The organism is Streptomyces sp. NPDC085524 (genome assembly GCF_044541755.1).
GTDB lineage: Bacteria > Actinomycetota > Actinomycetes > Streptomycetales > Streptomycetaceae > Streptomyces.
Genome location: NZ_JBITTH010000035.1, coordinates 1 through 54,001, shown reverse-complemented (window position 1 = coordinate 54,001; position 54,001 = coordinate 1). Strand labels below are relative to the sequence as shown.

General features: G+C 72.9%; 60 protein-coding genes and 2 pseudogenes (1 of these 62 cut by a window edge). 24 read left to right on the top strand and 38 right to left on the bottom strand.

Features of this window, described 5'->3' with window-relative positions; genetic code table 11:
• Window positions 1-419, bottom strand: partial view of an MBL fold metallo-hydrolase gene (locus ACIGFK_RS37185; RefSeq protein WP_386469597.1) — the 5' portion only. 370 nt of this gene lie to the left of the window's left edge; the window shows 419 of its 789 coding nt (coding positions 1-419); its start codon is at window positions 417-419; the stop codon falls past the left edge of the window.
• Between the two features lie 84 nt (window positions 420-503).
• Here ACIGFK_RS37185 and ACIGFK_RS37180 point away from each other — a divergent pair, with 84 nt between their 5' ends.
• Entirely contained in the window at window positions 504-1,127 is a 624-nt protein-coding gene (locus tag ACIGFK_RS37180; RefSeq protein ID WP_386469594.1) for a CGNR zinc finger domain-containing protein, read from the top strand.
• A 95-nt stretch (window positions 1,128-1,222) separates the two neighbouring features.
• Here the strand turns inward: ACIGFK_RS37180 and ACIGFK_RS37175 are convergent, their stop codons facing one another.
• Window positions 1,223-2,395 (bottom strand): UDP-N-acetylglucosamine--N-acetylmuramyl-(pentapeptide) pyrophosphoryl-undecaprenol N-acetylglucosamine transferase, encoded by a 1,173-nt coding sequence (locus ACIGFK_RS37175; RefSeq protein WP_400055398.1) that lies wholly within the window; start codon window positions 2,393-2,395, stop codon window positions 1,223-1,225.
• Window positions 2,396-2,578: 183 nt separating this feature from the next.
• Here ACIGFK_RS37175 and ACIGFK_RS37170 point away from each other — a divergent pair, with 183 nt between their 5' ends.
• The 3 genes from ACIGFK_RS37170 (at window position 2,579) to ACIGFK_RS37160 (ending at window position 5,112) form a co-directional block, all read left to right on the top strand.
• Window positions 2,579-3,949 (top strand): M1 family metallopeptidase, encoded by a 1,371-nt coding sequence (locus ACIGFK_RS37170; protein WP_400055396.1) that lies wholly within the window; start codon window positions 2,579-2,581, stop codon window positions 3,947-3,949.
• Between the two features lie 237 nt (window positions 3,950-4,186).
• Window positions 4,187-4,561, top strand: coding sequence for a hypothetical protein (locus tag ACIGFK_RS37165; RefSeq protein ID WP_376662340.1), 375 nt, complete (start codon window positions 4,187-4,189; stop codon window positions 4,559-4,561).
• 191 nt (window positions 4,562-4,752) lie between these two features.
• Window positions 4,753-5,112: an ArsR/SmtB family transcription factor gene (locus ACIGFK_RS37160; protein WP_376662339.1), complete on the top strand. Its 360-nt coding sequence runs from the start codon at window positions 4,753-4,755 to the stop codon at window positions 5,110-5,112.
• A 33-nt stretch (window positions 5,113-5,145) separates the two neighbouring features.
• Here ACIGFK_RS37160 and ACIGFK_RS37155 read toward each other — a convergent pair.
• The 9 genes and pseudogenes from ACIGFK_RS37155 to ACIGFK_RS37115 form a co-directional block, all read right to left on the bottom strand.
• Window positions 5,146-5,400 (bottom strand): annotated as a pseudogene (locus tag ACIGFK_RS37155) (hypothetical protein); the annotation flags it as partial.
• A 205-nt stretch (window positions 5,401-5,605) separates the two neighbouring features.
• A complete protein-coding gene (locus ACIGFK_RS37150) occupies window positions 5,606-6,112 on the bottom strand; it encodes a DinB family protein (RefSeq protein WP_376657136.1) in 507 nt (168 codons plus the stop codon).
• 101 nt (window positions 6,113-6,213) lie between these two features.
• Complete coding sequence (locus ACIGFK_RS37145) at window positions 6,214-6,444, bottom strand: hypothetical protein (protein WP_376657137.1); 231 nt, start codon at window positions 6,442-6,444, stop codon at window positions 6,214-6,216.
• Window positions 6,411-6,890, bottom strand: coding sequence for a hypothetical protein (locus ACIGFK_RS37140; RefSeq protein ID WP_400055393.1), 480 nt, complete (start codon window positions 6,888-6,890; stop codon window positions 6,411-6,413). Before ACIGFK_RS37140 ends, ACIGFK_RS37145 begins: the two co-directional genes overlap by 34 nt.
• Before the next feature lie 150 nt (window positions 6,891-7,040).
• On the bottom strand, window positions 7,041-8,291 hold the full coding sequence (locus ACIGFK_RS37135; RefSeq protein ID WP_400055391.1) for a Vps62-related protein: 1,251 nt from the start codon (window positions 8,289-8,291) through the stop codon (window positions 7,041-7,043).
• Window positions 8,292-8,527: 236 nt separating this feature from the next.
• Complete coding sequence (locus tag ACIGFK_RS37130; protein WP_400055390.1) at window positions 8,528-9,676, bottom strand: hypothetical protein; 1,149 nt, start codon at window positions 9,674-9,676, stop codon at window positions 8,528-8,530.
• Window positions 9,677-9,766: 90 nt separating this feature from the next.
• Window positions 9,767-10,846 (bottom strand): sensor histidine kinase, encoded by a 1,080-nt coding sequence (locus ACIGFK_RS37125; RefSeq protein ID WP_386469577.1) that lies wholly within the window; start codon window positions 10,844-10,846, stop codon window positions 9,767-9,769.
• The gene (locus tag ACIGFK_RS37120; RefSeq protein ID WP_400055387.1) at window positions 10,839-11,579 is read right to left on the bottom strand and encodes a response regulator transcription factor; all 741 of its coding nucleotides are present in this window, start codon (window positions 11,577-11,579) and stop codon (window positions 10,839-10,841) included. Before ACIGFK_RS37120 ends, ACIGFK_RS37125 begins: the two co-directional genes overlap by 8 nt.
• 9 nt (window positions 11,580-11,588) lie before the next feature.
• Window positions 11,589-12,329 (bottom strand): VanZ family protein, encoded by a 741-nt coding sequence (locus ACIGFK_RS37115; RefSeq protein WP_400055385.1) that lies wholly within the window; start codon window positions 12,327-12,329, stop codon window positions 11,589-11,591.
• Window positions 12,330-12,428: 99 nt separating this feature from the next.
• Here ACIGFK_RS37115 and ACIGFK_RS37110 point away from each other — a divergent pair, with 99 nt between their 5' ends.
• From ACIGFK_RS37110 to ACIGFK_RS37100, 3 genes are all read left to right on the top strand, one after another.
• Window positions 12,429-13,139: a 2-phosphosulfolactate phosphatase gene (locus tag ACIGFK_RS37110; RefSeq protein WP_400055384.1), complete on the top strand. Its 711-nt coding sequence runs from the start codon at window positions 12,429-12,431 to the stop codon at window positions 13,137-13,139.
• Between the two features lie 377 nt (window positions 13,140-13,516).
• Window positions 13,517-15,349, top strand: a complete 1,833-nt coding sequence (locus ACIGFK_RS37105; protein WP_386469567.1) for an IPT/TIG domain-containing protein — start codon at window positions 13,517-13,519, stop codon at window positions 15,347-15,349.
• A 178-nt stretch (window positions 15,350-15,527) separates the two neighbouring features.
• Complete coding sequence (locus tag ACIGFK_RS37100; RefSeq protein ID WP_376657146.1) at window positions 15,528-16,259, top strand: SDR family NAD(P)-dependent oxidoreductase; 732 nt, start codon at window positions 15,528-15,530, stop codon at window positions 16,257-16,259.
• 92 nt (window positions 16,260-16,351) lie between these two features.
• On the opposite strand, the gene ACIGFK_RS37095 is transcribed toward ACIGFK_RS37100, so the two are convergent.
• From ACIGFK_RS37095 to ACIGFK_RS37080, 4 genes are read right to left on the bottom strand one after another with little or no spacing between them, the layout of a single operon-like run.
• Window positions 16,352-17,209, bottom strand: coding sequence for a DUF4396 domain-containing protein (locus tag ACIGFK_RS37095; RefSeq protein WP_400055382.1), 858 nt, complete (start codon window positions 17,207-17,209; stop codon window positions 16,352-16,354).
• Between the two features lie 33 nt (window positions 17,210-17,242).
• On the bottom strand, window positions 17,243-18,154 hold the full coding sequence (locus ACIGFK_RS37090; protein WP_386469558.1) for a PhzF family phenazine biosynthesis protein: 912 nt from the start codon (window positions 18,152-18,154) through the stop codon (window positions 17,243-17,245).
• An 18-nt stretch (window positions 18,155-18,172) separates the two neighbouring features.
• Window positions 18,173-18,484 carry a serine hydrolase gene (locus tag ACIGFK_RS37085; RefSeq protein WP_400055444.1) on the bottom strand — a complete coding sequence of 104 codons (312 nt, stop codon included), beginning with the start codon at window positions 18,482-18,484 and terminating at the stop codon, window positions 18,173-18,175.
• Complete coding sequence (locus ACIGFK_RS37080) at window positions 18,394-18,825, bottom strand: serine hydrolase (protein WP_400055380.1); 432 nt, start codon at window positions 18,823-18,825, stop codon at window positions 18,394-18,396. The genes ACIGFK_RS37085 and ACIGFK_RS37080 overlap by 91 nt, the downstream gene beginning before the upstream one ends.
• 390 nt (window positions 18,826-19,215) lie before the next feature.
• On the opposite strand from ACIGFK_RS37080, the gene ACIGFK_RS37075 reads away from it, so the two are divergent.
• The 4 genes from ACIGFK_RS37075 to ACIGFK_RS37060 all read left to right on the top strand — a co-directional run bounded on the left by ACIGFK_RS37075 (window position 19,216) and on the right by ACIGFK_RS37060 (window position 21,868).
• On the top strand, window positions 19,216-19,716 hold the full coding sequence (locus tag ACIGFK_RS37075; RefSeq protein WP_400055378.1) for a hypothetical protein: 501 nt from the start codon (window positions 19,216-19,218) through the stop codon (window positions 19,714-19,716).
• Window positions 19,717-19,739: 23 nt separating this feature from the next.
• Complete coding sequence (locus ACIGFK_RS37070; RefSeq protein ID WP_400055377.1) at window positions 19,740-20,687, top strand: MerR family transcriptional regulator; 948 nt, start codon at window positions 19,740-19,742, stop codon at window positions 20,685-20,687.
• Window positions 20,688-20,827: 140 nt separating this feature from the next.
• Window positions 20,828-21,298, top strand: a complete 471-nt coding sequence (locus ACIGFK_RS37065) for a hypothetical protein (RefSeq protein ID WP_400055375.1) — start codon at window positions 20,828-20,830, stop codon at window positions 21,296-21,298.
• 330 nt (window positions 21,299-21,628) lie between these two features.
• Entirely contained in the window at window positions 21,629-21,868 is a 240-nt protein-coding gene (locus ACIGFK_RS37060; RefSeq protein WP_400055373.1) for an alpha/beta fold hydrolase, read from the top strand.
• A 14-nt stretch (window positions 21,869-21,882) separates the two neighbouring features.
• Here the strand turns inward: ACIGFK_RS37060 and puuE are convergent, their stop codons facing one another.
• Together puuE and ACIGFK_RS37050 are read right to left on the bottom strand one after the other, a co-directional pair.
• Window positions 21,883-22,791, bottom strand: a complete 909-nt coding sequence (puuE, locus tag ACIGFK_RS37055; RefSeq protein ID WP_376657153.1) for an allantoinase PuuE — start codon at window positions 22,789-22,791, stop codon at window positions 21,883-21,885.
• A 97-nt stretch (window positions 22,792-22,888) separates the two neighbouring features.
• Window positions 22,889-23,863 carry a hypothetical protein gene (locus ACIGFK_RS37050; protein WP_400055371.1) on the bottom strand — a complete coding sequence of 325 codons (975 nt, stop codon included), beginning with the start codon at window positions 23,861-23,863 and terminating at the stop codon, window positions 22,889-22,891.
• Between the two features lie 225 nt (window positions 23,864-24,088).
• Between ACIGFK_RS37050 and ACIGFK_RS37045 the strand changes: the two genes are divergently transcribed.
• From ACIGFK_RS37045 to ACIGFK_RS37035, 3 genes are all read left to right on the top strand, one after another.
• Window positions 24,089-24,379, top strand: coding sequence for a cation transporter (locus ACIGFK_RS37045; protein WP_376657155.1), 291 nt, complete (start codon window positions 24,089-24,091; stop codon window positions 24,377-24,379).
• Between the two features lie 94 nt (window positions 24,380-24,473).
• The gene (locus tag ACIGFK_RS37040; protein WP_400055370.1) at window positions 24,474-26,732 is read left to right on the top strand and encodes a heavy metal translocating P-type ATPase; all 2,259 of its coding nucleotides are present in this window, start codon (window positions 24,474-24,476) and stop codon (window positions 26,730-26,732) included.
• 249 nt (window positions 26,733-26,981) lie between these two features.
• Complete coding sequence (locus tag ACIGFK_RS37035) at window positions 26,982-28,433, top strand: MFS transporter (protein WP_376657157.1); 1,452 nt, start codon at window positions 26,982-26,984, stop codon at window positions 28,431-28,433.
• Between the two features lie 33 nt (window positions 28,434-28,466).
• Here the strand turns inward: ACIGFK_RS37035 and ACIGFK_RS37030 are convergent, their stop codons facing one another.
• On the bottom strand, window positions 28,467-29,129 hold the full coding sequence (locus ACIGFK_RS37030; protein ID WP_376657158.1) for a deoxynucleoside kinase: 663 nt from the start codon (window positions 29,127-29,129) through the stop codon (window positions 28,467-28,469).
• A gap of 341 nt (window positions 29,130-29,470) precedes the next feature.
• On the opposite strand from ACIGFK_RS37030, the gene ACIGFK_RS37025 reads away from it, so the two are divergent.
• From ACIGFK_RS37025 to ACIGFK_RS37015, 3 genes are all read left to right on the top strand, one after another.
• Entirely contained in the window at window positions 29,471-30,193 is a 723-nt protein-coding gene (locus ACIGFK_RS37025; RefSeq protein WP_376657159.1) for a helix-turn-helix transcriptional regulator, read from the top strand.
• Window positions 30,194-30,280: 87 nt separating this feature from the next.
• Window positions 30,281-30,712 (top strand): hypothetical protein, encoded by a 432-nt coding sequence (locus ACIGFK_RS37020; protein ID WP_376657160.1) that lies wholly within the window; start codon window positions 30,281-30,283, stop codon window positions 30,710-30,712.
• 122 nt (window positions 30,713-30,834) lie between these two features.
• Entirely contained in the window at window positions 30,835-31,719 is an 885-nt protein-coding gene (locus ACIGFK_RS37015) for a hypothetical protein (protein WP_386469536.1), read from the top strand.
• Between the two features lie 87 nt (window positions 31,720-31,806).
• Here the strand turns inward: ACIGFK_RS37015 and ACIGFK_RS37010 are convergent, their stop codons facing one another.
• On the bottom strand, window positions 31,807-33,048 hold the full coding sequence (locus tag ACIGFK_RS37010; protein ID WP_386469534.1) for an SUKH-4 family immunity protein: 1,242 nt from the start codon (window positions 33,046-33,048) through the stop codon (window positions 31,807-31,809).
• A gap of 174 nt (window positions 33,049-33,222) precedes the next feature.
• Complete coding sequence (locus tag ACIGFK_RS37005) at window positions 33,223-33,558, bottom strand: ArsR/SmtB family transcription factor (protein WP_376657163.1); 336 nt, start codon at window positions 33,556-33,558, stop codon at window positions 33,223-33,225.
• Window positions 33,559-33,950: 392 nt separating this feature from the next.
• Here ACIGFK_RS37005 and ACIGFK_RS37000 point away from each other — a divergent pair, with 392 nt between their 5' ends.
• Window positions 33,951-34,496, top strand: coding sequence for a DUF3995 domain-containing protein (locus tag ACIGFK_RS37000; RefSeq protein WP_386473271.1), 546 nt, complete (start codon window positions 33,951-33,953; stop codon window positions 34,494-34,496).
• On the opposite strand, the gene ACIGFK_RS36995 is transcribed toward ACIGFK_RS37000, so the two are convergent.
• From ACIGFK_RS36995 to ACIGFK_RS36940, 12 genes are all read right to left on the bottom strand, one after another.
• Window positions 34,435-35,559, bottom strand: a complete 1,125-nt coding sequence (locus tag ACIGFK_RS36995; protein ID WP_386473274.1) for an NUDIX domain-containing protein — start codon at window positions 35,557-35,559, stop codon at window positions 34,435-34,437. The genes ACIGFK_RS37000 and ACIGFK_RS36995 overlap by 62 nt on opposite strands.
• Entirely contained in the window at window positions 35,556-36,062 is a 507-nt protein-coding gene (locus ACIGFK_RS36990; protein WP_376657166.1) for an NUDIX domain-containing protein, read from the bottom strand. The genes ACIGFK_RS36995 and ACIGFK_RS36990 overlap by 4 nt, the downstream gene beginning before the upstream one ends.
• On the bottom strand, window positions 36,059-36,187 hold the full coding sequence (locus ACIGFK_RS36985; RefSeq protein WP_376657167.1) for a hypothetical protein: 129 nt from the start codon (window positions 36,185-36,187) through the stop codon (window positions 36,059-36,061). Before ACIGFK_RS36985 ends, ACIGFK_RS36990 begins: the two co-directional genes overlap by 4 nt.
• Window positions 36,188-36,223: 36 nt before the next feature.
• Entirely contained in the window at window positions 36,224-37,615 is a 1,392-nt protein-coding gene (locus tag ACIGFK_RS36980; RefSeq protein WP_376657168.1) for an NUDIX domain-containing protein, read from the bottom strand.
• A complete protein-coding gene (locus ACIGFK_RS36975) occupies window positions 37,612-37,743 on the bottom strand; it encodes a hypothetical protein (protein ID WP_376657169.1) in 132 nt (43 codons plus the stop codon). Before ACIGFK_RS36975 ends, ACIGFK_RS36980 begins: the two co-directional genes overlap by 4 nt.
• A 126-nt stretch (window positions 37,744-37,869) precedes the next feature.
• Window positions 37,870-38,904 carry a phosphotransferase enzyme family protein gene (locus tag ACIGFK_RS36970; protein ID WP_386473279.1) on the bottom strand — a complete coding sequence of 345 codons (1,035 nt, stop codon included), beginning with the start codon at window positions 38,902-38,904 and terminating at the stop codon, window positions 37,870-37,872.
• 94 nt (window positions 38,905-38,998) lie between these two features.
• The gene (locus ACIGFK_RS36965) at window positions 38,999-39,490 is read right to left on the bottom strand and encodes an NUDIX domain-containing protein (protein ID WP_400055365.1); all 492 of its coding nucleotides are present in this window, start codon (window positions 39,488-39,490) and stop codon (window positions 38,999-39,001) included.
• A 175-nt stretch (window positions 39,491-39,665) separates the two neighbouring features.
• Entirely contained in the window at window positions 39,666-41,696 is a 2,031-nt protein-coding gene (locus ACIGFK_RS36960; RefSeq protein ID WP_376657172.1) for an ATP-binding cassette domain-containing protein, read from the bottom strand.
• A 432-nt stretch (window positions 41,697-42,128) separates the two neighbouring features.
• On the bottom strand, window positions 42,129-42,551 hold the full coding sequence (locus ACIGFK_RS36955; protein WP_376657173.1) for a secondary thiamine-phosphate synthase enzyme YjbQ: 423 nt from the start codon (window positions 42,549-42,551) through the stop codon (window positions 42,129-42,131).
• 81 nt (window positions 42,552-42,632) lie between these two features.
• Window positions 42,633-42,986: a UBP-type zinc finger domain-containing protein gene (locus ACIGFK_RS36950; protein WP_376657174.1), complete on the bottom strand. Its 354-nt coding sequence runs from the start codon at window positions 42,984-42,986 to the stop codon at window positions 42,633-42,635.
• Window positions 42,983-44,455: an ATP-binding protein gene (locus tag ACIGFK_RS36945; RefSeq protein WP_386473307.1), complete on the bottom strand. Its 1,473-nt coding sequence runs from the start codon at window positions 44,453-44,455 to the stop codon at window positions 42,983-42,985. The genes ACIGFK_RS36950 and ACIGFK_RS36945 overlap by 4 nt, the downstream gene beginning before the upstream one ends.
• 56 nt (window positions 44,456-44,511) lie before the next feature.
• A complete protein-coding gene (locus ACIGFK_RS36940) occupies window positions 44,512-46,188 on the bottom strand; it encodes an FAD-dependent oxidoreductase (RefSeq protein WP_386473286.1) in 1,677 nt (558 codons plus the stop codon).
• A gap of 368 nt (window positions 46,189-46,556) precedes the next feature.
• On the opposite strand from ACIGFK_RS36940, the gene ACIGFK_RS36935 reads away from it, so the two are divergent.
• The 3 genes from ACIGFK_RS36935 to ACIGFK_RS36925 all read left to right on the top strand — a co-directional run bounded on the left by ACIGFK_RS36935 (window position 46,557) and on the right by ACIGFK_RS36925 (window position 48,687).
• Window positions 46,557-46,781: a hypothetical protein gene (locus ACIGFK_RS36935; RefSeq protein WP_386473288.1), complete on the top strand. Its 225-nt coding sequence runs from the start codon at window positions 46,557-46,559 to the stop codon at window positions 46,779-46,781.
• 63 nt (window positions 46,782-46,844) lie between these two features.
• Window positions 46,845-47,360, top strand: coding sequence for a GNAT family N-acetyltransferase (locus ACIGFK_RS36930; RefSeq protein ID WP_376657177.1), 516 nt, complete (start codon window positions 46,845-46,847; stop codon window positions 47,358-47,360).
• Window positions 47,361-47,625: 265 nt separating this feature from the next.
• Window positions 47,626-48,687: a M4 family metallopeptidase gene (locus ACIGFK_RS36925; RefSeq protein ID WP_400055362.1), complete on the top strand. Its 1,062-nt coding sequence runs from the start codon at window positions 47,626-47,628 to the stop codon at window positions 48,685-48,687.
• Between the two features lie 16 nt (window positions 48,688-48,703).
• Here ACIGFK_RS36925 and ACIGFK_RS36920 read toward each other — a convergent pair whose 3' ends face one another.
• From ACIGFK_RS36920 to ACIGFK_RS36910, 3 genes are all read right to left on the bottom strand, one after another.
• Window positions 48,704-49,393, bottom strand: coding sequence for an AAA family ATPase (locus ACIGFK_RS36920; RefSeq protein ID WP_376657179.1), 690 nt, complete (start codon window positions 49,391-49,393; stop codon window positions 48,704-48,706).
• A gap of 131 nt (window positions 49,394-49,524) precedes the next feature.
• Window positions 49,525-50,070: an adenylate kinase gene (locus tag ACIGFK_RS36915; protein WP_376657180.1), complete on the bottom strand. Its 546-nt coding sequence runs from the start codon at window positions 50,068-50,070 to the stop codon at window positions 49,525-49,527.
• 77 nt (window positions 50,071-50,147) lie between these two features.
• A complete protein-coding gene (locus ACIGFK_RS36910) occupies window positions 50,148-50,348 on the bottom strand; it encodes a hypothetical protein (RefSeq protein ID WP_376657181.1) in 201 nt (66 codons plus the stop codon).
• Window positions 50,349-50,618: 270 nt separating this feature from the next.
• On the opposite strand from ACIGFK_RS36910, the gene ACIGFK_RS36905 reads away from it, so the two are divergent.
• Window positions 50,619-51,527 (top strand): aminoglycoside phosphotransferase family protein, encoded by a 909-nt coding sequence (locus tag ACIGFK_RS36905; RefSeq protein WP_376657182.1) that lies wholly within the window; start codon window positions 50,619-50,621, stop codon window positions 51,525-51,527.
• On the opposite strand, the gene ACIGFK_RS36900 is transcribed toward ACIGFK_RS36905, so the two are convergent.
• Together ACIGFK_RS36900 and ACIGFK_RS36895 are read right to left on the bottom strand one after the other, a co-directional pair.
• A complete protein-coding gene (locus tag ACIGFK_RS36900; RefSeq protein WP_376657183.1) occupies window positions 51,505-51,765 on the bottom strand; it encodes a hypothetical protein in 261 nt (86 codons plus the stop codon). The genes ACIGFK_RS36905 and ACIGFK_RS36900 overlap by 23 nt on opposite strands.
• A 29-nt stretch (window positions 51,766-51,794) precedes the next feature.
• Window positions 51,795-52,079 (bottom strand): annotated as a pseudogene (locus tag ACIGFK_RS36895) (oxidoreductase); the annotation flags it as partial.
• Here ACIGFK_RS36895 and ACIGFK_RS36890 point away from each other — a divergent pair.
• Window positions 52,003-52,572, top strand: coding sequence for a hypothetical protein (locus ACIGFK_RS36890; RefSeq protein WP_400055359.1), 570 nt, complete (start codon window positions 52,003-52,005; stop codon window positions 52,570-52,572). The pseudogene ACIGFK_RS36895 and the gene ACIGFK_RS36890 overlap by 77 nt on opposite strands.
• A 21-nt stretch (window positions 52,573-52,593) precedes the next feature.
• Window positions 52,594-53,238 (top strand): GAP family protein, encoded by a 645-nt coding sequence (locus tag ACIGFK_RS36885; RefSeq protein WP_400055441.1) that lies wholly within the window; start codon window positions 52,594-52,596, stop codon window positions 53,236-53,238.
• A 72-nt stretch (window positions 53,239-53,310) separates the two neighbouring features.
• Here ACIGFK_RS36885 and ACIGFK_RS36880 read toward each other — a convergent pair whose 3' ends face one another.
• On the bottom strand, window positions 53,311-53,616 hold the full coding sequence (locus tag ACIGFK_RS36880) for a hypothetical protein (protein ID WP_386473304.1): 306 nt from the start codon (window positions 53,614-53,616) through the stop codon (window positions 53,311-53,313).
• Window positions 53,617-54,001 lie beyond the last annotated feature (385 nt).

Sequence of the window (54,001 nt, the reverse complement as noted above, 5' to 3'; positions counted from 1 at the left end):
CGCGTCCCGGGTCCGTGGAGGGCGGGTACGCCCGTGACGGTGACCGTGCCGCCGCCGGGGCGGTCGAGGTCGACCGACTCCCAGTCGGCGAGCCCCCTGGCCCCCGCCCCCAGGCGCTTTCCGCCCCCGGGCGTGGTCAGCGTCAGCGGGACGCCGGTGAGCAGTGCCCGGCCCGACTCGTCGAGGTTGTCGGGGTGTTCGTCGTGGGAGAGCAGGACCACGTCTATCCGGCCGAGGCCGGCCGGCGCGGCGGCAGCGGGAGCCGTCTTCGTCAGCCGGCCGCCCGGGACCGGGTACTCGCGCGGTGCGTCGAAGGTGGGGTCGGTCAGGAACCGCAGACCGCCGTACTCGAAGAGGGCGGTCGGGCCGCCGAACACGCGGACCGGGAAGTGCTCGACGGGCGTGCTGGTGTCAACCATCAGAACCTCACGGATGAGTTGTGGGTTATCCGTGATGATCATAGGGGTCTCTCACGGATGGATGCAACGCGTACCATGAGAACCATGAGTGAGAGCCCGGCCGTCGAATCCATGCCACCGCCCGCGCCGGGGGCGCAGGACTACCTCGCCCTCGACTTCGTCAACAGCGCAGTCGCGCTGCCGGGAGGGCAGTTCATCGATTTCCTCGGCACTCCCGAGAGCGTCAACCGGTGGCTCACCGCACGCGGCCTCGCGCCGGCCGACGCCGGGGTCCGGGAGATGTGCGCGACGCAGCTGCGCTCGATGCGCGAGCACCTCAGGGGACTGTTCGCCGCACGCGCCTCCGGGCTTCAGCCCCTGCCCTCGGCTCTGTCAGCCGTCAACGATGCGATGAGCAAGGCACCCACGGCCGCCCTGCTGTACTGGGACGAGAAGAACGGCCCCTACCGGGTGGCGCCCTGCCCGACCAACGAGATCCTCGACCGGGCTCTCGCGACCCTCGCGGCCAATGCCGCCGATCTCCTCACCGGCCCCGATGCCGAGCGTCTCACCGGCTGCGGTTCCAGCCCCTGCAACCGCTACCTCCTGCGCAACGGACGCCGCCACTGGTGCTCCACCCGCTGCGGCGACCGTGCCCGCGCCGCCCGGGCCTACGCCCGGCGGACCCAGCCGGGAACGGAGCCGGAGACAGAGGCGACGACAGACTGAAGAACCCGCACGCCGGCGGATGTCGCCGGCGTGCGGGTGCGGTGTGCCGGTGCGGTGTGCCGGTGGCGCCGGTGGCGCCGGTGGCGCCGGCGGTGTCAGACGGCCGCCGCCAGGAGTACGTCGACGAGCCGGTCCGCGGCGTCCGGCCTTCCGTACGACCGGGCCCGATCCGCCATCGCCGTCCGCCGGGCGGGGTCCGTCAGGAGCGGGCCGACCGCGTCCTGCAGGGTCTGCGGGGTGACCTCGCCGAGCAGGGCGACCGCCGCCCCCGCGTCCGCGAGGTACTGGGCGTTGTGCGCCTGCTCGTTCCCGGCCGACGTGGCGAGCGGTACGAACACGGCGGGCTTGCCCAGCGCGGTCAGTTCGGCCAGGGTGCCCGCTCCGCTGCGGGACACCACGACATCCGCCAGGGCCAGGACGTCGGGCAGCTCCGGCCCGACGAACCCGGTCAGGTGGTACCGGGAGGCGAGGACCGGGTCGAGGGTGGAGGCGGCGGCGCGCAGCTCGGCCACGTTCGCGGGGCCGCACTGGTGGATCACGTTCGCGTGGCTCAGCAGCCACGGCAGTACGTCCCGGACGACGCCGTTGATCTGCTGAGCGCCCTGCGCCCCGCCGGTCACGTAGACCGTGGGCAGGCGCCGGTCGAACCCGGTGAGGTTCAGCGCCTGCAGTGCCTTCTCGCCGTGACCGGTGAGGACCTCCGGCCGGACCGGATTGCCGGTGACGACCGCACGGTCGCGCACCTCGGCGGGCAGCAGCGGCAGCGAGGACTCCGAGGACACCGCGATCCGCGTGGCCGAACCGGCCAGCTTCCGGTTGGCCAGGCCCAGCCGGACGGTCTGCTCGTGCAGGACGAGCGGGCGCCGGCACAGCCGCGTGGCCAGACCGGCCGGGACCGCGACGTACCCGCCCGTCGCGAGGACCACGTCCGGCTGGAACTCGGACACGATGGCCCGGGCCTGGGCCACGCCGAGCGGCACCTTCGCCATGTCCTTCACGTTCGCCGCCGACAGCATCTTGAGCGGGTTCGCCGAACGGCGGATCTTCCCCGTGGCGACCGTCTTGAACGCGATGCCCTCCGCCGGGGCGACGCGCGCCTCCAGTCCGTCGGCGGTCCCGATCCACAGGACGTCGAGCGTGCGGCCCGCGGCTGCGAGGCGGCCCTGAAGCGTACGGATCGCGGTGAGGGCCGGATAGGTGTGACCGCCGGTCCCTCCACCCGTGACGAGCAGCCGGAACGAATGCGGGAGCGCGGAGGAAGTGTTCATTCCGTGCACCCTACTTCCTGCGCCCGGCCACCCCGGAGGCGGCCGATCCCCGGGGAGAGCGAGTTGGGAGCGGGCGCGGGTATGGGCAAGGGCATGCCGGTCCCGTAGCGTCGGCGGCGCGCATGCCCATCACCACGACTGCGGGGGCGGACCATGAAACGGACCGGACGCAGAATCGCGGCCTTGGCGCTCGGGGCGCTCCTGGCGCTGACGGGGCTCGGCACCCAGGCCGCCGCGGCCGCCGTGGACGGCGGGGACGGCGCCGAGGGCCTGGCGCCCTCCCGGCCCGCGTACCGGGTCGCTCTGAGCGCGGACGCCACCGGAACCCGCTGGACCGGCCGGGAGACGGTGGCGTTCGGCAACCGGTCCGCCGAACCGCTGCGCGAAGTACACGTCCGCCTGTGGGGCAACGGCACCGACGGCTGCGGCACGCCCCGGACGCCCTCCCCGGTCCGGATCAGCCGGGTGACCGGCGGTGACCAGGGTGCCCTGTCGGTCGGGTGCAGTGCGCTGCGGATCGTGCTGTCCGCCCCGGTGCCGCCCGGCGGCCGGGCCACGGTCGGCTTCGACGTCTCGATCACCGTCCCCGACCGGCTGCACCGCTTCGGCCGGGACGGCGACCACCGCTACCTCGGGAACGCCCTTCCGGTGCTGGCCGTACGGGACGCCGGGGGCTGGCACCTGGACCCGCCCTTCGACCGCGGCGAGAGCTACTACACGCTCGCCTCCGACTTCCAGGTCACCCTCGACCACCCGGCCGCGCTGAAGGTCCCGGCAACCGGCGTCACCACCACCCGGCCCGGAGCCCCCGGCCGCACCCTCACCACGAGCACCGCCCGCCAGGTACGGGACTTCGCGTGGGCGGCGGGCCCGTTCCGCAGCGGTGCGGAGACGTCGCCGGGCGGCGTCAGGGTCCGGTCCTCCTGGACGGCCGGCACTCCGGACGCCTGGGTGACGGCCGCCCGCGCCGAGGCGCTCCGCGCCGTCGACGACCTCGGGCGGCGGTTCGGCCGCTACCCCTACGGCGAGATCGACGTGGTCATCAGCGACGGGTTCGCCCCCATCGGGAGCATGGAGTTCCCCGGGCTGGTCCTGGTCTCCCTGGACGAGACCGGCAGCGGAGTGATCCACGAGCTGGCCCACCAGTGGTGGTACGGCATCGTCGGCAACGACGAATACGCGTCGCCGTGGCTGGACGAGGCCTTCGCCACCTACTCCAACGACCTGCTCGTCGGAGACCACGGCGAAGCGTGTGCGGAGTACGTCGTCTGGGAGGACGACACCCAGGCCGTCACCAACCCGATGGACTACTGGGCCGCCTACGGTCCTGGCTGGAGCCGTTTCGTCTACTTCAACGGCTCCTGCGTGCTGCACGACTTGGAGAAGGTGCTGGGCGGCCCGGCGATGGCAAGCATGCTGAAGCGCTACGCACGCGACCACTGGTACGGGGTGTCCACGACCACCGCCTTCCAGCGCGCGGCGCAGGCGGCGACGACCACCGACCTCACGGCCTTCTGGCGCGAACACCGCATCCGCACGGGCACGGCCGCATGACGGGGAATGCGCGGGAAAAGCCCTGACCGGAAGGCGGCCGACGGACGGCGAACCGACCGCTCGCGCCGTCGGCGGCGCCGGCGGGGGAGCGCATTCTAGGGTGCGAGGGATCTTTTTCCGCCGAATACCCGTTCTTCCTGATCCTCCTGACGCCCAGTGGGTAGCGTCTGCCGTCATCACCTGGCGACAGCTTCTGAAGTCCGCCGGGGCCGTCGAGAGTCGAGGGAGCGAGTACTGATGGTGAGCGTGGAGACGTCTCTGAAGGAGGCGATGACTTCGATCGAGGGAAGCGTGGGGGCCGCGCTGGTCGACTACACGAGCGGCATGGCCCTCGGAACGCTGGGCGGGGGCAAGGACCTCGACCTGGAAGTGGCCGCCGCCGGCAACACCGACGTGATCAGGGCGAAGGCCCGCACCATGGAGATGCTGGGCATCAAGGAGGAGATCGAAGACGTACTGATCACCCTCGGCAGCCAGTACCACCTCATCCGGCTGATCAAGGGCCGAGGAGGCAATGGGCTGTTCCTGTACATCGTCCTGGACAAGGGCAGGGCGAACCTGGCCATGGCGAGGCACCAGCTCAAGCGCATCGAGGCGGAGCTGGAGCTCTAACCGTTCGTCCTGCTTCCCGGCTTCCTGCGCCCACGAGTTGAAGAAATCTTCAACTCGGCACATCTGAAAGTGATCAGCCACGGGTGGGCCGGGGCCGGGAGGCGGGAGGATGGCTGGAGCTGGACATCGCGGATCCAGCAGGGCTGGCCGCTGGACCATGAATGGTCGAACCCGGGTGGGAGTGTTGTTGCATGCAGGTGCCGCTGTACCAGGCCAAAGCGGAGTTCTTCCGCATGCTCGGACATCCCGTTCGGATCCGCGTACTGGAACTGCTTCAGAACGGCCCGGTCCCAGTGCGCGAACTGCTGAACGAGATCGAGATCGAACCGTCCAACCTCTCCCAACAGCTCGCGGTACTGCGCCGATCCGGCATCGTGGTCTCCATCCGCGACGGATCCACCGTCAGCTACGCCCTGGCGGGTGGTGACGTGGCGGAACTCCTGCGGGCAGCACGGCGCATCCTCACCGAGCTGCTGGCCGGGCAGAGCGAGCTGCTCGCCGAACTCCGGCACGCCGACACCTCGGTGCACTCGGGCCCGCCCACGATGTGACGGAACGCCCGCGCGGCCGGAACGCCTCCGGGATCAGAGGGCGATCACGGGCCGGGTGGCGAAGGACTCGCACAGGCCTTCGCCATCCGGCCCGTACGCGAACTCGGCGGCGAACGGGTTCCGGTCGGCCGTGGCCAGGGGGAGCCACCCCAGGAGTCGGCCGTAGCCACCGCAGGCCGACTCGCCGCCGTCACCGCGGTGCACCGCGGTGACGGCGCTCTTCAGCCCGGTCCGGTACGTGTCGTAGGCGATGTGCAGGCCCAGGGCGTTCAGCCGGTGCTGCGGGCCGCCGCCCGGCACCAGGGCGAACTCCTGGGCCTGCCGCTCGATCCGGGCCCGGCGCATCCGGGAACCGAGGCGCTCGACGGCCTCGACGCCGGCCAGGAGGCCACCCGCCAGATCGGCTGCCTGTGCACTGAAGGAGACATGCGCTGCAGTTTCCACGAGGCGCTGACAGCGCCCCGGGCGGCATCGTCCGGCTTCCTGCTCGCTCCTACTCGCCGACCGCTCCGTCGATCGCTTCGCGCAGCAGGTCGGCGTGGCCGTTGTGGCGCGCGTACTCCTCGATCATGTGGGTGAGCACGTAGCGGAGCGAGATCGTCTCGCCGCGGAAGTCGACGGTGTCGTCGAGTGAGGGCACGGAGGCGGTGACCGCGCGGGCTCGGGCGCACTCCTCGCGCCACGCCCCGAACGCCTCGTCGACGTCGGCGTCCTCGACGTGGAACTCGGCGAACGTGCCGCCGGCCTCGCCCGGCCAGAGCGGCGTGACGTCCTCGCCGTTCACGACGAGGCCGAACCAGCCCCGCTCGACCGAGGCCGCGTGCCGCACCAGGCCCAGGAGCGTGAGCCCCGAGGTCGGGACCGCTTTCCGCTTCAGCTGCTCGCCGGTCAGCCCGGCGCACTTCATCGCCAGGGTCGCCCGCTGGTAGTCGAGGAACGAGGTGAGCGACGCGCGGTCGTCGGCCGCCTTCGAGGGGTGTATGCGCTGGTCGTTGTTCACCGGACGATCATGGCAAGGGCCCGGAGGCCGGCCGAGCGGGGGGTTGTGATCCGCCGCCGGAGCCCGGCCTGACCGCCCGCGAGCCGGACCCGACCCTGCTGCTACGCGTCCTGCGACGGCAGGGCTCCGGCTCCGCTCCACGGGGCGGGCCGGTACGGCGCTGCGGGGGCGCCCAGTCGTGATCCCAGGCGGCAGCGCAGCTCCTCGGCGGCCTCGCGGATCTCACCGGAACGGGTCTGGTCCCCGAGGATGCCGAGCAGCACCATCACGGCCCGTGCCTCGTCCTCGCTGATCAGCTTCAGCCGGCTGTCGGTGGCCCGGTCGAGGAGCACGTCGAGAAGGTCTTCGTCTCTGTCCATGTGGGGAACAACGCCTGGATGCGCGGTGCGTCACCGGCGGGCGTGCCGTGCTCAGAGGACGCCCACCAGTACGATGACCAGGGCCGGCCGGGCGATGAAGACAGTGCCGAGGTGGACGGCGAGGACCCCTGCGCCGGTGTCAGGATGCCCGTTCCGGGGAAGGGCGCCAGCACGGACGTGGTGATCGTCGAGGACTGGGTGATGACGGTCACGCCCGTGACCGACGCCATGGCGAAGTACGCGTTGCGGCCGACGGCCTTGATCAGAACGTCGCGGGCCCTTCCGGCCATGGGGAGTTTGAGCAGCTTCCCCGGACAGCGGTCGGCGACCAGGATCAGCCCTGCGCCGATCACGATGGTGAACAGCGGACCGGGCGTGCTGCTGACGTGCGAGGTCGCGTGGAACACCGCGTGTTCCACCGGTCTGGTGGCTTCTCCGGACCAGCCCTGCGGCGGAGCGGTCGGGCTCGACTCAGCCGGCCACGAAACCCTCCCGATCGCAGGCCCCTGGAGCAGTGAAAGGGCCCCCGCGTCGCAGCGGGGGCCCTTTCAGTGGTCTTGCCGTGCCGGCTAGTCGGGGAACTCGTCGAAGTGGGTGCTGTCTCCGTGGAAGGTCAGGGGGGTGCCGACGTGGGTGCCGTCCTGGCGGGTGACCTGGATGGTGTGGTCGCCGACCCACATGGCGGCCGCCTTGTTCGGGGGCGTCGTCAGATTGTGGGTCACCGACTTGTGCTCCAGGTTCTTGGTGGCGGTGCTGCGGGAGTAGCCCAGTGCCAGGCTGTAGGTGGTGGTGACCGAGGCGCTCGCGATGCCGGAGCTGACGCCTACCTGTGCGCTGACGGAGATGCCGACTTCAGCGCTGAAGGTGTCGCTCCTGTCCTTCTCCACGCCGACCGTCACCGTTTCCGAGACGGACTGCGGGGTGCTGGTGGTGTTGTTGACGAACCGGTGCATGTACCACGAGGACAGGCGCTCGATCCGGTAGAACGGGGAGTTGGCGAGCTTCCACGACGCCGGCTTGTCGTCGTCCTTCACGGCCATGAACGGCACCCACACCGCGTTGACCGTCGTCTCCGGCGTACGGTCGGCCGGCCGGATCCTGCCCGTCAGCTTCGGGAACCCGTCCGGATGCGGCTTCTCCTCCACCGGCATCTCAATGCACAGGACCCGACGCTCCGGCGCTCCCCGGGAGGGCTCGTCCCAGCTCGATGCCGCGGTGAAGGTGTTCGGTGCGACCAGCGCCCGGTGGCCGCCGTCGCGTCCGTCCTGGTAAGCGGGCGGCACCTGATTCGCCCACACGCTGAAGTAGTCCTTCGCCCCGGTGCCCTTGTCCTCGTAGACCCACTTCAGGTCCGCCATGTGCGTGAGGTCCTCCCGCACGCACATCACGTCCGTCAGCGCGGGCTTGTCGTAGGTGTTCTCCGACATGACGCAGCCCATCGCCACGTAGCCGCCGGGCGCGACCGGACGCCAGCACGCGCCGTAGTGCTTGCCGCCGCTGCCCACGTCCTTCCACACCACGGTGTAGTCCTCGGGGTGTGCCAGCGGAGGCTTCTTGCCCTCACTCGCCTTGGCCGGAGCGTCCTTCACGCACAGCGAGACGACGTGTTCCTTGACCTTGGTGTTGGGGGTCTTGGGGTTCAGGTTCTCCGACCCCCACGCCGGCAGCGCGACCGACCCGAGCGCGTGGAAGCCCTCCGGGGGCTTGGGGTGCCAGAAGCTCACCCAGTACTTGCCGCCCGTGCTCTCGTCATCCCATCGCCAGCTGTACTGGTCGGTGAAGGCAAGTTCCAGCTCGCCGAAGACCATCGAATTGGTCAAGACTGCTCCTTTGGGCCGGTTTCATCCGGATCTAATGAGTCCTTGATCCAATTCGGTCATGCACCTCCCCCGCACAGGTACCGCCTTCACTCCCTTGGCGGGGCGCATCCTCGGGCTCCAGGGAGCACGTCCGGCGCACCAACCGGTCAGGGCACCGAGCTAAGTGGGCTGCGACCGTACAAGACCACAAGGTCCTCGCCGACCAGGGGGCCTGGTCCGACGCCGCCCGGCCGTGGTCACTGGCCCGCGGTGAGGGCCCCCGGCACGGCGTGCAGAAGCTCGAGTCGGCGCCGTACGGCTTCCGTGGCACCCGGCCGCTGCCCGGGGACCCGGAGGCGCAGGGAGACCAGGTGCGGGCCGAGCTCGCGGGCCCGGTGGGGGTCGCGGAGCTGCTGCCACTGGTGGTGGGCGCGGTCCACGGCCGCCTGGACACCGCTGCTGTCCGGGGCCTCGTGGCGGGCCAGGCGGGCATCGGCGGCCGTCATCCACAGCTCGCAGCTGCCCCCCGCGTCGCCGGCGACATGGGCCAGATCGGCCCGTACCTCCAGCCAGTGGACGGCCTCGCGGGACCCCGCGCCGTGCGTCCGTACGTTCCACCGCTCCCACTGAACGGCGAGCGCCGTCGCCTCGCCGTGGCGCCCGGCGTGCGCCATGGCGAGGATCGCGGGCAGCGGGTCCTCGGTCGCCGCCGCCGGAGCCGGTGCAGCGGGAGCCGGTGCCGCGGGTCCCAGGACGGGCGCCGGGGCGGCTTCCACGGCGAGGAGGAGTGCCCCGTCGTGGCCGGCCTGGGCGGCGGCCCTGGCATGGAGCTCGGCCGGCGGCGGGTTCAGCCCGCTGCGCCAGAGGGTGGCCACGGCCTGGAGGTAGGACGGCTCGGCGGGCCGGTTGCGGGGCGGCGGCGGTGCCACCCGGCCGTGGAGGGACATCCCGTGACCGAGCGTGAGACCGTACGCACGGATCTGTTCCCAGGCGTCGGGGGCTGCGACCAGGTCGACGATCACCCGCGTCGAGTCGGGGCGCCGCGGCTTGAGCTCGCCGGCCAGCCAGTCCCAGGGCATCCCCGAATAGCGCACGGTCGGGGGAGTGGACCGGGCCAGGGCCAGATGGAGCCGGTGCTGCCGCGCGTCGAGCTGGAGCTGCCCGGTGATGAGGAGGCTCAGCGGGCCCGCGGTGGCGGCGGCCGCGCGTACCCGGGTGAGCACCGTCTGCTGGTCCATCGGATCGGCGAGCTCGACGATCGTGCCGGCCGGGGTTCGGGTGAGGGTGCTGGGTGGGACGGCCGCGAGGGTGGGCAGGACGCTGGTGGCGTTGATGAGCCGGCTCCTGCCCGTCGGCGCGGCCGCGAGGAGCAGTGCGGTCCCCGCCGTGTTCTCGCCTTTGATCACATGAGCACCGTACGCTCTCCCCGCGCCGGCCGGGACCTGTGAAGTGCCATGAAGGCCGGGGCCGCTTGCCATCCGCACACGGCCAAGTGCCTAGCGTGCGCCGGGAAGCCGGACCGTGACGACGAGACCTCCCGCAGGGCGGGGCACGAGGTCGAGGGTTCCCCCGTGGGCGCGGACGATGCTCTGCACGAGGGCGAGACCGAGGCCGACGCCCGCGTGCTCGTCGGTGCGTACGCGTTCGGTCCCGCGCTGGAAGGGTTCCGTGAGGGTCGGTACCAGCTCCGCAGGCACCGCAGCCCCCGTGTTCTCGACCCGCAGCACGCTCGCGTCGTGCTCCGCTTCGGTGTGCACCATCACGGTGCCGCCGGCGGGGAAGTTGTGGACGACGGCGTTCTGGACGAGGTTCGTCACCAGCCGCAGCAGGAGCTCCGCGGAGCCGCGCGTGGGTGCTGCTCCGCCGGTCACGTCGAGCGCGATACCGCGCTGTTCGGCGAGGGGGAGCAGGGTTTCGGCGGCCTCTTCGGCGACGAGGGAGAGGTCGACGGTTTCGCGGGTGAAGTTCCCCCGGTCGCTGCGGCTGAGCAGCAGGAGGGCCTCGGTGAGGTCGATCGCCCGCGTGTTGACGGCCTGCAGGCGTTCGAAGACCTCGTCACGGTCGTACGCGGGGTCCCTGCGGGCGACGTCGAGCAGCGTCTGCGAGATGGCCAGCGGGGTGCGCAGTTCGTGGGAGGCGTTCGCGGCGAACCGCCGCTGCTCGGCGACGTGCGACTCGAGCCGGCCGAGCATGGTGTCGAAGGCGTCGGCGAGTTCGCGGAATTCGTCCTCGCGGCCTTCCATGCCGATCCGGTGGGACAGCGATCCGTCCCCGGCCATCCGTGCCGCGGCGGTGATCTTTGCGAGCGGCGCGAGCATCCGGCCCGCGAGGACCCACCCCCCGACGAGGCCGAACAGGAGCAGGAAGGCCATGGCCACGGCTGCGGCGGGGGCGAACATGCGCACCAGGAGGTACCGGTTGGGCGAGGTCCCCAGAAGACCCTGCGAGTTGTCGGGCACGTAGCGCAGCAGGAAGCCCCACACCACGGCCAGCAGCAGGGCGCCGGCGACGGCGAGGAACCCGGCGTAGCTGAGGGCGAGCTTCAGCCGGGCGCTGAGCCCGCGACGCCTACGCATGCGTACCGTCGGGGCGGGCGGCTCCGGGGCCGGAACCGGGGTCGAGGGCAGTACCGGGGTCCGGGCCCGGCCCGCCGGTGTCGATGCGGTAGCCGACGCCCGGCACCGTGGCGATGACCCATGGTTCGCCGAGCCGTTTGCGCAGCGCGGAGACCGTGATGCGGACGGCGTTGGTGAAGGGGTCCGCGTTTCCGTCCCAGGCCCGCTCCAGCAGCTCCTCGGCGCTGACGACCCCGCCTTCGGCGCCGACCAGGACCTCGAGCACCGCGAACTGTTTGCGGGTGAGCGCGACGTAGCGTCCGTCGCGGAAGACCTCCCGGCGGAAGGGATCCAGCCGAAGGCCCCCGATCTCGCGCACCGGCGGCCGGGCGTACGCGCGCCTGCGGTCGAGCGCCCGCAACCGCATGACGAGTTCTCGCAGCTCGAACGGCTTGGTGAGGTAGTCGTCGGCACCGAGCGCGAACCCGGACGCCTTGTCGTCGATCCGGTCCGCGGCGGTGAGCATGAGGATCGGGATGCCGCTGCCGGAGGCGACGATGCGCCGGGCGACCTCGTCGCCGGAGGGGCCGGGGACGTCGCGGTCGAGGACGGCGAGGTCGTAGGAGTTGACCCTCAGCAGCTCCAGGGCGCAGTCGCCGTCGGCGGCGATGTCGGCGGCGATCGCCTCCAGCCGCAGACCGTCACGGACGGCCTCGGCCAGGAAGGGCTCGTCCTCCACGATCAGTACGCGCATGTCCGTAGCCTAAGCAGTACGGCATATCGCCGGCGTATCCGGTGTATCCGGCGTATCCGGCGCATGCGGAGAGCCGTCCGCATCCTGCGCCGCACTTCGCCACCAGCGGCGCGACGCCAGCGCGGCGAGCACGGCGCCCGAAGCGTTGACCAGTACGTCGTCCACGGAGGACACCCGGTCCAGCTGCAGGACGTACTGGGCGACCTCGACCAGGACCGAGCAGCCGGCCCCGAGCGCCAGGATGCGCGGCAGCGATGCCAGGGCCGCGAAGCGCACCGGGGCGAAGAACCCCAGCGCCGCGAAGACCAGCAGGTTGCCGACGATCCCGAGCGGCCCCATCGTGGCCAGGTCCCGCAGCGGTACCAGGCTCACCCGGCCGGGTACGACGCCGGCCCCGGCGCCCGGCATCATGGTCAGCCACACGAACGGCACCGTCCCGTGGACCATGCCCACCTCGGCCAGCGACGTCCGCCACGCCGGTCCGGCCCCGACCCCGGCCGCACGCCGGCGGCGCGCCAGGGCCCACACCACCAGCGCGGCCGGCGGCAGCGCGACCAGCGTCATGAGCACCACGCCGTTGAACGTGTCGAAGCAGCCGTGCCACCGTCCGGCCAGGCACATCGGAGCGGACATCATGAGCGGGCGGCGGACGGCGAACACGGCGCCCGCCAGGCCGAGGACCGCCAGACCGAGGAGCACGGTGCTGCGCGTGCGGCGGGGCGGTGCCGACGGGAATGCGCTGTGGTTCATGTACCCATGGAAGACGGCGGGCCGTTGTGGCGGCGTATGTGATTTTCCATATGCCCGCGATACACGGCATCGGGCAGGGGGATGCACGATCATGATCGGATGAACGCTCGCTTCCTCGGCATATCAGAGCTGTCCGAAGTCCCCTCCGTGGCGGTCGTGGTCGACGTCATGCGTGCCTACACGGTGGCCGCCTGGGTCTTCGCCCAGGGAGCGGAGAGGATCGTTCTCGCCGGCTCCCTGGACGAGGCCCTGGCGCTCAAGGCCCGCCATCCGGACTGGGTCGCGCTCAAGGACGGTCCGCCCGCGCCCGGATTCGACATGGTCAACTCGCCGGGCCTGCTGCGGTCCGCCGACCTCCGCGGGCGCACCGTCGTGCAGAAGACCACGGCCGGGACGGTCGGCGCCCTCGCGGTCAAGGAGGCCTCGCTGGTGCTGTGCGCCGGCTTCGTGGTGGCGGAGGCAACGGCGCGGCTCCTGCGGACGCGCACGTGCGACGGCGTCACGTTCGTGGTCACCGGCGAGGGCGGGCGGGCCGAGGAAGACCTCGCGTGCGCCCAGTACATCGCCCGGAGGGCCGCCGGGGACGGGACGGAACCGGCGGAACCGGCGGAGTTCCTCCGCCGCGCTGCCGGGTCGCGGGCCGCCGCCGAGCTGGCGGAGGGAGTGCGCGAAGGAGCCCATCCCGATGACGTCGCCCTCTGCCTCGAGCTGGACCGGTTCCCCTTCGCCATGGTCGCGGCCCCGGAGGACTCGCTCATGGTCCTCCGCCCGAGCGCGGTGCCCCCGACGACCGGCGGGGTTCCGGCCTGACCGGCTGAGGGCGTGACGATCACCGTCGAGAACCAGCCGCAGTCCGACGCCGCCCCGGCACGAGTGCCCCGCACGGAACGCCCGTCCCGGGCGTGAAGCCCTAGCACATCCGCGCGAACTCGGCGTACCCGTCGGGGTTTTCGGCAGGGCCGGAGTGATGATCCGGCATTTCACGCCCGCCGTGCGTCAGCCGCTGCGATGCTTCCGCCGGTATCACGGGGCCGTCGCTCCCGCGCGCGGCCCCCGATACCGGCGAACGGTCGGCGGCGCCGTGGGGAACGGCGCTCCGGTTCGTCGTGCCGGAGCGTCCGGCCGCGGCTTCCCAGGAGTCTTCGCCTCCGGCCGCCGCCGGACGGAGCTGAGAGGGGGAGACTTCGATGTCATCGACTGCCGTGTCACGCGGGCCAAGACCCTGGTGGCGGGGCCGCCTGCTGGCGGTGGCCGCGTCGTCCGCGCTGGCCGCGAGCGGCCTGACGGTCCTGGCGGGTCCGGCGGCGGCGGAAGGGGTGTGCGCCGCCCCGGTCGTGGCGGATGCCGTCACCACGATCACCTGTACGGCGGGCGGTCCCGGCAGCCTCACCGTGCCCGACGGCGTGACCAGCGCCGTGGTCACCCTCGACGGCGCCGGAGGCGGGAACGCGTTCGACGGAACACCGGGCGGCAAGGGCGCACACCTCGTGGCGACCGTCCCCGTGACTCCGGGGGAGACGTTCAACGTCACCGTCGGCAAACGCGGCGCCGGCGCCGCCGCGAACCCGCAGTTCGGCGCGCCCGGGTCCGGCGGCGCCCTCGTCGCGGTGACCACGGCCGCCGGCGCCCCCTTGCTGACGGCCGGTTCGGGCGGCGGCGCGGGCGGTCCGGGCATCGGCTCGCCCGCCTACCCGGGAGCGGCCGGCGGCGACAGCGGCAGCGCGGGCGCCAACGGCAACGGCCTGGTCCCGGACGCGCAGGGCGGTACGGGCGGAGGCCCGGGCACCGACCTCGCGGGCGGGACGGCGGGGACCGGAGGGTTCGGCACGGACAACGAGGGCGCGAACGGCTCCCCGGGCGCCTACCCGAACGGCTCCGGCGGCTCCGCCGCGCAAGGGGTCTTCAGCCCGACCGGCGCCGGCGGGCGCGGCGGCGCCGGGTACGGCGGCGGAGGCCGGGGCGGAGCCGGCGGCCGGTACGGAACCACCGGCGGCGGAGGCGGTGGCGGAGGCGGCGGATCCAGCCTGGTCTCCGGCACGGTCCCCGGCTCACCGGTCACCCTGGCCAACGGGGCCAACGCCGGAGACGGCCGGATCGTGTTCGCCTTCCACCTCGACGCGCCCACCGTCACCGCCGTCAGCCCGGCCACCGGACTCGCGGCGGGCGGCACCGCGGTGACGGTCACCGGCACGAACCTGACGGGTGCCGCCATCACCTTCGGCGCGGGCAACCCCGCCACCGGAGTCTCCTGCACCCCGACCTCCTGCACCGCCACCGCACCGGCCGGCACCGGAACGGTGGACGTCCAGGCCACCACCCCCGGCGGCACCAGCGCGCCGTCGGCCGCGGACCGCTTCACCTACATTCCGCTGCCCGTGGTGACCTCGCTCAGCCCGTCCGCGGGCACGACGGACGGCGGTACCGTCGTCACGGTGAGCGGCACCGGCCTGAGCGGCGCCACCGCGCTCACCTTCGGACCCGGCAACCCGGCCGGCGCGCTGTCCTGCACCGCCACCACGTGCACGGCAACCGCACCCGCGCACGCCGCGGGCCCCGTCGACGTACAGGTCACCACCCCCGGCGGCACCAGCGCCGCGGTCGGCGCGGGCCGGTACACCTACCAGCTCCCGCCCGCCGACATCGACGTGGACCTGACCGCACAGCCGGGCCTGAGCCTCCTCGTCCCGTACCTCACCTACACCCTGACCGCCCAGAACACCGGCCCCGGCACGGTCACTTCGGCCACGCTCACCGCGACGCTGCCGCCGGGCTCGTCCGCCACCGCCCTGGCCCCGGGGTGCACCGCCCTGGGCGCCACCGTGACCTGCGGGTACGGCACCATCGCCGGCGGGACCGGATCCGCCAAGACGTTCCGGGTACCGCTGAGCCTGCTGTCGCTGGGCCGCGTCTCGGTCACCGCCACCCGGACGGTGTCCGCCCCGGCCGACCCCAACACGCTCAACGACGGCGCGACCGCCACCTGCACGGTCGTCTCCGTCCTCCTGGCCACCTGTCCCTGACCCCCGGACAGCGCCCGGCCCCCCCGCACATCCCCGCTGCCCCGCGAGCCCACCGGCTCGCGGGGCAGCGCCCGTTGCGGGCCGCGCGGAGGATGCCTTGACTTCGCGGGGCCGCTGCCCGACCCTCGGGCGCACCCCGGCCCGCTTCGTCAGGGACCCACAGCGCGGAGGACGACGTATGGGACAGCTCGACGGCAAGGTCGCTGTGGTCACGGGCGGTTCGTCCGGCATCGGCCTGGCGATAGCCGCCCGCTTCGTCCAGGAGGGCGCCCGGGTCTTCCTCACCGGCCGACGTGAGGCGGAACTCGCCGCGGCCGCCCAGGCCTTGGGCCCCTGGGTGATCGCGGTCCCGGGTGACGTGACCCGCGAGGCAGACCTCACCCGCCTCTACACGGCGGTGGAGGCCGGGGGCAGCCCCGTGGACATCCTGGTGGCCAACGCCGGGGGCGGCAGACCGGCCGTACTCGCCGATCTCACGGAGGACGAGTTCGACCTGACGTCGGACCTGAACTTCAAGGCGACCTTCTTCACCGTCCAGCGCGCACTGCCCCTGTTCAAGGACGGCGGCTCGATCGTCCTGCTCGGCTCGGCCGCAGGTTCCGGCGGCTCCCGGCGCTTCGGCGTCTACGCCGCGACGAAGGCCGCCGTCCGTTCGATGGCCCGCAGCATGGCCCTGGAACTGGCCGGGCGCGGAATCCGCGTCAACACCCTCAGCCCCGGCCCGATCGCGACCCCGTCCCTGGCGCAGGCCCCCGCCGGGGTCGTCGAGGAGGCGACGGGCCGGGTTCCCCTCGGCCGCCCCGGCCACCCCGAGGAGGTCGCCTCCGCCGCCCTGTTCCTCGCCTCGGACGAGAGCAGCTACATCACCGGGATCGAACTCTTCGTGGACGGCGGGGCCCGCCAGGTCTGACGGGGGAGGCGCAGCGCCGCACGGGCCGGGGCGCGGGGCTCCGCTCCATCCGACCGGGTGTGCGTTCCACCCGGAGGGAGGATGCGGCACGATCACATGGTCAGGTGCCCGAAGACGCCGGCGATCAGGATTCCGGCGCCGAAGACGAGGAAGCTGACCACCGTCATGACCGCGAGCCGGCGGCGGCCGACCCCGGCCTGCATCGTGTGGTGGCCGTGCCCTCCGGCGGGGGCGGGGCCCGGCCCGCCGGAGAGGGCCGCACCCGCCAGGGCCATCCCCGCGGCAAGGGGGACCGGCTCCGCATCGAGGACGGTCACCATGCCGTGCTTGAGCCCCCGGTCCACCAGCCACCAGTTCATGGGCAGCGCCACGAGGAAGCCGGCGCACAGGGCGATGGACATGATGAACCAGAAGGTGGGGCCGGTGGGGCTGGGGTGGGGCACGGTGTTGGTCATCCACGGGTTCATGACCGCCGTCATGCCGCCCATGACCGCGTTCATGGACAGCAGCTCCGCCATGAAAGTCTTCTTCAGCGACGCGCGGTAGCCGCCGAACATGTCCTTCATGAAGAGGGCCTGGAAGACCGTCCAGCCGAACAGGAAGCCCAGGGCGTACTCGCACAGGAGCTCGGCCCACGGCTGGAGCCCGAGGTTGTAGGTGATCACCGCCGCGACGAGGATGCCGATGCCGTCGCCGGCCACGCAGTGCATGGTCGATCCGACGACCTGCCGCCACTTCGCCGCCACGTACTGCTCGTGCGTGCCGGGCAGCGGCTCACGGCAGCTCAGCGCGTACACCAGGGCGCCGAACAGGCTGCTGAAGGCGCTGATGACGACGAAGCCCCACTTCATCACCGTGGCTTCCGGTGTTCTGCGGATGTCCACGGCGACGAAGACCACTGCGACGGCCACTTGCAGGAACCACAGCAGCATCACGCCTTCGAGCAGCACGGACGCCTCCCGTTGATCACTCCCGACAGCCTGTCAGGCCTCCCGGCAACCGGCCACTCGGAAGCCCGCGGCCGTGGCAGCACCTCCCACGCGGATCCGGACGCCCGACGGCCCGATGCGTGCCGTGGCGGTGACGGTGGCGGGGCTGCCGACCGCATCGCCCATGTCGACGGCGATGCGGGTGGTGCCGCGCCGCGCCAGGAGGGCGGCCAGGCAGGCGGTGCTGTTGGCGTTGGCGATGTCCTCCGGGACCCCGATCGACGGTGCGAACATCCGGGCCGCCAGCTCACCGGAGGGCGAGGGAGGCGAGTAGACGTACGCGCCCAGCAGGCCCAGACGGTCGCACGCGTCCCGCAGCCCGTCGAGGTCCGGGTCCACGGCGGCGAGCGCGGCGCGGCTCGGAACGGGCACCAGCAGGCGCTCCCGGCCCACCCCGGCCACCCGTAACCCGGGCGCGGCCCCGTCCGCGGCGATCCCGAGCGGCGGAAGCGCCAGCTCCCGCTCGGCAGCGGTCGGCGGGCGGAGACCGACGGGGCCGGGGTCGAAGCTCGCGGAGAAGTGCGCCCCGTTCCGCACCGCCCATCCGTCGAACGTACGTGTGGACGTCCTGAGGGTGGCCCGGTACTCCGCCCCCGCCCCCGGCCCCGCCTCGGCCCCGGCCCCCGCCCGGGAGGCGAGGAAGGCCAGGGCGGCGACCGTGCCGTGGCCGCAGGCGGGCAGCTCGCCCGCGGAGGTGAAGAATCGGATGCGGACTTCGGGCCGGGGCCGGCGGTGGACGCGGAGGAACACCGCGTGCGAGGTCCCCCGTTCCACGGGCACGCGCCGGCGGTCCTCGTCGCTCAGCCGGTCGTCGTCCGGCACCACTGCGGTGGGGCTGCCACCGGTGCCACCGGTGCCGTCCCGCAGGCATGCGCGGATGAGTGCGGTCGTCTCGGGTACGGCCATCCGGGCAGGGCTCCTTCTCTACTCGCTGCCGGGGGTGTCGCACAGGGCGCGGTCGACGAGGTCGGTGGCGGCCCTGTGCTGCCGGAGCATTCCATCGGGGTCGTTGAAGCCGCCGTTGGCGTGCGGGCTGCGCAGGGCGGCCGTGGTGCCCGGCAGGTAGGTGTGGTCCGTGCCGAGCGGTTTCAGGATGCGGCTCTCGACCTCCTTCGGCCAGGGGTGCCCGACGGTCCTTTCCACGATCATGCCGAGGAGCACGTAGCCGGTGTTGGAATGGCTCCAGCCCGTGCCGGGCTCGAAGTCCGGGCTGTGCTCCATCGCCCGGGCGACGATCTGCTCGGGGGTGTGGGTGTCGTAGCGGTGCTGGTGGTACTCCTGCGGGGTGTCGAAGCCGGAAGGTCGTCGTGGAGGCCGCTGGTGTTCGACAGGAGCAGACGCACGGTCATTTTCCGTCCGTCGTTGCCGTTTCCGTCGATGACAGCGGGCAGCCGCCGGTCCACCGTGTCGTCCAGTGACAGCTTCCCTTCGTCGGTCAACTGCAGCACCACGGTGGCCATCAGTGCCTTGCCGGTGCTGGCGATGCGGAAGTAGCCGTCCTGCGGTGCCGGGTTGTCCGTGTCCGCCGCGGCGACTCCGGCGGTGGCGACCAGGTCCCGTCCGGAGGCGGTGGTCACCCGCGCCTGGACGCCGGTGACCCCCAGCGCCCGGATGGCATCGGTGTCCCGGCGCAGGTCCTGCTGCCGGCGGGCCGGACGGCCTTGGCCACACCCGCGGTGCAGAGTGCGGCGGCCGCCAGGGCCAACCACCCCCGGCGGAGGCGGTGGTGACCCTGTCGGGACGGGCGGTGAGGGCGGTGAGGGCGGTGCTGCGGCGCGGAGGCCGCGATTTCGGATCTCATGGATGCCACGCCAGGAAGGCGGCCGGCCGCGCGTCGCTACCGCAGGGGCCGCCGGAAACCTACGGCCGGCTGTAGTGCCGCGGGGGCGCCCGGCGCGTACGGTGACGCGTCGGAAGGCCGCTCCCGGTCCCGTACGGCGGCAGACGAGCGCGGACCAGTGCACGGTGTGATCGGCGATGCCCGCGCACGGTCGGTCCGCGCCGCGCGCAGCGGGGGCTACTTGCTCGGCACCCTGATGACCGCGACGGTGACGCTCGTTGGCGCGCCACTGCCGGGCCGACCGGGCCGTCCGGGCGAGCCGGGCCGTCCGGGCCAGCCGGGCCGAGCGGCGGAGCCGCGCACCCGCGCCCTGCGCCACGACCTGGCCTGGCTCGTGACTCACGTGGCCACCGGCCTGCCCGCGGGTGCACTCGCCCTGCTCTGCCTGGGCAACCTGCTCCTCGCCCTGGCCGCCCGGGCCGGCGTGCCGACCCGCATCGACATCGGCGGCATCGGCGAGCCCGGTGAAGTCCCCGCCGCGGTCGAGGCGATCACCTACTCCGCGGTCACCGAGGCGCTGGCGAACATCGCCCGGCACAGCCGGGCCACCCGGGCCGCGGTGCGCGTCACGGCGGGGGCTGCCGGCGGCGCCGGCCGCTGCCGGGACGTAGCCTTGAGTCTCCAGTGACTGGAGACAGCAGAGTGGGAGTCATGGACGCCACGACCCTCTGCTCGATCGGGGAACTCTCCCGACGGACCGGCCTGCCCGTCAGGACCATCCGGTTCTACTCCGACTCGGGGTTGGTGGCGCCGACCACCCGAAGCCCCGCCGGCTACCGGCTCTACGGCCTCGACGCACTGCTCCGCCTGGAACTCCTGCGCACGCTGCGCGAGCTGGGCATGGACCTGGCCACCGTCCGGCGGGTACTGGACCGCGAGCTCTCGGTGGCGGAAGTGGCCGCGGCGCACGCCGATGCCGTGGACGCCCAGATCCGGGTGCTGCAGCTGCGCCGGAGCGTCCTTCGAGCCGTGGCCGCAAGCGGCTCCAGTCCCGAGGAGATCAAGCTCATGCACAGGCTCACGCAGATGTCTGCCGAAGAACGCCGACGTCTGATCGACGACTTCATCGAAGACACCTTCGGCAGCCCCGGCACGGCGCAAGGCGCCCCCGCCGCAGCGGCGATGGTCCGCGCCGCCACCCCCGACCTCCCCGACGACCCGTCCGCCGAGCAGGTCGCCGCATGGGTGGAGCTCGCCGAGCTGGTCGGCGACGAGGACTTCCGGACGCGGATGCGCCGGACGGCCGTGCACCAGGCCGCCGGCGGCGGGCCCGGCATCGAGGGCGAGGCCGGCGAGGAGCTGATGGACCTCGTCCGGCGGAAGGTGGCCGAGGCCGTGGAGTCGGGCACCGACCCGCTCGGCCACCGGGCCGTACCCGTCGTCGACGAGCTCGTGCACCGCTTCGCCGAGGCGTTCGGGCGCACTCCCGACGGAGCGTTCCGGGACTGGCTGGCCCGGCGGTTCGAGGAGGCCCACGATCCCCGCGTCGACCGGTACTGGCGGCTGGTGTGGATCGTCAACGGCTGGCAGGTGGTACCGAACCTGGCCCCGGCGTACCCCTGGCTCATCCGGGCCCTGCGCAGCGGCCGCGGCGCGTAGCCGCAGGGGAAGGGGGCCGTTCACCCGGAGAGGCGCTGGTAGATCGTTTCTGCTTGGGGTATTCGCGTGAGTGCGGCAGGCGGGCGACGTCGCGAGGGCAATAGGACTTCTCGAGCACTTCACTCGTTCGGGAGGTCATCATGCGACTCATCCACACGGCGGCCCTGGCAGCTGCCGCGGCCCTTGCCGCCGGTGCCGGAATCTCGTACGCCCAGCAGGGCGCGGCCGAGGCGCCCACCCAACGCCAGATCACGACGTACGCGGTGTGGGGCCACACGGACGTGGATCCGGGCCAGGTCGTCACGGCGAGAACGGACGACTGCCCGGCGGGGCAGCTCGTCACGGGCGGCGGGGGCTTCCTCGCGTACAGGGACCCAGGGGCCTTCGTCATGAGTGCCAGCTCCATCGCATGGAACCATGGGCCGAAAGGCTGGTACGTGAGCGGCAGGAGCAACGCCACCGAGCGGACGACCCTGTACACCTACGGCCTGTGCACCGATGCGGTCACCGCGCTGCCCCCGCTGAACGAGAGGGGCCTCCCGCCTGGCCTCCCGCAGGGCTTCCCGCCGGGCCTCGCACCCGATGCACCGGGCCTCCCCGAAGGCCGCTGAGGAAGCCGTTCGGGTCGTCGCGTGGCGGGTCGGCCAGGAGGCCGCTGTTGATCTTGTGCATCCGTACAGGTCCCCTCGGTGCGCCAGGGGCGCAACGTCCGGGACGTCGATCGCTCGGGGCGGGCAGCGACACGGTGGGTGCGCTCGAAGCGGCGGGCGAACAGGGGGAGTTCGGTATGCCCGAGGTGGGCTCGTCCGACGGTACGGTCATCGCCTACGAGCGGCACGGTGATGCGGGACCGACGCTGATCCTCGTCGGCGGTACGTTGATGACCCGGGTGGGCGGCCTGGGAGGACGCTTCCCCGACCCTGCCGTACGACGGCCGGCTGATGAGCGGCACCATGTCCGGCCGTCCGCTGCCCGCCGACCGCTGGCGGTCCGTGGGGATACCCGTCCTCGTCGGCCACGGCGGTGCGGGTGAGACGTGCATGGCCAACGGGGCGAAGGAACTGGCCTCCCTCGGCGACAACTACACCCTGCACGTCCTTCCCGGTCAGGGCCACGGCGTCGATCCGCACGCACTCGCGCCCGTGCTGACCTCCTTCTTCACCACGGGCAGCCCGGTCTGACAGTGCCCCGCCGCTCAGCGCGGCGGCGGGTGCACGGCCAGCCAGTGACGGGCGATCTGCTCACGCGTGGCGACCCACGCCCCGCCGCGCTGCGCGACGTGCTTCAGGAAGCCGTCGAGCGCGCGGATGCGGCCGGGCCGGCCGGTGATCCGGCAGTGCAGGCCGACGCTCATCATGCGCGGGCGGTCGGCGCCCTCGGCGTGCAGTGCATCGAACGCGTCGACGAGGTACGACAGCATGTCGTCCGCGGTGGTGAAGCCGTGCACGATCAGGAACTTGAAGTCGTTGGTGTCCAGGCTGTACGGAAGGACGAGGTGCGGCCGTCCGGCTGCCTCGACGTAGAACGGCAGGTCGTCGGAGTAGTCGTCGGAGTCGTAGAGGAAGCCGCCCTCCTCGGCGACGAGCCGCCGCGTGCTGCTGCTCGTACGGCCGGTGTACCAGCCGACGGGCCGGCGTCCGACGAGCCGCTCGATCGTCCTGACCGAGCGCGCGATGTCGCCGCGCTCCACGTCCTCGGGCACGTGCCGGTGGTCGATCCACCGCCACCCGTGGCCCGCCACCTCCCACCCGGCAGCGCCCATCGCCCGCGCCGCGTCCGGGTTCCGCTCCAGCGCCTGACCGACGGCGTAGACGGTGAGCGGCGCACCGTGCGCTCCCAGGGTGCGATGGATGCGCCAGAACCCGGCGCGCGAGCCGTAGGCGAACATCGACTCGACGTTCAGGTCCCGCCCGCCCACCACGGACGGCGCTCCGACGATCTCGTGCAGGTAGCCCTCGGAGGCGGCGTCCCCCTCGAGGACGCTCTGCTCCCCGCCCTCCTCGTAGTTGAGGACGAGACTCACGGCGACCCGGGCGCCGCCGGGCCAGGCAGCGTGCGGAGGGTCGGAACCGTAGCCGACGAGATCGCGCTGGTGCTCGGACACGTGGCGCACCCTACCGCCGGCCGGGCCCGCGTCCACGGGTGGCGGCCCGGACGGTGTGGCGCGGATGGTGCGGCGCGGGCGGGGATGCGGCGTGCCGTCAGTGCGCGTGCCCGCCCGGCTCGCCCGCGGGCGCACTCGAGGCGGTGCCGGGGTCCGCGGTGGCCGTGGCGCCGGGGGACCCGCCCGCCCGGACGGTGAAGGCCGCCGTACGGACCTTGCCCTCGTGCTGGAAGTCCAGGAACAGGCGGTACGTCCCGGGGCTCGGGGGCGTTGCGGTGAAGGAGACGTCCGGCCCCGGTCCGCCCTGGTTGGGGTGGACGTGGAGGTAGGCCAGGTCTCCGTCGCGCAGGGCGACGAGGTGGCCGTAGGCACCGAGGTACGGCTCCAGGTCCGTGACCGGCTTCCCGTCCTTGCTGACGGTGAGCCGGAGTTCGCCCGCCTTGCCCGGGTCCAGGGTGCCGCCCAGCGCGACCCGGTAGCCCTCCACCTCCGCCGTCCCGGTGGCCGGCGGCATCGGGGCGGGTGCGTACGGGCCGGGAACGGACAGGTCCGCGCCGAGGGTGATGCCCTTCGCGCCGGCGGCGGCCGGGGTGAAATCGGCGAAGGCCTTGTAGCCGCCCGCCGCTGGCAGGTCCACCGGTGTCGACCAGGTCCCGTCGGCCGCCCGGACCGGGTGGAGGTGACGGTAGACCGTGAGGTCCCGCGAGGCGACGATGAAGTGCAGCTCCTTGCCGTGCTCGGTCCGGTACGCCGTGACGTTCCGGCCGTCGCGGTCCTTGACGGAAAACCTGAGCTCTGCGGGTCCCGGCCCGACCTGCCGGGTGTCCAGGGACAGCGTGTAGCCGGCGTCCGAGACCTGCAGGCCGCCGGGCGCGGACGCCTGGGCCGCCTCCTGGTGGCCGCCGTGTCCGTCACCGCCTCGGCCCGGCGTGCCGCCCCGTGCCGAGTGGCCCGAGTGCTCCGCCCGCTCCGGGGTGCCCGTCGGTCCGACCCCCTTGCCGACTCCGTACGCGGTACCGAAGGCCGCCGTGAGTGCGGCGGCGAAGGCCGTGATCCTCAGTCCGGTGTTCATGTCTGCTCTCCCGTGCGGTGAGGGGCTGCTGCCGTTGCGGCTGCCGACGCACGTCACCATACCCCCCAGGGGTATCAAGTCAAGCGGTGCGATCTCTTGCGCGCTTATACCCATGGGGGGTATACCTGAGGGCATCCAAAGGGATACCCCCTCTAGGTATCTGGTATCCGGGATATCCAGCCAGCCGATATCCGGACGAAGCGTTCGAACGAATGGGGAGATGTCATGTCCTGCTGTACTCCTGAAGGCACCTGCGGCACGAACACCGCAGCGGCCACCGCCGTCGCCGTCGCGGAGACCACCGTCGCCACCGCCTACCGCGTGTCGGGCATGACCTGCGGCCACTGCCGGACGGCCATCACCACGTCGGTCGGCGCGCTCGACGGCGTCGTCTCCGTCGACGTGGACCTGGCGGGCGGCCTGGTCACGGTGGTCACCGTCGGCGCCCCCGACGATGCCGCCGTCGCGGCGGCGATCGACGACGCCGGCTACGAGCTCACCGGCCGCGCCGCCTGACACCCGGCCCGGCCACCCCCGCGCCGGGGCCCGCCCACCCGCCGGGCCCCGGCCCCTTCCCACCCCTCCCGCGCACGAACGAGGAGCAGCATCCATGACCACCACCGTCGGCGCCGCCGAGGTCGAGCTCGCCATCGGCGGCATGACGTGCGCCTCGTGCGCCGCCCGCATCGAGAAGAAGCTCAACCGCATGGACGGGGTCGAGGCCACCGTCAACTACGCGACGGAGAAGGCCAAGGTCACCTTCGATGCGGACGGAGTCTCCGTCGCGGACCTGATAGCCACCGTCGAGGCCACCGGCTACACCGCACAGGAACCCGCGCCGGTCCGCACGGACGACGCGGGGACCCCCGCCGGCCCGGGGGAGGAGCACGACGGACTGCGCCCCCTGCGGCAGCGCCTGGTCACCGCCGTGTCCCTCGCCGTCCCCGTCATCGCGATGGCGATGGTCCCGGCGCTCCAGATCGAGTACTGGCAGTGGCTCTCGCTGACCCTGGCCGCGCCCGTGGTCACGTACGCGGCCTGGCCCTTCCACCGCGCCGCCTGGACCAACGCCCGGCACGGCGCGGCCACCATGGACACCCTGATCTCGGTCGGCACGACCGCCGCGTTCCTGTGGTCGCTGTGGGCGCTGTTCTTCGGCACCGCCGGCACCCCCGGGATGACCCACGCCTTCGAGCTCACCATCGCCCGCACCGACGGCGCCGGAAACATCTACCTGGAGGCGGCGGCCGGAGTCACCGCCTTCATCCTGGCCGGCCGGTACTTCGAGGCCAAGTCCAAGCGCAAGGCCGGCGCGGCCCTCAAGGCGCTGCTGGAACTGGGGGCCAAGGAGGTCACCGTGCTGCGCGGCGGCCGCGAGGAGCGCATGGCGACCGCCGATCTGCGCATCGGCGACCGGTTCCTGGTCCGGCCAGGCGAGAAGATCGCCACCGACGGCACCGTCGTCGAAGGCTCGTCCGCCGTGGACGCCTCCATGCTGACCGGCGAGTCCATTCCCGTCGAGGTCACGGCCGGCGACCCCGTCACCGGGGCCACCCTGAACGCCGGCGGCCGCCTCGTGGTCGAGGCCACCCGCGTGGGCGCCGACACCCAGCTCGCCCGGATGGCGAAGCTGGTCGAGGACGCCCAGAACGGCAAGGCCGCCGCCCAGCGCCTCGCGGACAGGATCTCCGCGGTGTTCGTCCCCGTCGTCATCGGCCTCGCGCTGGCCACCCTCGGCTTCTGGCTCGGCTCCGGCGCCGGACTCACGGCCGCCTTCACCGCGGCCGTCGCCGTCCTGATCATCGCCTGCCCCTGCGCCCTGGGCCTGGCCACCCCCACCGCGCTCATGGTCGGCACCGGCCGCGGCGCCCAGCTCGGCATCCTCATCAAGGGACCCGAGGTCCTGGAGACCACCCGCAAGGCCGACACCATCGTCCTCGACAAGACGGGCACCGTCACCACCGGCAAGATGACCCTCCTCGCCGTCCACCCCGCCGAAGGCGCTGACGAGCACGAAGTCCTGCGCCTGGCCGGAGCCCTGGAGCACGCCTCAGAGCACCCCATCGCCCAGGCCGTCGCCACCGGCGCGGCCGCCAGGACCGGCGCCCTCCCCACCCCCGAACACTTCTCCAACGTCCCCGGCCTCGGCGTCCAGGGCGTCGTGGACGGCCACGCCGTCCTCGTCGGACGCGAAAGGCTCCTGGCCGAGTGGGCCATCACCCTGCCCGTGCACCTGGAGCGCGCCAAGGCACGGGCCGAGGCGGCCGGCCGTACCGCGATCGTCGTGGCCTGGGACGGCGAGGCCCGCGCGGTCCTGGAAGTCGCCGACGCGGTCAAGGACACCAGCGCCGAAGCCATCCGCCGGCTCAAGGCCCTCGGCCTCACCCCCATCCTCCTCACCGGCGACAACCAGGCCGTGGCCGAAGCCGTCGCGGCCGAGGTCGGCATCGAGCAGGTCATCGCCGAGGTCATGCCGCAGGACAAGGTCGACGTCGTCAAGAAGCTCCAGGCCGAGGGCCGCAGCGTGGCCATGGTCGGCGACGGCGTCAACGACGCGGCCGCACTCGCCCAGGCCGACCTGGGCCTGGCCATGGGCACCGGCACCGACGCCGCCATCGAGGCGGGCGACCTGACCCTCGTACGAGGCGACCTGCGCGCCGCGGCCGACGCCATCCGCCTCGCCCGCAAGACCCTCGGCACCATCCGCTCGAACCTGTTCTGGGCCTTCGCCTACAACATCGCCGCCCTCCCGCTCGCCGCCGCCGGACTGCTCAACCCGATGATCGCCGGAGCGGCCATGGCCTTCTCCTCGGTCTTCGTGGTCGGCAACAGCCTGCGCCTGCGCGGCTTCCGCCCCGCCACCGCCTGAACAGCCACCACCCGCCCCGCCCGGCCCTAACACCCCGAGCCGACACACCGCCCCTCCGCGAAGACCGACACCGCGGAGGGGCGGTCCCAGGCGCTCGTCACGGACGCGGTGGGCATGCACGGAGAAGCTCACCGCCCCATCCTGCCCTGCCGGATCCGGCGGACAGCCGTCCCACCGGCACGCGCGCGAGCCCCGGTGACGCCGGGGCCGCGAGCCATGTCGTGCGGGCGCTGCGCTCGTTAGGAACGCGTGTCGCCCGCGCACCGGCCTTCCTCCGAAGGCGTTCCGTCCTCCGAGGGCCCCGCCCCGCCCCGCAAGTACCTCGTCGTCGCCGCCATGGGCTGCGCCGGGGGCATGGTCATGCTGGACCAGACGGTCGTCGCCGTCGCCCTCGACCCGGTGGCGCGGAGCCTGGGCTTCACCACGTTCGTCATGCACGCCGTGGTGCTCGTCTACAGCCTGGCGATGGCCGCGTTCACGCCGGTCGGAGCCATGGCCTCACGGCGCTTCGGCCTGCTGGGCACCTTCCGGGCCGGGACCGCGGTGTTCGTGGCCGCTTCCGGGCTCTGCGGGCTCGCGCCGGGCGGTGATGCCGCCGAGCCGTACCTGCTCGCGATGAGGGCCGTGCAGGGCGCGGGCGCCGCACTGATGCTGCCGGTGGCCACGACGCTGATCGCGGACGTGTACGAGGAGCACGAACGGGGCCGGGCCCTCGCCGTCTACGCGGGCCTGGCGCAGATCCTGTTCGTCGCGGGACCGGTGCTGGGGGCGGTCCTCATCGAGTTCCTCGGATGGCGCTCGGTCTTCCTCGTCAACGTCCCGGTCGGCGCGCTGACCCTCTGGTTGATCGGCGAAGCGCGCGTGCACCGTGAGGCCGCGGGCGGCACGCTCAGCGCGGGCCAACCCCTCGCCGTGATCCTTTCGCTGGGCCTGCTCGTGTCCGGGCTCTACCAGTGCGGCGTCTGGGGCGTCACCGACCCCAGGACGCTCACCGCCCTGCTGGCGGGCGCACTGACGCTGGCCCTGGCGGTGCGGCTCGTCCTGCGGTCCCCGCAGCCGCTCGTGGACCTGCGGCTGCTGCGCATCCGCCCCTACGCCGTGGACGTGGCGATCACCTTCATGGTGCAGGCCGCGCAGCTGATCGTGATCGTGCACGGCACGCTGTTCCTGCGGCAGGCCATGCACCTGTCGCTCCCCGCCACCGGCACGTCCCTGCTGCCCCTGGTCGCCGCCCTGGCGACGGGCACCTTCCTGTCCGGGTTCCTCCTGGACCACTACCGGTCGATCCGGGTGCCCGTCCTGCTGGGCCTGACGGCCGCCACACTGGGGGCCGTGGCCTGGACGCTCGCACTGCCGTCACAGCAGTACCCCTGGCTGGTGCCCGGGATGGTCCTGACCGGGCTGGGGATGGGCCTGCCGGTACCCGCCCTGAGCGCCGAGATGATGCGCGCCGTCCCCGAGGACGAACGGCCCGACGCGTCCGTCGTCCGCCAGACCTTCCGGCAACTGGGCGGGGCGATCGGTCTCGCGGGCGCGGGAGCCGTGGTCCTCGGCCTCAACAGCAGCACGGCGGACGAGGCCGGCATCGTCAGCGCCACGGCCACCCCCGGCGCCTTCGTGGTCGCGAGCTGCGCCCTGGGCACCGCACTCCTGCTCGCGGCCACCGCCCTGCCGAAGGGGCGGCGGACCGCCCCGCACTGAACGCTGCGCCCGGGCGGCCCGGGAGCGGCAGCCTCAGGCCCGGCGCCCGACCGCCGCCAGGGCCTCCCTGACCTCCCGCGCCACGCGGGCCGCGTCCTCGGGGTTGTTGACCACGTCCGTGTTGTTCATGTCGACGACGAACACCTCGCTGGCCGAGTAGTGCTTGTGCACCCAGTCGTCGTAGCCGGACCACAGCGTCCGGTAGTACTCGACGAGGCTCTCGTCCTGCTCGAAATCGCGGCCCCGCAGCCCGATGCGGTGCAGCACCGTCTCGAAGTCGGCCTTGAGGTAGACCATGAGGTCGGGTGCCTTGCGGTACGGCAGGCCGTCGATCTCGCGCATCATCTCGTCGAGCAGCCCCTCGTACACCCGCATCTCGAGGGAGCTGATCCGGCCCAGGTCGTGGTTGACCTTGGCGAAGTACCAGTCCTCGTAGATCGACCGGTCGAGGACGTTGTCGCCCTGCTTGTACGCCTCCTTGATCGAGGCGAACCGCGTCTGCAGGAAGTAGAGCTGGAGCAGGAAGGGGTAGCGCTTGGCCTGGATCTCCTCGGGGCTCGCCGTGTAGAAGAGCGGCAGGATCGGGTTGTCGTCCACGCTCTCGTAGAAGACGTCGCTCCCCAGCTCCTTGGCGATCAGCTCGGCCACGGTCGTCTTGCCGATGCCGATCATGCCTCCGACGCAGATCACTGGCATACCTCACTTCTCCCTGGGGGTCTTCTGTTCGTGGGCGGGTGCGCCCGGCGCCCCATACCCCTGAGACGCACGCCGGCGGTCACGTGACTCCCCGGGACGTTCATGATCAGCGTGAGGTGGTCCTCATCCGGACCGAGGCCCTGACACAGGCCGCTCCCCTCGGCCGACCGGACCGTTCCGCGGACGCCGCGTACGGCGGTGATCCGCGGCCCCGCGGCCGCCTTGAATCTTAAATGACGATCCACCTCGTGACGGCCAGAGCACCGGCACCCGGATCACGGCCCGACGCGCCGCGTGGATCTCTCGTCCGGCCGCCCGGGCATCGGCTACGGTCCTTGGCTGTGAACCGTACCGAGCGTCTGTACGCCCTGGTGGAGGAGTTACGCGCGGTCTCGCCCCGGCCGCGCAGCGCCCGATGGCTCGCCGAGCGCTTCGGCGTCAGCACCCGCACCATCGAGCGGGACCTCGGCGCGCTCCAGGAGTCCGGCGTGCCGGTCTATGCAGAGCCGGGCCGCAGCGGCGGGTACGTGGTGGACAAGGACCACACCCTGCCGCCCCTGACCATCACCCCGGCCGAGGCGGCGGCCCTCGCCGTCGCCCTGCACGAGCTGTCCGGGTCGCCGTTCGCCACCGACGCCCGCTCGGCGCTGCACAAGGTGCTCGCCGTCATGCCGCAGCGGGACCGGCAGGCGGCGCACGAGCTCGCGGCCCGAATACGGGTGCCCGCGCACCCCGCTTCGCCGTCCTCCCTCCCGCACACCCTGCGCGAGGCGCTCTCGACCCGCCGGCCGGTGCACCTGAGCCACGCCGACGAGCACGGCCGGCTCACCGACGGCGTCGTCGAACCCCTGGGCTTCCTGGGCGGGGAGCACTGGTACCTCATCGGCTGGTGCCGGCTGCGCTCCGCCGTGCACGGCTTCCGCCTCGACCGCATCCGGGAAGCAGTGGCGCTCGAGGAAGCAGCGGAACCGCGTCCGCTGGACCTGTCCGAACTCGACGACTCCGAACTCACCGCCCCCGGCTCGGATTTCGTCGCACTCGACGAGCTCTACAGGCTCGCTTGAGCCGCCGCGCGGAGGGCTAAACACCGACAGGGGGTTGTCGCTCACGGCCCAGAGGCTGTGAGCACGAACCGACCACGGAAGGCACCCATGTCTGTGACGACGACCCCCACCACCGACTCCGCACCGCTGACCCGGGAAGCCGGCACCCGGCTGGTGGAGGGCTGGGCGGCGCTCTGGAACGGAGACGTCGCCCTCGCCGACCAGATCCTCGCCCCCGGCTTCCGGCTGTACTTCGCGGACGACTTCGGCGGCTCCGGCTCCGCCGCCACCTTCGGCCAGGACGAACTGACGGCATTCATCGCGGTCAACAGCCATGCCCTCACCGGCGTGACGTTCGCCGCCGACGCCCCACCGCTGGTCGACTCCGAGCGCGGTGAGATCGCCTGCCGTTGGAGCGAGAGCAACGCAGACGGCGGCGGAGACGTCGTCGTCAAGAGCGGCATCGACATGTTCGCGGTCACCGACGGCCGGATCTCCGCCGTGTGGTCGCTCACCGGCAACCGCCGCTTCGCCGCCTGAGCTGCACGACCGGGCACCGGTGCCCCGGGGTCGAACAGGATCGCGCGGCCGAGGGGTCGGCGCATCACCAGGGCCGCCCCGTGGCCGCTTCGGCGTCGTGCGCATGTTCTAGGGTCGGCGTCATGAGTACGCAAAAGCCGGCCCTTGAGTCGCTCCTGTCGCAGATCGCCCGTCAGGAGCGCCTGTGGCAGGCCGAAAAGGATCTCAAGGCGCTCGGACCCGAAGGGGTCCGCGGCCTGCTGGACATACGACGACAGGGGCCCGGTGCCCTGCGCCGCCCTGCGCTGCACGCGCTGGCGATGATCGGTGCCGGTGACGAGCTCGACGACAGGGACCGGCGGGCGCTGGAGCGCCTCGTCCGGATCAAGTTGCCGGACGACAGGCCGCTGGACCACCACTGCCCGTTCATCTGGCTCGCGGTGCCGGCCGCCACCTACGAAGGCCTCTTCGAGGCCCTGGGCCTGCACGACCGCATCCCCGCGACCATGGCCATGGGCATGTCGGCCATGCACCACGACACGGCCGTCACGACCGGCCCGGGCGGCGAGGAGCGGACCGTCCACCGGTCCTTCATCACGCCCGAGTTCGCCGGCTGGCGGATGGTGTTCGGCGGCCTGGTGTTCAAGACCGCGGAGGAGATCGCGACCCGGGTCAGCGCGCACTGCGGAGAAGCCCACTTCTACTTCCGCGACGCCTACGACGACGACCACAGCTGGGCGATCGCCGAGCAGGGCCGCCTGGTCCGCTCCTACCAGACCTACCGAGAGCCGGCCTGGACGGGCGAGCCGATGCCCTGGGAGACCCCCCAGACCGACGACGAGCACTGGGAACCCGGCTTGTACGAACCGAACGCCTCGTGCGAGACGAATGCCAACGGTGTGGCGGAGAAGCTGACCGTCGACCCGGAGGAGATCGACGAGAACACCCCCATGACCGGCCACGGCTGGCTGGCCGTCACCGCCCCCGGCGTCGGGCACGGACCCTTCCCCGGAGCCCTCGAGATCTGACGTCCGCGTCCCGCGGGGGACACCCGCGTCCCCGCGTCCCGCGCGGGGCACCGGCCGGACCGGGTGCCCCGTGCGGGACGTCCTGTGTCAGAAGCCCCAGGGGCTGAGTTCGACGATGGCCGCGAACAGGTGCTCCCACATGTCGCCCGCCGGCGATTCCCCGTCGAGTGCGAGCGGTTCGAGCGCGGCGACCTCGCGCAGGAAGTCCCGCTTGCCGTCCTCGCCCGGGTACGAGTCCCAGCAGGCGCTCATGAACCGGTACACGGCCTCCAGCAGCCGCACGAAGGTCTCGGTGTCCCGGGCGATGGGGAACGGGCCCTCGCCGTCGCGGATCATCGACACCGCGCCCGTCTCGGGGTGGACCAGTACGAGACCCTCGTCGCCGTACGCCAGGTCGAAGGTGCCCAGGTGCAGCAGGCCGTTCTCGTCGGGCTCCAGCCCGTACGCCTTCCCCCCGGCCCAGGCCAGCGTGAACGAGGCGACCCCGGCGGCGAACCACGTCGGCAGTCCCGCCGTCACGGCCAGCTCCCGAGTGGGCTCGTGGCGCAGCGCGGCGGGCAGCTGTTCCTGCGTCAGCAGCACCATCCCGTCAGCGTCGAACGCCTCCTCCATGCGGGCGGCGTCCAGGGGGGCCTCGGCCGCGGTCGGTCCCGCGAACCAGGGCCCGCCCTCGCCCCAGGAGAGGGCCTCGGAATCCGACGCCCCCTCGGCCGCCGCGCCGTTCCGCTCCAGGACCACGATGCCGCGCGGCTCGAAGAGCATGACGCGGCCGCCTCCGAGGGGAGCGGGCTCCTCCCAGGTGGCGGGCGCGTGGAGGCTGTCGTCGTCCGGGTCGAAGAGGACGGGGCCCTCGACGGGGGCGTCGTACGGCCGCTCGGCGAACTCCCCGTCGGCGGGCGCGGGGAGCGGTTCGCCGGTGGCCGGATCGAGCCAGCGCGTCTGCATCCACTGCGCCTCCAGCTTCAGCAGGAGACGGCCGTCCGGCCCCTCGTGGACCTCGACGTCGGCGTCCCCGCTCAGGTTGGGCTTGGCCCGGTAGGCGCCGACCGGCCGCCACCAGGCCCAGACGGTCCGCCACGGCATCTCCGGCGCGGCTTCGGCCACGAGCCGGGCGTAGGCGCCGTGGCCGAGCACCGTCGCGCCGAAATGCAGCCACGAGGCGAACTCCGCCCGTGACACCTCCGCCCCGTCGAGCATCGTGACGGCCTGGGCCCATGCCTCACGTCCCGCCCCGCCGCCGGTGGCGGGCAGTCCCTCGAGGACCCCCGGGCCGGCATCGAGGAGGGCCGCGGGGGAGGCGAACAGCGTGTCAAGATCGGCGCGAATCATGGGGACATGCTGCCAGCCCCCGCCGACAGCCCCGCAGGCAGGGACCGGCCGCCGACGCGGGGGCGGGGGAGCGGCCGCCTTCCGGTGCCGGAAGCGCGAACGAGCCCGAACCGAGGGAAGACGGCCGCCGTTTGCGGGGCGCGGGCCCTCGGGCCGGCGCCGCGATGGGCTGCCTTAGGTGTGGCTGGTGGCGCGGAGGTCGGCGAGGATCTCGGCCTGGCCTTCCAGGACGCCGGAGAGGATGCCGCGGGCGACCCGGAGCAGCTCGGCGATCTGCGGGTGGGTGAGGCTGTAGTACACGTTGGAGCCCTCCCGGCGGGTGAGCACCAGATTGGCCTTGCGCAGGACGGCGAGCTGCTGGGAGAGGCTCGCGGCCTCCACCCCGACCTCGGGCAGCATCTCGGCGACCGCGTGCTCGCGTACGGCCAGGAGTTCCAGGACGCGGATGCGCACCGGGTGCCCCAGGGTTTTGAAGAACTCCGCCTTGAGCTGGTAGAGCGGCGTGCTCACCTGGGGACCCTTGCGCTGACTGCCCATCTCATCCACCCGGAACCGTTCCGTCGCGAGGGCTTCCGCCGCCCCCCTCGATGCCTTGTGACCTCCACGATTGCAGATCCCCGCAACTCGTGGCGACGGGACCCCCGGGCACAGCGGTCGCAAGGGCCGCAGCATCTGCGAAATTGCAGACTTATGCACTTCGCTGTTCCTGCGTCCCCGGCCCGGCTCTGGAAGTACTCTTCCGGCATGGGCCTCGCCGCCTCCCCCGTCGGCGAGGCCCTCCCCCGTACGGGGGAGGCGGACCGGTCCCGGCGGCCGACTCGCCCGGAGGGCGGTTCGGGCAGTGTTTTCCCAGGCGGGACGCAGTGGGCGTGCCGGACGAGAACGAGACCTCGGGGGAAGACATGACGACTGGTACGACCGGTACGACCGGTACGACTGCCACGGATACGGCGGCGGCACGGCCCGGGTGGCGGCAGGCCTGGCCGGGCTACGCGGCGGCCGGGGCGGCGCTCGCCTACGCGGCACCGCACTTCTGGTGGGGTGCGGGAATCGGCGCGACGTTCCCCGGAGACTTCGCCTCCGCCCCGCACGGGACCTGGGAAGCCGCGATCGGCTACTGGGTGATGGGCGCCGTCGCGGTGTCCGGTGCCCTCGTCGCGCTCGCACTGGTCCGGCCCTGGGGCCGCCGGCTCCCGCGCCGCACGCTCTGCGCCCTGTCCCTGACCGCCTCGGTCGGCATGACCCTCTGGGGCTTCACCTACTTCGCGCTGCAGGGCCTCCTCGCCGCCGGCCGGGTCGTCTCCGCCCCGGCCTTCGCCGCCAAGGACGCCCACCCGCAGGCCGCCTGGGGCCTCTTCTGGTACGGCCTCTTCGTCGTGTGGGGCCTCATGCTGGGCCTGGCCGCCTGGAACCGGCTGCGCAGGGACCGGAATGCGGTGGCCGGATGACCCCGTGCCGGGGGGTGTGGTGCGCGGCCGGCACGCCGGGCAGCAATCCCGGCCATGCGAGGTTCAGCGCCTGCGCGGAAGCGGTGAACAGGGGCTGCGGCAGGCAGCGCAGGGCGGAGGGGGTGTGCCACTCCCACCGGCTGATCAGCTCGGGCTCGCGCGCCGTCGGTTCGCCGGAGTGGTCGGTGAGCCTGGCGATCTCGGTGATGCGGGTGAAGCCGTGCGTGACGTCGCACAACGTGCCCAGCAGGAGCACGGCCTCAGGCCAGGCGTGAAGCCCCGTCTCCTCCTCGAGTTCGCGCACCGCGGTGGCCTCGAAGGCCTCTCCCGGCTCGACCCTGCCCGCGGGGAGCTCCCACACGCCGAGGGAGGGGTTCCAGCCGAGGAGCACCTGCCCGCGGTCGTTGGTGAGGACCACCGCGACACCGGCCATCGCGGCCGGCTTCGGTGTGCGCTTCTCGCTGTAGGCGACCGGGTCGGACCTCCGCCCGCTCAGCAGGAGCACCGTGGAATCCCCGGCCTCGATGCGCTCGGCGTGCCGCCAGCCGTCGGTCAGGAGGACCAACTCGGCCTCGTCCAGGCAGATCCCGCGCAGCGCGGCCGGATGCCGGTCGGCATGCGGGGTGATCACGCACAGGGTGCCGTCGTCGGTGAGCAGCGCGGCCAGTTCGGCGACCGTACGGGTGCGGTCGGGCAGGTGGGCCAGGGCGCGGCGCAGGGTGATGACCCGGTAGCCGCCGTCGGCCGGGGCCAGGGCGGTGAGGCCGCCGCCGGTGACGTCGAGTCGGTGGTAGGTGATGGCGTCCGACGTCGCGGCGGTGGCCCGCTCGACGGCTGATCCGGCCCAGTCCACCGCGTCGACCCGGTAGCCGGCCGCGGCGAGGAAGCGGGCGAGCTCACCGGTCCCACAGGCCACGTCCAGCGCCCGCGCCCCCGGGACGTCCCCGCCGGGCAGAGCGAAGTGCCCGGTGAGGATGGCCTTCTCGGTGTCGGACAGCGGCCGGAAGTCACGGCCGGCCGCATAGTGGTCGTGCCAGTCGCGCGCGGTGTGCGTGGTACTCACGGTGTCTCCCGGTCCCAGGTGTCGAAGTACGCGGGCAGCCCGGTCAGGCGGGCGGCCATGACGGCCTCCAGCCGGGCGTGGTCCCGGGCCGGCATCACTCCCTGCCACTCGGGCACCGTCAGGGCACGGACCTCGTCGTGCTCGTCGGGGTCCAGCACGATCGCGGCGAGCCGGCCGGGGGTGAGGCGGCCGCCGTCGAAGACGAAACCGACCGTGCTCAACGGCCAGTCCTTCCCCGGCAGCCCGAACACGGTCGCCAGCAGCCGCGGCGGTCCCGGCACGTCGAGTCCGGTCTCCTCCCGGCATTCGCGTACGGCGGTCTCCCAGGGGCGCTCGCCGGCCTCGGCGATGCCACCCGGCCATTGCCAGGGGTGCGCGCTGGAGTAGGTGGCGCGCAGCTGGACGGGGCGGTCGTCCTCGTCGGTGAAGAACACGGCCCCGAAGACCGAGGCCTTCGGCAGCGTCGCCGCGAACTCCTCCGGGGGCAGCCACTGCTTGCTCACGCCGTGCTCCCTTCGGCCGTTGCCGGGCGATGCGCCATCCGCACCGGCGCCGGACCGGCCGCGAAGCCGGGCGCCTCGGCGGCGTGGGCGGTGTCGGCGGGAGTGGCGGGTCGGGGGTCGGGCACGGGGTTCCTTCCTTCGAGGGGTGTACGGGCCGGGGCCTACGCGTGGTGGTGGCGGCCGGTGCGGAGCCGGTGCAGGGTGCGCAGGCCGCGCTCGGTGACCTCGGGGTCGTCGTGGCGCATGCCGTACGCGATGCCGGAGACGGCGTCGAAGGCGGTCTCGCAGTCCAGGCGGAGCTCCTCGGCCGGGGTGAGGGGGCGGCCGTATCCGGCGAGGAACGCGGCACGCAGGTCGGGCCGGCCGGTCCAGGTGTCGCCCAGGCGCACCAGGTCCCGGGTCGCGGCGGCGTACTCCGCCCGCTCGAAGTCGAGCAGCCGCGGTTCGCCGCCGCCGTCGGCGAGCAGGACGTTGCGGTACTGCAGGTCCCCGTGCGTGGGTACGAGGACGGGCTGCGGCAGGTCCTCGTACATGCGGACCCGGGAGAGGACCAGCTCCTCGTCCCCGTCGGCGAGGCCGGGCCGGGCTCCCTCCAGATGGCGTTCCACCTTGCCCGCGGCCGTCGCGGTGCCGGTGCTCCGCTCGGGGGCGCTGCGGTGCAGGGCGCGGGCGAGGCGGCCCAGACCGTGCTGGACGCGTGCCTCGGCGGCCGCGTCGAGGACCATGCCGTGCAGCGGGCGCCCCGCCAGCGCCGTGACGACGACGGCCTGCGCCGCCGGGTCGGCCGCGACGAGACGGGGAGCCCGCGGCCCGAGCGCCGGCACCCAGGTCCGGTACGCGGCCACCTCCCGGTCGTGGAACTTCGGGCCGCGGTGCCGCTTCAGGTACCAGGTCCCGCCCCCGGGCCCGGTCAGCCGCCACACCCGGCTGCCCGTACGGGCCCAGGACACCTCCGTCACCTGCGTGATCCGGCCGACGGCCCGCTCGGCGAACATCCGCAGCCGGTACGGCAGCCCGGACCGATCGGCGGCCGGGCCGGTGAGCAGGCGGGTGCGGTCGGGGCCGTCCGGTGTGTGGGCGACGGCGTCGTCCGGCCGCTGGAAGTGCACCGCGGCGGGCAGCCCGGCGCGGTAGGCGTCCAGCCCGGCCCGGCAGTACGCCACCATCGGCGCGGGCAGGGCGTCCAGCTCGTACCAGCCCATGCCGTCACAGCGGTCCGGCTCCATGATCCGGGGCGGCCCGGACCACCGGCGCACCTCGAAGAAGACTCCGAGGCGGGACCGGGAGCCCGAGGGAGGGCGGTGGTGGACGGTGACGGCCGCGGTCACGTCCTCGGCCGCGATGAGCACGCCGGTCTCCTCGCGCGCCTCCCGGATCACCGCCTCCACCATGTCCTCGCCCGGGTCGAGATGCCCGGACGGCAGATGCCACAGGCCCGTCGCGTAGACCGGTCCGGCCCGCCGGGACAGCAGTACTTCCGGGCCCGGGCCGCCGTCGCGGCGCAGGACGAGATGGACGTCGACCGGCACGGTGTGCCGGGGGCCGCCGCTCACCGCGCCGTCCCGCGGTGGCGGGTGTCGGGAACCTGGGGCAGCCAGTCGGCCTCGCCGACTACCGTGAACCGGATCTTCCGGCACAGGCACCCGCCGCTGCGGGGCGCGGAGGTGGGCTTCGTCGTCATGCGCTCGTCTCCTCGGTGGAGGGGGAGTGGGAGTGGGAATCAGAGCCGGGGACGCGGATGCGGCCGGGTCCGGACGCAGGACCTGCCGACTCCGGCGGCGGGGCCGGAGCCGCAGGCGCAACGGCATCAGGTGAGGCGGGCACGGAGCACCTCCTCGGCCTCGTCCAGGCGACCGGTGAGCAGTTCCAGGGCCGCGTGCCGGGCCCGCCCGTACGCCTCGAGCCCGGAGGTGACCGCTGCCGGGTTGTCGACGGGCTCGGACAGCGGGTAGACCGAGCAGGCCAGGTAGCCCGCCGTCACCCTCGGCACGGCGAGCAGGTCCTCCACCGGGAGCCCGGGGTTCGCCTGCCGGTAGGCCACGACCGCCTCGCCCAGGCCCGCGGGCCAGTCGGGGCCGGTGACCACCGTGCGCGGATCGAGGACGATACGGCCCAGCTCCCACGCGGCACTTCGGTGGCGGGGCTGACGGAAGTCGATCAGGCCGACCACCTCCTGGGCACGCAGCAGCACGTTCGGGGAGGACAGATCGCCGTGCACGATCTGGGCCGTCAACGTCACCGGAAGGCCTTCGAGTACGGCCCCCACGCGGGGCAGCGCCGCGAAGCGCTCCTCCGCGGCCTGGCGGGCCCACACGGCGAACTCCCCGCCGGCGGTGCCCCGTCCGTACCGGTCGAGCAGCCGCTCCAGACGCATGCGGGCCCGCTCGGCGTCGCAGACCTCACGCGGATGAACCGGACGCGGGGGTCCGGCGGGATGCAGGGCGAGGACCTTGTGCAGCCGGCCCACCGCCTCCCCGACCGCGGCCCACCCGCGGCCGTGCAGGCCGCCTTCGGCAGTGTGCGCGCCGTCCACGTACGCGGAAACGGACACCGCCCTGGCGCCGGACGTCACGATGAGCTCGCCGGTCGACGTCCGCCGCACCGCGGGGACCTGGATCCCGCGGCTGCGTGCGAACTCGCCCAGCCGCAGCGCCTCCTGCTCTGCCCGGAGGTCCGTGCCCGGCGGATAGGACTTCACGAACCAGCGCCGGCCGTCCTGGCCCTCGGCGAGGTAGTTGTACGTCATCGTCCCCCGCGGGCCGTCGACGAGCGAGGCGGGGACGATCCCGTAGCTGCGCGGCAGGATGCCCGCCACGGCCGCCACCTCGGACTCCGAGCTCATCGCGGCACCGCCGACGCAGCCGACCCGGCCGACACCGCCGAACCCGCCGACGCCCCCGACGGGACCGGTCCGAGGCCTCGGCCGGTGGGCACGGTCACCATCCCATCTCCGTGTAGAGGCGGCCGGCCCGGATGCCGTCGATCGCGGCACGGGTGTACGGCACGATCCTGTCGGGGAGGGCATCGACGGGCCACCAGCCCCAGGACAGGCAGCGGTCGGGTTCCCGGACCTGCGGTGTGCCGGTCCACTGCCGGGCGCGGAAGACGAACTGCATGCGGGGCTGCCCGCCGGGGCGGTCCACGACGTGTACGACGTGTACGAGCTCCACGCCGGCCGGATCGACCGCGATCCCCGCCTCCTCCTCGGCCTCGCGGACCAGGCAGGCGACGGCGGACTCCTGCTCGCAGTGCCCGGCGAGGAAGTGGTGGGTCATGCCCGCGAAGGCGCAGTCGGGGTGCCGCAGGCCGAGCAGCACCTTGCCGTCCTGCTCCAGGTAGAGGTGGACGCCCAGCACATTGAGGCGCGCCCGGCCTCCCTGGCTGACCGGCGGCGCGGCGGTTCCGCGTGGGTCGTCGGACACGGTCATCACGAACTCCTCGACGTGGCGATGCGAAAGGGGGTGCGAAGGGGGGCGTGAACGGGGATGCGAAGGGGGGCGTGAAGGGGGATGCGAAGGGGGCCGTGAAGGGGGATGCGAAGGGGCGCGCCGACGGAGCGGCCGACCGCCGCGGACGAGCCGGGGCGGGGCGCGGGGTCCGGGCTCACGACCGGTCCTGCGCGGGCAGTGCGTCGTGGTCGCCGGCGGGCTGGGCCGGGAGGGAGTCGTCGAAGGCGGCGGCCTGGACGAGGTAGGCGTCGCGGAAGTCGCCCGTGCCGGTCTTCTCGTGCATCAACTCGGCGAAGGTCCCCGACTCCGCGACCCGGCCTTCCTTGAGGACGTGGATCAGGTCGGCGTGGCGTACGGAGTGCAGGCGGTGGGTGATGAGCACGATGGTCTGCCCCGTGGTCGCCGCGAGCGCCCTGATCTGGTCGAAGACCCGCTGCTCGGCGACCGCGTCGAGAGCGCTGGTGGGCTCGTCGACGATCAGGATGTCCGCCTGCCGGTACTTGGCGCGGGCGATCCCGATGCGCTGCCACTGGCCGCCGGAGATCTCGTGGCCGCCGCGGTAGCCGCGTGCCAGCAGCGTGCCGAGGCCCCGGGGGAGGCCCGCGAGGACCTCGTCGGCTCCGGAGAAGGCGGCCGCGCTCTCCACCGCCGGGTCGTCGATGGCCTGGTCGGGCAGGCCGGGCCGGCCGACCTGGCCGATGCCTACGTTCACCCGGAAGGTGAAGGGCCAGTGGTAGAAGTCCTGCGACATCAGGGCGACGCGGGCGAAGACCTGATCGCGGTCCGCGGTGCGGGCGTCGACGTCGTCCCACCGGATCGTCCCGCCGCCCTCGTCCGGCAGATGGAGCCCGGTCAGCAGTTTGACCAGCGTGGACTTGCCGGATCCGTTCGCCCCCACCAGCGCGATGATCTTCCCGGTGGGGAACGTGAGGCTGACGTCGCGCAGCGTCGGCTCAGGTTTCGCGGAGCCGCCGCTGCCGGGGTAGGTGAAGGTCACCTTCTCGAACCGGACCTCGCGGGGCCGCTCGGGAAGGGACTGCCCGCCCACCGGGATGGCCCGTGCCCGCGCTTCGCGGCACAGCCTCTCGAAGTCGGCGACGAACAGCGACTCCTGGTGCAGCTCGGTGATCTGCAGCACCAGGGTGTCGAGGCTGGCGGAGCCGGTCCGGATGGCCAGTACGGCCGTACCCGCGACGGCGAGCTCCATCGCCCCACCCCACAGCAGCAGTCCCAGGGCGCCGTAGGTGAGCAGGGTGGCGACGCCGCCGGCGCCGTCGGCGATGAGGCCGATCCGCGCCGCCCGGCGGGCCAGCCGGGTCTGCTCGCGTTCGCTGGTCTGCGCCATCGTCCGGAAGTGGCCCAGCAGGAACGGGCCCACGCCGTGGACGCGGACTTCTGCCGCCGCCTCCTTCTGCGTCAGCAACTGGCCGAGCAGATGCCCGGCACGGGCGTGCTGGACGAAGGCGTGGAACGAGACGTACCGCTGCTTGGCGATCGTCAGCGAACCCCACGCGCTCGGCAGGGTCATCAGCACCAGTAGCGGCAGCAGCACCGGGTGCAGGACGGTCAGCACACCGGCCGCGGCGATGAGGGACACCACGGCGTTCAGGGTGTTGGTGCAGTAGCGGATCATGCGCCGCGCGGAGTCCGCCCCGTACCGGGCGGCGTCCAGGAGCCGGTGGAACTCGTCGTCCTCGATCGCGGCGAGCTCCACCCGGTGCACCAGCCCCAGGTACTGCTCGGTCGCCACCCGCTGCACCTTCGGCTCCAGCGCCCCCGTGGCCGCCGTCGACGCCGACCGCAGCAGGGACCCGAGCAACGCCGTGACGGCGACGACCGCGACGGCCGGTACCGCCGCCGTGAGCCGTTCGTTGGTGCTGCCGGTGCCGAGGATGCAGGCCAGCACGCTGTTGACCGCGATCAGCCCCACGGCCTGGCTGACGCCCCGGACGGCCTCGGAGCCCAGGACGATGTGCAGGGCCCGGGCGTCGGCCAGGCTCGCGAGCCGCAGGCCCGTCCCGGCCAGGCGGGGCAGTTCCTTCGCCATGGCCCACAGGCCGAGCTTCAGCCAGGCGCCCTCGTGCTGCTCCCAGCCGATGTCGTAGGCGAGCTCACCGCCGAAGAGGAGCCGCTCGGACTCCGACACCCCCGCGGTGCCGGATCCGGTCTTCCCGTCCTTCGTCATGCGGCCCTCCCGGCATCCGGTCGTGACCCGCGGGAGCGGGTGGCGGGACCGTCAACAGGGCGCCCGGATAACGGTCGGGGGCAGCGGGCGGGCGTGGGGTGTTCGATTACTGCGGGTGGAGCGAGGCGGGGCTGCGGCGGTTTCACGAGTTCCTCCGGATAGGCGCACGGCTGGTACTGGTGCTCTAAGAACGCCTCCCGATGGGGGTGCGTCACGGGCGAATCCGCGACGAATGGTGAACGAATGTTCTAGCCGGCGCCAGTGGCCTTGGCGGGCCTGTGGCGGTGGCATTGAAACTCGCTCGAACAGGGTCGGGTCACCCGGCCGGGGGATTGTCGGCTGCGCCGGGGAACGAGCGCGCCACGGCCCACGAGTCAGGGTCCACGGGCCACGGCCCACGAGTCACGGACCGCGGGCCGCGGGCCGCGCGCCTCAGCCGAGGAAGGACAGCCGTACGGTGCGCCGCGGGTTGTCCCCGTTGGTGTCCACCAGGACGACCGACTGCCAGGTGCCCAGTGCGAGTTCGCCGCCGACGACCGGAAGCGTGGCGTGCGGCGGCACGAGCGCCGGGAGCACGTGGTCCCGGCCGTGGCCGGGGGAGCCGTGCCGGTGGCGCCAGCGGTCGTCGGCCGGCAGCAGCGTACGCAGGGCGTCCAGCAGGTCGTCGTCGCTGCCCGCGCCCGTTTCGATGACGGCCAGCCCGGCCGTCGCGTGCGGGGTGAACACGTTGAGGAGCCCGTCGCGCCCGCGGGCGACGTCGTCGAGGAAGCGGGCGCAGGCGGCGGTCAGATCGTGGACGGCCTCGGCGGAGCCGGTGGTGACGTCGATCGTCCGGGTGGTGAAGGTGTCTGTCATCCCCCCATCCTGGCGGGGCGCTCGCGACGGGCCGTCAGGCGTGCGGCTGCCGCCATGCGTTCGGCCGCGCCGTCGCCGCTTTCAGCGGTGCAGCCGGCTCGTCCAGTCCTGCGGGACCCGGTCGGCCGGTCCCGGCGCCGACTGGTCGGCCGGGTGGCCGTCCGGCGGTGTCAGTGCGGGGCCGGACTCGTACAGGGCACTGGTGTCGAAGTTCCAGAACCACTCCTCGCCGGGCTCGAAGCTCTGCACCAGCGGGTGGCCGGTGGACTTCCAGTGGGCCGTGGCGTGCTGGGCGGGGGACGAGTCGCAGCAGCCGACGTGGCCGCACTGGGCGCAGCGTCGCAGGTGGAACCACCATCCGCCCACCGCGTCGCACTCGGCGCAGCCGGTGCCGCTGGGCGGGACGGTCGGGTCGATTCCCTCGAGACTGGTCATGCCGGCTCCTCGGCGGTGTCCGTGGCGGTGTCCGTGGCGGTGGAGGTGTCCTGTTGCGGGGCGGTCAACGGCAGCAGTACCCGGAAACGGGTGTCGCCCGGTGCCGATTCGACCTCGAGGCTGCCGTGGTGCTTGTTGACGACGATCCGCCAGGAGATGTCGAGGCCGAGGCCGGTACCCTCGCCGACCGGCTTGGTGGTGAAGAAGGGGTCGAAGATGCGGCTGCGGATGTCCGCGGGGACGCCGGGCCCGGTGTCCTGGAACTCCACCAGCAGCCGGTCCCCCTCGCGGGCCGTGCGGACCGTCAGCGTCCCGTCGCGGCCGGTGCTCCCGATGGCGGAGACGGCGTTGTCGATGAGGTTGGTCCACACCTGGTTGAGCTCCGCCGGGTAGGCGGGCACGTCGGGCACGGAGCGGTCGTAGGCCTTGACCACCTGCACCGTGGGGCCGATCTTGCCGGACAGCATCAGCAGGGTGCTGTCCAGGAGTTCGTGGACGTCGACGACGCGGTACGGGGCCCGGTCGAGCTGCGAGTACTGCTTGGCGGCGTCCACGAGGTGGGAGATGCGGGCGGTGGAGTCGTCGATCTCGTCCATCAGCAGCTCGGTCTCGACCGTGTAGTTCAGCCAGCCGATGGCCGCGGGCAGGATGTCCTCGGCCACGGTCGCCGCGACGTGCTCCAGCCAGTCCGTGTCCAGACCGGCCTGTACGAAGGTCGGCGCGATCCGCCAGCCCTCCGGGATGCCGTGGTCGTCGAGCCAGTCGGCGAGCTCGTCCTCCCGGTCGGCCGCCTCCAGGGGGCTGAGCGCCGTTGCCTTGGCGACGCGCTCGACGGTCCGTTCCTGGATCTCGATGAGGTCGGCGATCGCCTCGCGCGAATACCCGCCCTGCGAGATGTGGGCCAGCTTGTGCCGCATCTTGCCGACCCGTTCGCGCAGTGTCGCGGTGGCCCTGACGGCCGCTGCGGCCGGGTTGTTGAGCTCGTGCGTGAGACCGGCGGACAACGAGCCGAGCGCCAGCAGCCGTTCACGCTGCCCGATGGCCCGCTGCGTCTTCTTCGAGCCGAAGAAGAGCCCCTCCAGCAGGTGCGCGGCCATGGGGAACCATTCCTGCATGATCTCCGAGAACGACTCCGCGGGCAGTACGAAGAACCTCGTCGGCTCGGTCACCCGCATCGTGTTGTTGTACGTCTGCGGTACGCGGTCGCCGAGGTAGGCCTGCATGGCACCCGCGTACACGCCCCGCTGCGAGGTGCGGCTCACCTCGACGTCGTCGCCGCCGACCCTGCGGTAGAGCACGACGGTGCCCTCGATCATCACGTAGAAGCAGGTGGCCGGGTCGCCCTCGGTGTAGACCGGGCCCGCTTCGAACCGTTCCACCCGCCCCTCGGAGCACAGCCGCCCGAGCTGCTCCGGGGAGAGCTTCTCGAACAGGAACAGCGAGGTGATCTCCTGCGGGCTGCACGGCATGACCTGCCCGCCCTGCCCGCCCTGCCCGCCCTGCGCGGCCTGTACGGTCTCCTCGCTCATGACTGCTCCAGGTACCGGTGGACGAGCATCACGGCCATGGCTCCCTCTCCGACGGCGGACGCGACGCGCTTCGCGGACCGGGCGCGCGCGTCGCCCGCCACGAACACGCCGGGAATGTTGGTCTCCAGGTGGTAGGGGGGCCGGTCCAGTTCCCATTCGGCCGGCGGCCGCCCGTCCGGCGTGAGGTCCGGCCCGGCCAGGATGAAGCCGTGCTCGTCTCGCAGCACCGTACCGTCCAGCCAGTCCGTGCGCGGGGCCGCGCCGATGAACACGAACATCCACTGGGCGTCGACGAGTTCGGTCTCACCGGTGTCCACGTCCCGCAGCGTCAGCTGCTCCAGGTGGCCGTCGCCGTGCGCGGCCTCGACGGCCGTACGGGTCCGCACCGTGATGTTCGGCGCCTCCTCGATCTGCTGGATCAGGTAGTACGACATCGACGCCGTCAGGGACTCCCCGCGCACCAGCAGCGTCACCGACTTCGCGCCCCGCGCCAGGTACATCGCCGCCTGCCCCGCGGAGTTGGCGCCGCCCACGATGTACACGTCGTGGCCCTGGCAGGAGGCCGCCTCGGTGAGCGAGGAGCCGTAGTACACCCCGCAGCCGGTCAGGTCATCACACCCCGGGGCCTGGAGCTGCCGGTACGACACGCCCGTCGCCAGGATGACGCTCTGCGCGGCGACCGCCGACCCGTCGGAGAATCGGACGACGCGCGCCGCGCCGTTGACCTCCAGCCCCGTGACCTCGCGGGCGGTGAGGATCTCGGCGCCGAACCGGCCGGCCTGACGGCGGGCGCGCTCCGTGAGCTGTGCGCCCGACACGCCGTCCGGGAAGCCGAGGTAGTTCTCGATGCGCGAGCTCTGACCGGCCTGCCCGCCCGTCGCGGATCGCTCGACCAGTACGGTCCGCAGCCCCTCGGAGGCCCCGTACACCGCCGCGCCGAGCCCGGCCGGACCGCCGCCGATCACCACGAGGTCGTAGAAGTCGGCGGTCGGCGTCGTCGCGAGCCCGACGTGGGCGGCCAGTTCGGGCGCATCCGGCTCGGTCAGCACGGTGCCCTCCGGGGTGATCACCACGGGGAGGTGCTGACCGTCGGCCCCGGCCGCCTCCAGCAGCCGCCGCCCCTCGGGTTCGTCGGAGGAGTACCAGCGGTACGGCACCTGGTTGCGGGCCAGGAACTCCCGCGCGTACGAGGACCGCGCCGACCAGCGGTGCCCGACCACCTTGGTGGCGGGTACCGGCCGGTGGTCGCTGGAGCGCCAGGCCGCGAGCAGATCGTCCACGACCGGGTAGAGCTTCTCCTCCGGCGGGTCCCACGGCTTGAGCAGGTAGTGGTCGAGGTCGACGACGTTGATCGCGTCGATGGCCGCGTTGGTGTCGGCGTACGCGGTCAGCAGCACGCGCCGGGCGCCCGGGTACACGCCGAGGGCCTGCTCCAGGAACTCGATGCCGTTCATCTGCGGCATGCGGTAGTCGGCCAGGATCACCGCCACCAGGTCGCCCCGCAGCTTCAGCTCCCGCAGAGCCTCCAGCGCGGACTCGCCTGACTCGGCGCGCACGATCCGGTACCCGGCGCCGTAGCGGCGCCGCAGGTCACGTGCGACGGCACGCGAAACTCCCGGGTCGTCGTCCACCGTCAGGATGACGGTCCGCCCTGCATCGGCGGCCTGTGCCATACGTCTCCACCCCAAGTGTTCTGGGCGGCCGGCAGCGGGAGCCGTCCGCGCCGGTTCCCGCCCATCGTATGTTCGATGGTCCGGCAGCGCCCCGGGACACCGCGGACCGTGCACTCCGGGTGTGCGCGCGGTCGCTGCCGGTCGGCGGCCCCGCGATGCTCCGCGGCCCCTGCCGTGGATCCGACGCCGCCGGCTGCCCGTGCGATGCGTCTGTCCGAGTGCCTTCCGGGCGTTCCGCGAGCGGGAAACGTGCGCCGGGGGTATGTCGATCCGCGCGAAGTGACCTCGGGATCGATGGGAGATCAGCCGTGTACGCAGTGGTTCGGCGGTATGAAGGGGTGACCGATCCTGACGAGGCGGGGCGCCGGGTGGATGAGGGATTCGTCCCGATCCTGCGCCAAGTCCCGGGATTCGTCGCCTACTACTGGATCGACGCCGGGGACGGGGTGATGGTCTCCACCAGCGTCTTCGACGACCGGGACGGAGCCGAGGAATCGATCACACGGGCGGCCGAATTCGTTCGCGAAAGCCTCGCTTCACTGCTGCCGAACCCGCCCCAGATCACGGCCGGCGAGGTCATGGCCGCCGGGTGACGGCTGCTCGGCGGCCCCGGAATCACCTGTCGTGAGCGGTGAGTTCGGTGACAGACTGCACGGATGATCGATGATCTGCCCGCCGGGCTGCGGGCCCGGCACCTTGCCGACGAAGACCACCTCCGCGTGCTCGCCGTACTGGACGCGTGGTGGGGCGGCCTGAAAGGGGAGGCGGGAGCGACGGAGCGTGCGCTGCTCCTGCCCCGGCTGTACTTCCAGCACTTCACCACGACCAGTTTTCTGGTGGAACGCGGCGGGGGCGAGATCGCCGCGTTCCTGGTGGGCTTCCTGTCGCAGACGGAGCCCGAAACGGCCTACGTGCACTTCGTCGGCGTGGACCCGGCGCTGCACGGACAGGGGGTCGGGCATGCCCTCTACCAGGCCTTCTTCACGCTCGCCCGGTCGCACGGGCGCCGCTACGTGCACTGCATCACCAGCCCGGAGAACACCGCGTCGCAGGCGTTCCACACCCGGCTCGGCTTCACGGCCTCGGCGGTGAAGCCGGACTACGACGGCCCCGGACTCGACCGGGTGGCGTTCACCCTCGACCTCTCCGCGGATCCGACGGCCACTCCTTGAAGCATCCGGGGCGGCCCTCGGGTACGGCCATCCGGCCGTCGAAGCAGCAGGAGTTCACCCTCCGGGTTCCTCGGCCCCCGCCGGGCGGCATGCTTCCATCGTCCACGCGGTCGGCGCACGCACAGGCATACGTTCGGCGAGGCCGCCGCGGAACCGAGCCGTCGCGCCGACTGCACAGGTCAGGACGGCAGGGGTCCGGTCCACGGTGCCTCGGAGCCCGGGGACCACCGCCGCTCACACCACCGCCCCACCCAGGAGGATGTCGATGGCTCGCCGCACCACCGCCCGCGGCCTCGTCGCCGCTGCCACCGCAGGCGTCGCACTGCTCGTGTCGGCCGCACCGGTCTGCGCCGCTCCCGGCGAAGGTTCCGCCGCGGGTTCCGCCGCCCTGCCGCAGGCGCGGATCTTCATGGTCAATCCCATCCAGTCCACGGGTGACCAGAGCCTCACCGACCAGCGGGACTCAGCCTCCGCCGTCCCGGGCTCCGCGTACGCCCTGGCCGAGTTGCGCAACCTCGACACGAGCGGCCGCCTCTCGGGGAAGTGGGCGTACATCCGCTCGGAGACCGGCGCCCCCGCCTCGGTCTCCGCGGCGGCCACGTACGACCGCAGCAACGACCAGTTCGAGCAGGTGATGGCGTACTTCTGGGTCAACGAGGCCCAGGACTACCTGCAGGGCCTGGGCTTCGGCAGCGAGCTGCCGGGGGTCAACGACCGCCGGCAGGCGGTGCGGATCAACCAGTACGGCGTCGACAACTCCTTCTTCACCGGCAGGAGGGGCGAGATCCGCTTCGGCAAGGGCGGTGTGGACGACGCCGAGGACGCCGAGGTGATCGTCCACGAGTACGGGCACGCGGTGCACCAGGCGCAGGTACCCGGCTTCGGCCGGTCCCCCGAAGCGGGGGCGATCGGCGAGGGCTTCTCGGACTACCTTGCCGTCGAGGTGGGGGAGAACGCGGTGCAGGCGTACGGCTGGCCGCGCCGTGCGGACCTGGCGTGCGTGGCGGACTGGGACTCGGTCCCGTACACGAGCGCCCCGCACTGCCTGCGCCGGGTCGACGGCAACAAGGTGTACGGGGACCTCGAGGGCGAGGTGCACGCCGACGGGGAGATCTGGTCGCGGGCGCTGTTCGACATCCGGAACGCGCTGGGTGCCCGTACCGCCGACCGGATCATCGTCAACGCGCAGTTCGGCTTCGCACCCGACACCAGCTTCGAGGACGCGGCGCTGACGACCATCGAGACGGCGCGCCGGATGTACGACGACGCGACGGCGGACGCGGTGCGGGCTGCCTTCGCGGCACGGCAGATCCCCGGCGCCGTGTAGTTCCCCCGCAGCGCGCTCAGGCCGGAGGGTTCCCGAACTCCACCTCCGTGGTGCGATCCCGCTGCCCGCGGTCGAACACCACCACGGAGCCGATCCCGGGAACCCCGGCCGGACCACCGCGGCCGACCTGCTGAAGGAACCTCGCGAGCCCCCTCTGGTGCAGCGCGAACACCCGGCGCGAGGCGAGCCGCCGACGGGCGCGCTGACCCGACAGGGCCTCCTGTGGGCCGACGTCCAGCACCACCATGTGCAGGGGCCGCCCGGCCCCTCGGGCGGTGCGGGCGAGCCACCACCGCATCCAGCTCCTGCTCCCGCAGTCGTGGATCAGGAGCGGACCACCGCGGCGCAGCTGGCCGCGCAACCGGTACATGTGGCTCAGCCGCGCCCAGGGCCTGTAGAGCGCATAGGGGATCCACGTCGGCATCCACGCCTCGAACGACGTGCGCGTGACGCGGGGATCGACCACGGACGCGGAACCGGACCAGGCCCGCAGCAGCGTGCTCTTCCCGCTCCCGGGAAGCCCGCAGACCATGACCGCCGCGTCGAACGGGTACGAGAGGCACACATCCCGACCGGCGGATCCGCGCAGGTCGAGCACTCCGAGCGGGGATATGAGTCGGCTCGGGCACGCGTCGGCGACCTCGCCGGAGGCCGGCCGCGGGACCGGCAGCCTTCCGACGCGGTCGGCGCTGATGGGTGTACTCACAGGGGCAGGCCGTCCGTACGAGGTTCAGAGGGCTCCGACATTACGTCACCCTTTGGCCTTCGGATGTGGAGGTGCGACCAGCCGTAGAGGGACCTCGGGGATGCTCGGACGGTGCCGGTCCGGGCCCGCGGCTACGGCCGCGGCTGCTGCCCGGCCGGGCGCTGGGCCCGCAGCCAGGCGTCGGCGGCCCGGGGCGAGCGCAGGCGCACCACGCGCAGCGGGGCGAACCGGGTGTCACCGGCCAGCCGGCCGATCTCCGCGCGCCGGGACCCGTACCTCGACCAGGCCCACCACGCGGGGTGGTCGGCGTGCAGCCACTCCCGCCAGCGCTCCCGGTTGCCGCCGAACAGCCGTTCCCGCGTGAGGCTCCGGCGCAGCGAGCGCAGCAGGACCCGGCGCATGACGACATGGCGCGGGTGGTCCGGCCACACCACGGTGTCGGCCCGCCGCCACAGGAGTTCCCGTACGGCCTCGGGCCCGTACGAGTCGAGGACCCAGCGCTCGCCCGCTGCGATCGAGGCGACGTCCGCGGCGTAGGACGGGCTGACCGCCCACCGCGGTCCCGAGAAGTGGAGGGCGTCCACCTCGTGGTGGGGGAGCCCGAGCCGCCGTTGCAGCTCCCGGGCCAGGGTCGACTTGCCGGCTCCGCTGATGCCGACCACGAGTACGCGGTGCATCAGCGGAGCCCAATGCCCCCGCCCTGCCCCCGCCGGTGTCGGGCGGTGCCGGGCGGTGCCGGATGTCCGCCGACGTGTCAGAGGGCGGGTTGGAGGCGCACGCAGCACCGGCCGGGTTCGGGTGCGAGGCAGGCCGTGAGCCCGCACTCGCCGAGTCCGGCGAGGACGCCGCCGAGGAGGTGGAGGTTCGTGCCGCAGACGGTTTCGGTGTGCTCGCGGGCGAGGGCGTGGGCGAGGGCGTTGAAGGGGCAGTTGCCCACGTACGGAGTCGGCGTCATCGACATCGTCGCCGACGTCGTCGTGGCCCTCGCCCCGCGCTTCGGCGGCTGGCTCGTGGCCGGCCGGCCCGCGGGCATCATCGTCGACCTGCAGTCGCCCTGGCCCGGCTCGCCCAGTACTACCACGGTGCGCAGGACGACCGTTGAAGCGGCGTACCGCCCCTGCCGGCGCCAACGCGCCGGTCGGGGCCACGGCGCCCCCCGGGTGCGTCGGCGCCCCGAGTTGAAAGTCGCTGGCTTCCCCTTCCTCCCACCGGCCAGACTGCCGATGTGACGCTTCACGAGAATGAGATCCCGGTCGACGAGACGCTGGTCCGGTCGCTGCTGAAGGCACAGCGCCCGGAGTGGGCCGACCGGCCGCTGTCGCCCGCGGGGGCCGGCACCGACAACACGATGTACCGGCTGGGCGACGATCTGCTCGTGCGACTTCCACGCACCGCGGACAACGCGCAGTCCGTCGGCAAGGAGCAGGAATGGCTTCCTCGTCTGGCGCCCCACCTTCCGTGCCGGGTTCCCGAGCCCGTCCACGCCGGGACGCCCACCGAGGCCTATCCCGTGGTCTGGTCGGTCTACCGCTGGATCGACGGCGACGAAGCCGGCCCGGACACCGTCCGCGACTGGACCGCCTTCGGAGCCGACCTGGCGGAGGTCGTGAAGCAGCTCCACCGCATCGACCTCATGGGAGCGACGCGCGCGAACGGCCTCAGCTGGTACCGCGGCGGCAGCCTGGAGCCGTGCGACGAGTGGGTCGGCAAGTGCTTCGACGCATGCCGGCCCCTCGTCGGCTCCGAACTCGACATCGACACCCTGGAACGGCTGTGGCGCGCCGCGCTGGCCCTGCCCGAGCCCTCCGGCCCGCACGTCTGGCTCCACGGCGACCTCAAGCCGACCAACCTCCTGGTCCGGGAAGGCCGCCTGCACGCGGTGATCGATTTCGGAGGGCTCTCGGTCGGCCTCCCCGACGCCGAGCACTCCACGCTCTGGGACCTGCCGCCGCAAGCGCGCCGGGCCTACTGGGACGCCTTGAACCTCGACGACGCCACCTGGACCCGCGCCCGTGCCTGGGCCATCGCGGTGGGCGTCAGCGGCCTCTCCTACTACTGGCGCACGTTCCCGGCATTCGTCGCCGAATGCCGGGCGCGCCTCGAGTCGATCCTCACCGACGCCGCAGCGCGCTGACCGCCGGATCACCCGGACGGTCCCCGAGGAACGAGCCCAGGGGATCCTCGCCCTCCGTCCCGCCAGACGCCCAGCCGCTGACGGACCAGCAGCCGGCCCAGACCTGCCAGTCCTTGCGGTCCAGCGACCGCCATCCGCGGATCAGGAGTGCGCGCAGCGCTTCCTTGTCCTCCAAGACCCGCAGTCTGCGGGCCAGACCGTCGTCGCCGGTGCCGATGGAGTACGGCGCACCGGGCACGGCATCTCCCTTGGCGGGGGAGCGGCGGGTCACTGGGCAGTCGCCGCGGGACGGACCGTGATCTCGTTTGCGTCGACCTCGGCCGGCTGGGAAACGGCGTACGCGATGGCCTCGCCGATGGCGGAGGCCGGCAGCGCCACGGCACGGTAGGCCTTCATGGCCTGCCTGGCATCGGGGTCGCCGATGGCGTCCGCGAGTTCGGACTCGGTCACGCCTGGGGAGACGAGGGTGACGCGGATGCCGCCGTCCGCCCGTCGGCCCAGGCGCTCGATGCACTCGGCCGACCCGGACAACCCGCGCCTGCGGAACCTCGTCCGCGACCTCACCGGGCACAGCAGGGATTTCACCCGGCTCTGGAACACCCACGCCGTGCGGGGCAAGACCTGGTATGAGGGTTGCCGCCCGCGGTGCGGTTTCCCGCGCAGCCCACCCTGCGAAAACCGCAGGGTGGGCGGACATGACCTGACCGCGGGCCGCGACGGGTCGGTGCTGCCTGGCCGTGGTCCGCCGTTGGTGAGCCGTGGCGTGGAGGGTGACGAGGAGGGTGAGGGCCCGGGCGCTGGGGGGCGCCGAGCGGATCACCGCCCGAGTGCGGCGTCCACGCCGCCGGAGGGGGCGTCGCCGTCCCCGCCCGCCGGGGGCGGGGGGCCGGGGGCCGGGAAGAGCGTTCGGGGGTACCGGCGTGGCCCGCTTGACCCGCCGGGCCGGTGGCCGCAGAGTCGGGACGCGGCGCCATGCGGGCGTCGGAACCCCTGCCCGCCGGGAACGCCGTGCAAATCGTCGTCCGGGGTGGCCGGACGGCCCTGATCTCCGGGAGCGGCTGTGCCGATGGTCGTCGACCTCGTCGTGATCGGTGTGGCCATCACCCTCGGACCGCTGCACAACAGCGGCTTCATCCTGCTGCTCGGGTCGCGCGGCGGCATCCGGAAGGGCCTCGCCTTCCTGCTGTCCTGGCTGGCCAACCTGGTCGTGGTGATCGCCTGCGTCGTGCTGCTGACCGGCGGGACGCCACCCGTCCACCACACCACGCCGTCGACCGCCGCGGACGCAGCCAAGCTGGCGATCGGCGTCGGCCTGGTGCTGTTCGGCATCTACCGGCTCCGACGGCCGCCCCGCCCTCACAAGCCGCCGAGCTGGACGGGCCGCATCGACAGCGCCTCGCTGGGCACCGCTGCCGCACTCGCCTGGCTGCTCCAGCCGTGGGCCCTGGTCGGCGCCGGCGCCGCCACGGCCGTCGACGCGGACCTGTCCTCCCTCACCGACTGGCTCGCCCTGACCGCATACTGCCTGCTGGCCACCCTCAGCATTCTGGCCATGGAGCTGTACGCCGCCCGGGCGCCGGGCGCCGCCCAGGCACGGCTGAACGCCCTGAAGGCCTGGCTCGAGCGTCACCAGGACCAGCTGGTCGTCATGCTCTCGCTGCTGGTCGGGCTCTGGCTGACTGCGAGCGGCACCTACGCACTCGTCGCCTGACGCGCTCGCCCGCCCCTCGTGGGTGCCGCGGCGGGGCCCGCCGCTCCTGCGGGCCCCGCCGCGGATGCCGTCCTACAGGGCTCCGGATTCCGCCACGTCACAGTCCGTGAAGCTGGGCGGCCGCGTGGAGAGGGCCGCGAGCTGCTTGGCGAGCTCGGCCGTCTCCGGCGCGTTGCTGTTGGCCATGGCGTCCTCGTACGAGTCGAACTCGACCACGGCCAGATAGCGGTTCGGGTTCGCCCGGTCGCGCAGCAGGGTGCGGTGCGTGGGGCCGAGCTTGCGGCCTTCCGCGCGGGCCGTCTGCTCGTACTGGTGGATGAGTTCGCGAATCTCGTCGGCGCGCTCGGTCTCGAAGTCGATGATCTGCGCGAACTTCATGGATCCTCCTGGTCCGCGGTGCCCCCGCGGGCCGGGGGCTCTTCCCGTCCAAGCAAGCACCGGCCGACCGGTACGGCAACTCCGCGCTCGGCAGACGGCTCCGTGCGCCGGTGTGGATGCATCGAGCGCCCCCGGGCGCGATCCGGACAGCGGGTCGGTCTTCCCGGAGGGATCGGCCGGCTACCGTCGGTGAGATTCGGGGGCCCTGCCGGTGAGGCGCCCCACAGGACCCAGGTCACATACGAGCCGGGCTAGTAGCCCCTGAGCGTGCCGCACGGCCTTCTCCTCAGCGGCCCGCTGCGGGGTCGTCGGGCCCGTCCTGCGAGGGCGGCTAGTAATCGGGGTCGTTGCCAGGCGCTGGGGGCGTCGGTAGAACTGGATGAGT

Excerpts from the sequence above, each read along its gene's own strand:
- ACIGFK_RS37180 (WP_386469594.1), top strand. The coding sequence starts at position 504 with ATGAGTGAGAGCCCGGCCGTCGAATCCATGCCACCGCCCGCGCCGGGG.
- ACIGFK_RS37175 (WP_400055398.1), bottom strand. The coding sequence starts at position 2,395 with ATGAACACTTCCTCCGCGCTCCCGCATTCGTTCCGGCTGCTCGTCACG.
- ACIGFK_RS37165 (WP_376662340.1), top strand. The coding sequence starts at position 4,187 with ATGGTGAGCGTGGAGACGTCTCTGAAGGAGGCGATGACTTCGATCGAG.
- ACIGFK_RS37160 (WP_376662339.1), top strand. The coding sequence starts at position 4,753 with ATGCAGGTGCCGCTGTACCAGGCCAAAGCGGAGTTCTTCCGCATGCTC.
- ACIGFK_RS37125 (WP_386469577.1), bottom strand. The coding sequence starts at position 10,846 with ATGCGTAGGCGTCGCGGGCTCAGCGCCCGGCTGAAGCTCGCCCTCAGC.
- ACIGFK_RS37120 (WP_400055387.1), bottom strand. The coding sequence starts at position 11,579 with ATGCGCGTACTGATCGTGGAGGACGAGCCCTTCCTGGCCGAGGCCGTC.
- ACIGFK_RS37115 (WP_400055385.1), bottom strand. The coding sequence starts at position 12,329 with ATGAACCACAGCGCATTCCCGTCGGCACCGCCCCGCCGCACGCGCAGC.
- ACIGFK_RS37110 (WP_400055384.1), top strand. The coding sequence starts at position 12,429 with ATGAACGCTCGCTTCCTCGGCATATCAGAGCTGTCCGAAGTCCCCTCC.
- ACIGFK_RS37105 (WP_386469567.1), top strand. The coding sequence starts at position 13,517 with ATGTCATCGACTGCCGTGTCACGCGGGCCAAGACCCTGGTGGCGGGGC.
- ACIGFK_RS37100 (WP_376657146.1), top strand. The coding sequence starts at position 15,528 with ATGGGACAGCTCGACGGCAAGGTCGCTGTGGTCACGGGCGGTTCGTCC.
- ACIGFK_RS37090 (WP_386469558.1), bottom strand. The coding sequence starts at position 18,154 with ATGGCCGTACCCGAGACGACCGCACTCATCCGCGCATGCCTGCGGGAC.
- ACIGFK_RS37070 (WP_400055377.1), top strand. The coding sequence starts at position 19,740 with ATGGACGCCACGACCCTCTGCTCGATCGGGGAACTCTCCCGACGGACC.
- ACIGFK_RS37065 (WP_400055375.1), top strand. The coding sequence starts at position 20,828 with ATGCGACTCATCCACACGGCGGCCCTGGCAGCTGCCGCGGCCCTTGCC.
- ACIGFK_RS37060 (WP_400055373.1), top strand. The coding sequence starts at position 21,629 with ATGAGCGGCACCATGTCCGGCCGTCCGCTGCCCGCCGACCGCTGGCGG.
- ACIGFK_RS37050 (WP_400055371.1), bottom strand. The coding sequence starts at position 23,863 with ATGAACACCGGACTGAGGATCACGGCCTTCGCCGCCGCACTCACGGCG.
- ACIGFK_RS37045 (WP_376657155.1), top strand. The coding sequence starts at position 24,089 with ATGTCCTGCTGTACTCCTGAAGGCACCTGCGGCACGAACACCGCAGCG.
- ACIGFK_RS37040 (WP_400055370.1), top strand. The coding sequence starts at position 24,474 with ATGACCACCACCGTCGGCGCCGCCGAGGTCGAGCTCGCCATCGGCGGC.
- ACIGFK_RS37030 (WP_376657158.1), bottom strand. The coding sequence starts at position 29,129 with ATGCCAGTGATCTGCGTCGGAGGCATGATCGGCATCGGCAAGACGACC.
- ACIGFK_RS37020 (WP_376657160.1), top strand. The coding sequence starts at position 30,281 with ATGTCTGTGACGACGACCCCCACCACCGACTCCGCACCGCTGACCCGG.
- ACIGFK_RS37015 (WP_386469536.1), top strand. The coding sequence starts at position 30,835 with ATGAGTACGCAAAAGCCGGCCCTTGAGTCGCTCCTGTCGCAGATCGCC.
- ACIGFK_RS37010 (WP_386469534.1), bottom strand. The coding sequence starts at position 33,048 with ATGATTCGCGCCGATCTTGACACGCTGTTCGCCTCCCCCGCGGCCCTC.
- ACIGFK_RS37000 (WP_386473271.1), top strand. The coding sequence starts at position 33,951 with ATGACGACTGGTACGACCGGTACGACCGGTACGACTGCCACGGATACG.
- ACIGFK_RS36975 (WP_376657169.1), bottom strand. The coding sequence starts at position 37,743 with ATGACGACGAAGCCCACCTCCGCGCCCCGCAGCGGCGGGTGCCTGTGC.
- ACIGFK_RS36970 (WP_386473279.1), bottom strand. The coding sequence starts at position 38,904 with ATGAGCTCGGAGTCCGAGGTGGCGGCCGTGGCGGGCATCCTGCCGCGC.
- ACIGFK_RS36965 (WP_400055365.1), bottom strand. The coding sequence starts at position 39,490 with ATGACCGTGTCCGACGACCCACGCGGAACCGCCGCGCCGCCGGTCAGC.
- ACIGFK_RS36960 (WP_376657172.1), bottom strand. The coding sequence starts at position 41,696 with ATGACGAAGGACGGGAAGACCGGATCCGGCACCGCGGGGGTGTCGGAG.
- ACIGFK_RS36955 (WP_376657173.1), bottom strand. The coding sequence starts at position 42,551 with ATGACAGACACCTTCACCACCCGGACGATCGACGTCACCACCGGCTCC.
- ACIGFK_RS36950 (WP_376657174.1), bottom strand. The coding sequence starts at position 42,986 with ATGACCAGTCTCGAGGGAATCGACCCGACCGTCCCGCCCAGCGGCACC.
- ACIGFK_RS36945 (WP_386473307.1), bottom strand. The coding sequence starts at position 44,455 with ATGCCGTGCAGCCCGCAGGAGATCACCTCGCTGTTCCTGTTCGAGAAG.
- ACIGFK_RS36940 (WP_386473286.1), bottom strand. The coding sequence starts at position 46,188 with ATGGCACAGGCCGCCGATGCAGGGCGGACCGTCATCCTGACGGTGGAC.
- ACIGFK_RS36930 (WP_376657177.1), top strand. The coding sequence starts at position 46,845 with ATGATCGATGATCTGCCCGCCGGGCTGCGGGCCCGGCACCTTGCCGAC.
- ACIGFK_RS36925 (WP_400055362.1), top strand. The coding sequence starts at position 47,626 with ATGGCTCGCCGCACCACCGCCCGCGGCCTCGTCGCCGCTGCCACCGCA.
- ACIGFK_RS36915 (WP_376657180.1), bottom strand. The coding sequence starts at position 50,070 with ATGCACCGCGTACTCGTGGTCGGCATCAGCGGAGCCGGCAAGTCGACC.
- ACIGFK_RS36910 (WP_376657181.1), bottom strand. The coding sequence starts at position 50,348 with ATGACGCCGACTCCGTACGTGGGCAACTGCCCCTTCAACGCCCTCGCC.
- ACIGFK_RS36890 (WP_400055359.1), top strand. The coding sequence starts at position 52,003 with ATGCCGCCGTCCGCCCGTCGGCCCAGGCGCTCGATGCACTCGGCCGAC.
- ACIGFK_RS36885 (WP_400055441.1), top strand. The coding sequence starts at position 52,594 with ATGGTCGTCGACCTCGTCGTGATCGGTGTGGCCATCACCCTCGGACCG.
- ACIGFK_RS36880 (WP_386473304.1), bottom strand. The coding sequence starts at position 53,616 with ATGAAGTTCGCGCAGATCATCGACTTCGAGACCGAGCGCGCCGACGAG.